The 50,895-nt window shown below is 37.9% G+C and carries 46 protein-coding genes, 1 pseudogene and 1 riboswitch (1 of these 48 running past the window's edge); of the genes and pseudogenes, 29 read left to right on the top strand and 18 right to left on the bottom strand.

Features of this window, described 5'->3' with window-relative positions; genetic code table 11:
- The 4 genes from C564_RS31860 to C564_RS0109620 form a co-directional block, all read left to right on the top strand.
- Nucleotides 1–402 (top strand): ABC transporter ATP-binding protein (locus C564_RS31860; protein ID WP_018765169.1); only part of this gene is annotated, 402 nt, incomplete at its 5' end.
- On the top strand, nt 399–1,598 hold the full coding sequence (locus C564_RS0109630; RefSeq protein ID WP_018765168.1) for an ABC transporter permease: 1,200 nt from the start codon (nt 399–401) through the stop codon (nt 1,596–1,598). The genes C564_RS31860 and C564_RS0109630, both read left to right, overlap by 4 nt.
- Nucleotides 1,599–1,865: 267 nt before the next feature.
- Entirely contained in the window at nt 1,866–2,561 is a 696-nt protein-coding gene (locus tag C564_RS0109625) for a Yip1 family protein (RefSeq protein ID WP_018765167.1), read from the top strand.
- Between the two features lie 214 nt (nt 2,562–2,775).
- A complete protein-coding gene (locus C564_RS0109620; protein WP_003203127.1) occupies nt 2,776–3,249 on the top strand; it encodes a sigma-70 family RNA polymerase sigma factor in 474 nt (157 codons plus the stop codon).
- 62 nt (nt 3,250–3,311) lie between these two features.
- Here C564_RS0109620 and C564_RS0109615 read toward each other — a convergent pair whose 3' ends face one another.
- Entirely contained in the window at nt 3,312–3,803 is a 492-nt protein-coding gene (locus C564_RS0109615; RefSeq protein ID WP_003209016.1) for a competence protein ComK, read from the bottom strand.
- A gap of 340 nt (nt 3,804–4,143) precedes the next feature.
- Here C564_RS0109615 and C564_RS0109610 point away from each other — a divergent pair, with 340 nt between their 5' ends.
- Nucleotides 4,144–4,542 (top strand): DUF4359 domain-containing protein, encoded by a 399-nt coding sequence (locus C564_RS0109610; protein WP_026008518.1) that lies wholly within the window; start codon nt 4,144–4,146, stop codon nt 4,540–4,542.
- Between the two features lie 20 nt (nt 4,543–4,562).
- Here C564_RS0109610 and C564_RS0109605 read toward each other — a convergent pair whose 3' ends face one another.
- Both C564_RS0109605 and C564_RS0109600 read right to left on the bottom strand, forming a co-directional pair.
- A complete protein-coding gene (locus C564_RS0109605; RefSeq protein WP_018765166.1) occupies nt 4,563–4,778 on the bottom strand; it encodes a DUF2922 domain-containing protein in 216 nt (71 codons plus the stop codon).
- Between the two features lie 28 nt (nt 4,779–4,806).
- On the bottom strand, nt 4,807–5,031 hold the full coding sequence (locus C564_RS0109600) for a DUF1659 domain-containing protein (RefSeq protein WP_003203136.1): 225 nt from the start codon (nt 5,029–5,031) through the stop codon (nt 4,807–4,809).
- Nucleotides 5,032–5,140: 109 nt separating this feature from the next.
- Between C564_RS0109600 and C564_RS0109595 the strand changes: the two genes are divergently transcribed.
- Complete coding sequence (locus C564_RS0109595; RefSeq protein WP_003203138.1) at nt 5,141–5,626, top strand: VanZ family protein; 486 nt, start codon at nt 5,141–5,143, stop codon at nt 5,624–5,626.
- 81 nt (nt 5,627–5,707) lie between these two features.
- On the opposite strand, the gene C564_RS0109590 is transcribed toward C564_RS0109595, so the two are convergent.
- On the bottom strand, nt 5,708–8,464 hold the full coding sequence (locus C564_RS0109590) for a DEAD/DEAH box helicase (protein WP_018765165.1): 2,757 nt from the start codon (nt 8,462–8,464) through the stop codon (nt 5,708–5,710).
- Nucleotides 8,448–10,067 (bottom strand): SWIM zinc finger family protein, encoded by a 1,620-nt coding sequence (locus C564_RS0109585; protein ID WP_018765164.1) that lies wholly within the window; start codon nt 10,065–10,067, stop codon nt 8,448–8,450. Before C564_RS0109585 ends, C564_RS0109590 begins: the two co-directional genes overlap by 17 nt.
- Nucleotides 10,068–10,220: 153 nt before the next feature.
- Here C564_RS0109585 and C564_RS0109580 point away from each other — a divergent pair, with 153 nt between their 5' ends.
- The 3 genes from C564_RS0109580 to C564_RS0109570 are packed head-to-tail and all read left to right on the top strand — an operon-like array spanning nt 10,221 to nt 13,649.
- Nucleotides 10,221–10,712: a zinc ribbon domain-containing protein gene (locus C564_RS0109580; protein ID WP_018765163.1), complete on the top strand. Its 492-nt coding sequence runs from the start codon at nt 10,221–10,223 to the stop codon at nt 10,710–10,712.
- Nucleotides 10,713–10,717: 5 nt separating this feature from the next.
- Nucleotides 10,718–12,256 carry a zinc ribbon domain-containing protein gene (locus tag C564_RS0109575; protein ID WP_018765162.1) on the top strand — a complete coding sequence of 513 codons (1,539 nt, stop codon included), beginning with the start codon at nt 10,718–10,720 and terminating at the stop codon, nt 12,254–12,256.
- 13 nt (nt 12,257–12,269) lie between these two features.
- Nucleotides 12,270–13,649 (top strand): zinc ribbon domain-containing protein, encoded by a 1,380-nt coding sequence (locus C564_RS0109570; protein ID WP_018765161.1) that lies wholly within the window; start codon nt 12,270–12,272, stop codon nt 13,647–13,649.
- Between the two features lie 58 nt (nt 13,650–13,707).
- On the opposite strand, the gene C564_RS0109565 is transcribed toward C564_RS0109570, so the two are convergent.
- Both C564_RS0109565 and C564_RS0109560 read right to left on the bottom strand, forming a co-directional pair.
- Nucleotides 13,708–14,001 (bottom strand): DUF3910 family protein, encoded by a 294-nt coding sequence (locus C564_RS0109565; RefSeq protein WP_006096935.1) that lies wholly within the window; start codon nt 13,999–14,001, stop codon nt 13,708–13,710.
- A gap of 244 nt (nt 14,002–14,245) precedes the next feature.
- Nucleotides 14,246–15,142 carry a cell wall-binding protein EntA gene (locus C564_RS0109560; RefSeq protein WP_269210848.1) on the bottom strand — a complete coding sequence of 299 codons (897 nt, stop codon included), beginning with the start codon at nt 15,140–15,142 and terminating at the stop codon, nt 14,246–14,248.
- A gap of 657 nt (nt 15,143–15,799) precedes the next feature.
- Between C564_RS0109560 and opuD the strand changes: the two genes are divergently transcribed.
- Together opuD and C564_RS38020 are read left to right on the top strand one after the other, a co-directional pair.
- Complete coding sequence (gene opuD / locus C564_RS0109555) at nt 15,800–17,314, top strand: glycine betaine transporter OpuD (RefSeq protein WP_006097495.1); 1,515 nt, start codon at nt 15,800–15,802, stop codon at nt 17,312–17,314.
- Nucleotides 17,315–17,568: 254 nt separating this feature from the next.
- Entirely contained in the window at nt 17,569–17,703 is a 135-nt protein-coding gene (locus C564_RS38020) for a hypothetical protein (RefSeq protein WP_003205060.1), read from the top strand.
- Nucleotides 17,704–18,058: 355 nt separating this feature from the next.
- On the opposite strand, the gene C564_RS0109545 is transcribed toward C564_RS38020, so the two are convergent.
- From C564_RS0109545 to C564_RS0109525, 4 genes are all read right to left on the bottom strand, one after another.
- Entirely contained in the window at nt 18,059–19,270 is a 1,212-nt protein-coding gene (locus C564_RS0109545) for a NupC/NupG family nucleoside CNT transporter (RefSeq protein ID WP_018765159.1), read from the bottom strand.
- A 519-nt stretch (nt 19,271–19,789) separates the two neighbouring features.
- Nucleotides 19,790–21,508 (bottom strand): C40 family peptidase, encoded by a 1,719-nt coding sequence (locus C564_RS0109535; RefSeq protein ID WP_018765157.1) that lies wholly within the window; start codon nt 21,506–21,508, stop codon nt 19,790–19,792.
- A 210-nt stretch (nt 21,509–21,718) separates the two neighbouring features.
- Nucleotides 21,719–22,603, bottom strand: a complete 885-nt coding sequence (locus C564_RS0109530) for a D-amino-acid transaminase (RefSeq protein ID WP_033794788.1) — start codon at nt 22,601–22,603, stop codon at nt 21,719–21,721.
- 430 nt (nt 22,604–23,033) lie between these two features.
- Nucleotides 23,034–24,962: an LTA synthase family protein gene (locus tag C564_RS0109525; protein WP_018765155.1), complete on the bottom strand. Its 1,929-nt coding sequence runs from the start codon at nt 24,960–24,962 to the stop codon at nt 23,034–23,036.
- Between the two features lie 923 nt (nt 24,963–25,885).
- On the opposite strand from C564_RS0109525, the gene C564_RS0109510 reads away from it, so the two are divergent.
- The 3 genes from C564_RS0109510 (at nt 25,886) to C564_RS0109495 (ending at nt 28,837) form a co-directional block, all read left to right on the top strand.
- Nucleotides 25,886–26,251, top strand: a complete 366-nt coding sequence (locus C564_RS0109510; protein ID WP_016112579.1) for a YkvA family protein — start codon at nt 25,886–25,888, stop codon at nt 26,249–26,251.
- 50 nt (nt 26,252–26,301) lie between these two features.
- Nucleotides 26,302–26,796: a metal-binding protein gene (locus C564_RS0109505; protein ID WP_003209033.1), complete on the top strand. Its 495-nt coding sequence runs from the start codon at nt 26,302–26,304 to the stop codon at nt 26,794–26,796.
- A gap of 382 nt (nt 26,797–27,178) precedes the next feature.
- Nucleotides 27,179–28,837, top strand: a complete 1,659-nt coding sequence (locus tag C564_RS0109495; RefSeq protein WP_018765152.1) for a lactate permease LctP family transporter — start codon at nt 27,179–27,181, stop codon at nt 28,835–28,837.
- Between the two features lie 115 nt (nt 28,838–28,952).
- On the opposite strand, the gene C564_RS0109490 is transcribed toward C564_RS0109495, so the two are convergent.
- Complete coding sequence (locus C564_RS0109490) at nt 28,953–29,135, bottom strand: hypothetical protein (protein WP_003205080.1); 183 nt, start codon at nt 29,133–29,135, stop codon at nt 28,953–28,955.
- A gap of 471 nt (nt 29,136–29,606) precedes the next feature.
- Nucleotides 29,607–29,722, top strand: a riboswitch (TPP riboswitch).
- A gap of 266 nt (nt 29,723–29,988) precedes the next feature.
- Between C564_RS0109490 and thiC the strand changes: the two genes are divergently transcribed.
- Complete coding sequence (gene thiC, locus C564_RS0109480) at nt 29,989–31,749, top strand: phosphomethylpyrimidine synthase ThiC (protein ID WP_018765150.1); 1,761 nt, start codon at nt 29,989–29,991, stop codon at nt 31,747–31,749.
- 151 nt (nt 31,750–31,900) lie between these two features.
- On the opposite strand, the gene C564_RS0109475 is transcribed toward thiC, so the two are convergent.
- From C564_RS0109475 to C564_RS0109460, 3 genes are all read right to left on the bottom strand, one after another.
- A complete protein-coding gene (locus C564_RS0109475; RefSeq protein ID WP_018765149.1) occupies nt 31,901–33,259 on the bottom strand; it encodes an arsenic transporter in 1,359 nt (452 codons plus the stop codon).
- Nucleotides 33,260–33,989: 730 nt separating this feature from the next.
- The gene (locus tag C564_RS0109465) at nt 33,990–35,015 is read right to left on the bottom strand and encodes a cytochrome d ubiquinol oxidase subunit II (RefSeq protein ID WP_018765147.1); all 1,026 of its coding nucleotides are present in this window, start codon (nt 35,013–35,015) and stop codon (nt 33,990–33,992) included.
- Nucleotides 35,008–36,363 (bottom strand): cytochrome ubiquinol oxidase subunit I, encoded by a 1,356-nt coding sequence (locus tag C564_RS0109460; RefSeq protein WP_018765146.1) that lies wholly within the window; start codon nt 36,361–36,363, stop codon nt 35,008–35,010. The genes C564_RS0109465 and C564_RS0109460 overlap by 8 nt, the downstream gene beginning before the upstream one ends.
- A 281-nt stretch (nt 36,364–36,644) precedes the next feature.
- On the opposite strand from C564_RS0109460, the gene C564_RS36710 reads away from it, so the two are divergent.
- From C564_RS36710 to C564_RS36705, 3 genes and pseudogenes are all read left to right on the top strand, one after another.
- Entirely contained in the window at nt 36,645–36,788 is a 144-nt protein-coding gene (locus C564_RS36710) for a hypothetical protein (protein ID WP_003205090.1), read from the top strand.
- Nucleotides 36,789–36,896: 108 nt separating this feature from the next.
- Complete coding sequence (locus C564_RS0109450) at nt 36,897–37,982, top strand: hypothetical protein (protein WP_018765145.1); 1,086 nt, start codon at nt 36,897–36,899, stop codon at nt 37,980–37,982.
- A 1-nt stretch (nt 37,983) separates the two neighbouring features.
- Nucleotides 37,984–38,313: pseudogene (locus tag C564_RS36705) on the top strand (YhgE/Pip domain-containing protein); the annotation flags it as partial.
- Between the two features lie 38 nt (nt 38,314–38,351).
- Here the strand turns inward: C564_RS36705 and C564_RS0109440 are convergent.
- On the bottom strand, nt 38,352–39,521 hold the full coding sequence (locus C564_RS0109440; protein WP_003205094.1) for an acyltransferase family protein: 1,170 nt from the start codon (nt 39,519–39,521) through the stop codon (nt 38,352–38,354).
- Between the two features lie 257 nt (nt 39,522–39,778).
- Between C564_RS0109440 and C564_RS0109435 the strand changes: the two genes are divergently transcribed.
- Complete coding sequence (locus tag C564_RS0109435; protein WP_018765142.1) at nt 39,779–40,327, top strand: hypothetical protein; 549 nt, start codon at nt 39,779–39,781, stop codon at nt 40,325–40,327.
- 168 nt (nt 40,328–40,495) lie between these two features.
- Here the strand turns inward: C564_RS0109435 and C564_RS0109430 are convergent, their stop codons facing one another.
- Nucleotides 40,496–41,713 carry a dicarboxylate/amino acid:cation symporter gene (locus C564_RS0109430; protein ID WP_026008517.1) on the bottom strand — a complete coding sequence of 406 codons (1,218 nt, stop codon included), beginning with the start codon at nt 41,711–41,713 and terminating at the stop codon, nt 40,496–40,498.
- A gap of 232 nt (nt 41,714–41,945) precedes the next feature.
- Here C564_RS0109430 and C564_RS0109425 point away from each other — a divergent pair, with 232 nt between their 5' ends.
- From C564_RS0109425 to chbG, 10 genes are all read left to right on the top strand, one after another.
- Complete coding sequence (locus C564_RS0109425) at nt 41,946–42,248, top strand: PTS sugar transporter subunit IIB (RefSeq protein ID WP_018765141.1); 303 nt, start codon at nt 41,946–41,948, stop codon at nt 42,246–42,248.
- A gap of 14 nt (nt 42,249–42,262) precedes the next feature.
- Nucleotides 42,263–43,564 carry a PTS cellobiose transporter subunit IIC gene (gene celB / locus C564_RS0109420; RefSeq protein WP_018765140.1) on the top strand — a complete coding sequence of 434 codons (1,302 nt, stop codon included), beginning with the start codon at nt 42,263–42,265 and terminating at the stop codon, nt 43,562–43,564.
- Nucleotides 43,565–43,573: 9 nt separating this feature from the next.
- Nucleotides 43,574–43,891, top strand: coding sequence for a PTS lactose/cellobiose transporter subunit IIA (locus tag C564_RS0109415; protein WP_018765139.1), 318 nt, complete (start codon nt 43,574–43,576; stop codon nt 43,889–43,891).
- 133 nt (nt 43,892–44,024) lie between these two features.
- Nucleotides 44,025–44,474, top strand: a complete 450-nt coding sequence (locus C564_RS0109410; RefSeq protein WP_018765138.1) for a LytTR family DNA-binding domain-containing protein — start codon at nt 44,025–44,027, stop codon at nt 44,472–44,474.
- Nucleotides 44,475–44,478: 4 nt separating this feature from the next.
- Nucleotides 44,479–44,892: a DUF3021 domain-containing protein gene (locus C564_RS0109405; RefSeq protein ID WP_003202021.1), complete on the top strand. Its 414-nt coding sequence runs from the start codon at nt 44,479–44,481 to the stop codon at nt 44,890–44,892.
- 542 nt (nt 44,893–45,434) lie between these two features.
- Nucleotides 45,435–45,737 (top strand): PTS sugar transporter subunit IIB, encoded by a 303-nt coding sequence (locus tag C564_RS0109400; protein ID WP_018765137.1) that lies wholly within the window; start codon nt 45,435–45,437, stop codon nt 45,735–45,737.
- Between the two features lie 17 nt (nt 45,738–45,754).
- Nucleotides 45,755–47,062: a PTS cellobiose transporter subunit IIC gene (celB, locus tag C564_RS0109395; protein ID WP_003202026.1), complete on the top strand. Its 1,308-nt coding sequence runs from the start codon at nt 45,755–45,757 to the stop codon at nt 47,060–47,062.
- A gap of 181 nt (nt 47,063–47,243) precedes the next feature.
- On the top strand, nt 47,244–47,567 hold the full coding sequence (locus C564_RS0109390) for a PTS lactose/cellobiose transporter subunit IIA (RefSeq protein ID WP_003202028.1): 324 nt from the start codon (nt 47,244–47,246) through the stop codon (nt 47,565–47,567).
- Nucleotides 47,568–47,570: 3 nt separating this feature from the next.
- Complete coding sequence (gene celF, locus C564_RS0109385) at nt 47,571–48,896, top strand: 6-phospho-beta-glucosidase (RefSeq protein WP_018765136.1); 1,326 nt, start codon at nt 47,571–47,573, stop codon at nt 48,894–48,896.
- 54 nt (nt 48,897–48,950) lie between these two features.
- The gene (gene chbG / locus C564_RS0109380) at nt 48,951–49,655 is read left to right on the top strand and encodes a chitin disaccharide deacetylase (RefSeq protein WP_018765135.1); all 705 of its coding nucleotides are present in this window, start codon (nt 48,951–48,953) and stop codon (nt 49,653–49,655) included.
- A 210-nt stretch (nt 49,656–49,865) separates the two neighbouring features.
- On the opposite strand, the gene C564_RS0109375 is transcribed toward chbG, so the two are convergent.
- Nucleotides 49,866–50,895 carry the 3' portion of a chromate transporter gene (locus C564_RS0109375; RefSeq protein ID WP_018765134.1) on the bottom strand. It continues 131 nt past the right edge of the window, so only the last 1,030 of its 1,161 coding nucleotides appear in the window; the start codon falls outside the window, past its right edge; the stop codon is at nt 49,866–49,868.

Raw genomic sequence — 50,895 nt, 5'->3', positions numbered from 1 at the left:
TTATTGCCACGTCTTTCAGCGGTAGAAAATGTAGAACTTCCGCTTATATATGGCGGCGTGAAGAAAGCGGAGCGCCGTCAGAGAGCTCTTGAAGCACTTGGGAAAGTCGGATTGTCTGACCGCGTGCATCACTTGCCAAGCGAACTTTCAGGTGGGCAAAAGCAGCGTGTAGCCATCGCACGTTCTATTGCAAATGATCCAACGTTTATTATGGCCGATGAACCAACAGGTGCTCTTGATACGAAATCTGGAGAGCAGGTTATGGATATTTTCACAAAGTTAAACGCAGAAGGTACAACGATTGTTATGGTTACGCATGAAGAAGAAGTTGCGGCATATTCTTCGCGCCGAATTGTGTTAAGAGACGGAAAAATTACAGAAGATAGAAGGTGTGCGGTATGAGTTTACTAGATAGTATAAAAATTGCCCTATCTTCTATTCTAGCTCATAAACTGCGCTCAGCGCTTACGATGCTTGGGATTATTATAGGCGTTGGTTCCATTATTACTGTTGTTGCGATTGGGCAGGGCGGAGAAGCAGCGTTAAAGTCGCAATTCGTTGGAGCTGGTAATAACGTAATCCCAATTCACTATAGTGCGGATATAAATGATCCGTATGGTATGGAAATGATGGAACAACCAAAGTTAACTGAGGAAGATATTTTTGAAATAAAAAAACTTCCAGAGATTGCGCATGTTCTTACAACCAATTCAAGTATGGAGCCACTCGATATTGAAGATAAAAAAGAGATGGTGAGTATTACAGGATTAGATAGTGAGTACTTCTCAGTAAATAAAGTGAAAGTGTTAAAAGGCCGATCCTTACAAGAATCGGATATTGCGCAAGGTAATAACGTCGTGATGATCAGTAAGAGTATGGAAGAAAAGGTCTTCAAAAAGGAAAGTCCAGTCGGAAAAATTATTGAGATGAAAGGACAACCGATGCAAATTATCGGTGTCTATAAATCAAATAATGAGTTTATGGGAATGGGGCCATCGGAAGCTTTAATTCCAATTACATTGTGGCCAACAATATATGGAAAAGATGAGATTCAAAGTATTTCTGTTCAAGCGAAAAATGTGGATGATTTAGAAAAAGCGGGTAAAAAAGCTGCTGATGTATTAAATAGTCGTAAGCCAAGTGATGCATCTGGTAAATACGAAGTGATGAATTTAAAAGAAATTCAAGAAGGTATTTCAAAAATGACGGGCATTATGACAATGATTATTGGTGGTATTGCTGGTATTTCATTAGTCGTTGGTGGTATTGGTGTTATGAACATTATGCTCGTATCCGTAACAGAACGTACACGTGAAATTGGGGTACGTAAAGCACTTGGAGCAACGCGCAGTAAAATCTTGCTACAATTCTTAATTGAAGCCGTTATGTTAACGCTTCTTGGTGGATTGATCGGAATCGGTCTTGGTTATGGTGGTGCATATATTGTTTCTACATTTGCGAAATGGCCACCGCTCGTTTCATGGGAAGTTGTCGTTGGTGGCGTGTTATTCTCGATGACGCTCGGTATTATTTTCGGATTAATTCCAGCGAATAAAGCAGCGAAACTAGATCCTATTGAAGCACTTCGTTATGAATAGATTGGTAGTGTAGTAGAGGGGCGTTCCTCTACTACACATACAAATAGAAAAAAGATATAAAACCATTTCTTTTAGGTGGGAGAGGGAATCCGCTCGAGGATAGAAGCGGTCAGAGCCTTTTTGTCCCCATGCTAAGTGAAACCAAAGAGAGAACAAGAGTGCAAGTCGATTTTTATATTATTCTAGTGGGCGGTTCACAGTCTCTGAAGAAGAGGAAGTGAACCGCCCGTTAGAACGGGTGAGAAAAATACAAGGAGGTTTTTTAGAATGGAACCGAATGTTAATTCGCAAAAGGTTAGTGGAGAAAAACCATCTTTAATAGGAATGATCACATCTCCTGGCTTACAGTTTGAGAGAATGAAAGCGACTGATAAGGTTTGGGGTATGTTCTTTTTGGTTGCGTTGTTACAAGCACTTGTAAATGGATTATCTACATATGTGGCGCAATCATCGCCTGAGATGATGGAAATTCAGAAGAAATTTGGCACAGGCCAAGAAGACTCTATCGGATATTTAGTTGGTAAGTCAATCGGTTCAGGTTTTATTGGGATAATAATTGGAACTCTTATTGTAGCAGCTGTCTATAAAATCTTTATGATGTTTTTTGGAAATGATACTTCGTACAAAAAATTGTTAGCCATTATTGTATATGCGAATATTGTGCTTGTAATTGGTGGACTTATTAATTCTCTTTTAGATTTAATTTTTGGAAGTGGTGCAACTGGGTATACAAGCTTGGCACCATTATTTGAACAAGGTACTACAGGGTATGCAATCGGTAGTATAGTTGAGGTATTCTATTTATGGAATATCGTTTTAATCTGGATGGGATTACAAATAACAGCTGGGTTAGGAAAAGTAAAAGCTGCGGTTCCAATTATCGTTCTCTTTATTATTAAAGTAGCGTTTGTAAGTGTAATGATTATCGCAGTAGCAAAGTTTATGCAAAGTTTCAATGGATAAGAATATGTGCAGAAAACGGCTCGATCAGGAGCCGTTTTTTATTTTTGTATGTATTTGAAATACTAGGCCTCGTATTTCAAATTTCCTCTACAGATATTTGAAATTTCCCTATGCAGAATTTTAAATAACTCACCATGAAATCCTCTTTATCTTCTTATATTGTAAAGGTACCGCGGAATAACAAAGAGGTATACCTTTTAGAAATAGGTATAATATGAAACCGGCTACTTTTACAGAAACAGTTACGTTGTATGAAAAGATGATTAAAAATCAAATGAAAAAGCTTTATCTGTACCGGGATTATGAAGAGTACTATCAATGTGGTTTAATTGGACTTTGGATGGCATACGAAAAGTATGAGGAGGAGAAAGGAACTTTTGCAGCTTATGCACTTGTAACAGTACGTGGATATTTGCTAGAGAAACTAAAGAAAGAAAATCGATTTCAAAAGCGGCATACATTCGCCGGACAGGAAATGTTACAAAATGTATGCGGAGCAGAAGTGTTGTCAGAAACTCAGGATTATATGAGTTTGTTAGATGAGAAAGAGAAACATATTATTTACGAACGTTTTTATGCAGGAAAGAAGATACATGAAATTGCGGAAGAGATGGAGATGACATATCATCAAGTGAGATGGGTATATCGGCAGGCACTGGGGAAGATGCGCAGCAGTATAAGAGAGTGAAAAAAAGAAAAATGGAAGGCAGGAATATTCTGTGTCTTCCATTTTTTTATAACAAATTTGTACTAGCAAGGAAGTAATGGTTTGTCTAGGAGGCGCATGACTTTATAAATATCTCGAAATTGTTGTGAATCTTGCATGTTCATGCGGCACAAGAGAAATCCAGCTTTCAAAAATTGTTGTTGCATTTGATAAAAACTAGTAGCAACAATTATGGTTGTACCATTATAAAAATGAAGTTTGGATTGCTTGCGATTATTATAAATTTCTATTTTGTTTATATGACTATAGAAAACCCAAATACAGTCTGGAGATGCAGGAGATTTCGTTGGAATGGCGCAAATATAATGACGATGATCAATTGGGATTGGGATATTTTGTTTAAAGTAATAATTTTCTTGAATCGCATCTCGCCTTCCTTTATAGGTAGAATGGTTATGTAATAGGCAAGATAGCTGTACCAATTGTAATGATGTTTTAGATGAAAACTTAATATTTCCATCATTTTCTGTTATTTTAGTACGGTGAAAAGGATGGGCGTAAGGCTCAAGTATCATTGTAGAACTAGAGATAGTATCATGACTAACTAGGTCGTCCAAAGGAAAAGCCTCCTTAAAAGTATTTGTTTACATATTTTAGTATATAGATGGAATATAAAAATAATTTTAAATATTTGTAAATGTTTGTAAAGTTTACTTTATTTTGTAAATAGTAAGCCTTCTATATAAATTCATTTTAATTTTTCGACATATAAGCTGTTTTGCATACAAAAATGAATCTACACTCTTTTCCTCCTTAAAAAGAAAGGGTTTCTATCGTTTTTTCAATTTAGATTTATATAATTTGCATCGCTTGTACATATATATGAAAATAGAAACAGTTAGGCGGTGATAGAATATGAAAAGGAAGTATATAATTATGGCACTTGTTGTCCTTCTTTTCGTATATTTAGCAAATAGCAACCCGAGTAAAGGGGAATATACAGAATGGGCAGCAAAGCAATTTATGAATCGCAATGATATTAGTAAGAAATTAACAGAGGTTGAAAAAGAAGACCCAGATGGGCTTGTTGGTGAACTTGCGACAATTGGTAAGAAGTTAGCAAAGAAATATGTAGAGCCACAAGTTGACGTGTTGATTAACCATTATACAAAGCGAAGCGATTATATTTTCTTCTCGACGTATAAGACGGAATTTACAATTGGGAAAGAAAATTATAAATATGTTTCAATCGGATTCTCTCATATTTTTATTCCGATTGAGATGCCGAAGAAAAAAGACGAAGCTGCAAATTGATGCAGCTTCGTCTTTTGCGTTTAAGGAGCAACTGTTACTTCTGATACTGTCTTTTCAACAAGGCGTGCCCCTTTTTTACGAGTGTTCCCACTAAGTGATAAGAAAATTGCAGAGGAGAGAATTGTGTCCATCACTTGGCCTATGGTTTGTTCATTCACAGGTGTAATAGGATTGTCGATAGAGAAGACGACTGTTTTTCCATCCTCTTTTAAGAAAATCAGTTCGAGTACTGTCATTATCATTTACCTCCTTGTCACTAAATTTTTACGGATTTGAGATGTCAGATGTACTTAAAAGTTGAACTGCATGAAGCTTTAATCCTTGTAATGAAGCAAGGGCACGTCCCACTTCATGGACCTGTGCTACATCAGCATTTGGCTTTACTCGTTTAAATTGTTTGTTTTTCAAAATAGTTTTCCCGTTTTTGTCTGTGCCACCGTTTAGGACAAGGCGCAAGCTTAAGTCAGTTACAATCGTTTCAATCGCCATTTTTTCACCCCCTTTTCGTCATATATATAGGAGGCAACGGTCATATTTTGGCGTGAAATTTTTTATTTTTTTTGGTACGCTTAGAAGAATAAGAGAGGAGTTTCAAAAGATGAATCGTAAATGGTTAGTTTGGATTCCCGTTTTACTATGGATGGGGATTATTTTTTATTCTTCAGCACAGCCGTATAAGAAGCAGGATATGCGTTCAGATATTGAGAAGTATGTTCCGTCTCAATTTGTAGAAGAAAAATTCTCCGGTGTATCGATTGACTATGGCGGGGGAACACCGGTTAGCATTGAAAATAAAGGCGTTGGTGGTTTTGTTGAGTTTTTCCTTCGTAAAGGAGCTCATTTCACAGTATTCTTGATTCTTGGTGCGCTTTCGTATTATGCATTGCACCGTTCTGGTTGTTCAAGAATGCGTTCCTTCGTATTCGCACTTCTGATTGTCGCTGGATATGCAACATTCGATGAAATTCATCAATCGTTTACAGGTGACCGTACACCGATGTGGCAAGATTCAGTTTTAGATACGTCGGGCGGACTGACAGGAATTATAATAAGCAATTGGTTTTGGCATAGAAAAAGGAGCTAACCCTTCGGGATAGCTCCTTTTTTGTGAATATATCGACGCCTCGATAATATGCGACACAGCATCTCATTATTAAAATGGATTTTATACACCGAGTAATTCCTTCAACTCGTCTGTTGAGAGTTCTGTCATCCAGCTATCACTTGTGATAATAGCGCTACTCAGCGATTGTTTACGTTCTAGCATTTCATCAATTTTTTCTTCAAGTGTACCTGTTGTAATGAGTTTATGGACGTGTACAAATCGCTTTTGACCGATGCGATATGCTCGGTCTGTCGCTTGATTTTCTACAGCTGGATTCCACCAGCGATCATAGTGAATGACGTGGTTTGCGGCAGTTAAATTTAGACCTGTGCCGCCAGCTTTTAATGAGAGGATGAAGATGTCATATGTTCCATTTTGGAACTGTTCGATCATCTTATCACGTTCTATTTTCGGTACACTACCGTTTAGGAAGAGAACACGCTGACCGAATTTCTCTTCTAATATTTTTTGTAACATATTCCCCATTCCAATATATTGCGTGAAAATTAAGCAGCTTTCATTTTGATCTTTTATATTTTCAATAAGATCCATTAATGTTTGCGTCTTCATGGAGCGCTGCACAATATCTTTCGGCGCTTCTTCTTTTAAGTAAAGAGCGGGATGATTACAAATTTGCTTTAGCTTACTGAGCATCATTAAAATAAAACCGCGTCTTTCAATGCCTGTTAAGCCTTCAATGTTTTGTAGTGTATCTTGTACGAGTTGTTCATATAGTGATGCTTGCTCACCTGTTAGTGGACAGTATTCTTTTTGTTCTTGTTTGTCCGGTAAGTTTAATGCGACTGTTTGATCTTGTTTTGTCCGGCGCAGTAAGAACGGTGAGATGAATCTTTGTATTTGCTGAATTTTCGCTTCATCACGATCTTTCTCAATGGGTGTTACGAAGCGGCGCTGAAATTGTCCTAGGCTACCAAGATATCCGTGGTTCAAGAAGTCGAAAATAGACCATAGCTCTGCTAACCGGTTTTCCATCGGCGTACCTGTTAAAGCGATTTTGTGATTTGCTTGCAAATTACGAACCGCTTTCGATTGTTTCGTTTGCGGGTTCTTAATATTTTGCGCCTCATCCAGGATGATCGCATCCCAGCACTGCGCGTTTAACTCTTCTTCATCAAGTTGTGCTAATGCATAAGAAGTTAATACGACATCCGTACTCTGAAGAAAGTCCTTAAATGAATCGCCTTTCGAACGGTTGCTTCCATAATGTAGTTGAACCTGTAAATGCGGCGTGAAGCGTTCAAACTCCTTCTGCCAATTTCCAAGAACAGACGTCGGTGCTATGATTAGTGCCGGACCTGTTTGGAGGCTTTTTTCTTTCACATATAATAAGTAAGTAATGGTTTGGATGCTTTTTCCAAGACCCATATCATCCGCTAACAACGCTCCAAATCCGAGCTCTCGTAAATATAAGAGCCACTCTACACCGTGTTCTTGGTATGGGCGAAGTGTGGCTTGCAAGGAAGATGGTATTGGAACTTTTGGAATGTCTCCGATATGCAATAATTTTTGGAAGAGCTCTTCGTAATAGCCATCTAGCTCAATTTCAATGTCTGTAAATGGATTATCTTCTTCTACAATTTCTGCTTCGGCAGAGTTTGATAAGTGCTGCTGCAAAACATCCTTCATTTCAAGGCCATATTTATCTGCACGTTTCATTAGTTTTTTCACTTCTTCAATAAAGGCAGGGTCGAGTCTCATCCATTGTCCATTTAAATTGAAGAGTCGTTTGTTTTGTTCGACAAGATCGAAAAACTCACTCTCTGATAGGTCGATGCCATCTGTGGAAACGCGCCAGTCGAAATCGACGAGAGTGTTCATGCCGAAGAAGGATTGTGTTTGATTCGTACTTTGCTTCAATTGGACGCGTAACCTTGGTTTCGTTGCTTTTAAGTTTTGCCACCAAGACGGTAGTAAAATATCAACGCCGGCTGCTAATAATTCGTTACTCGCCTCTGTTAAGAAGTTCCATGCTTCTGTTTCATAGAGCTCAGTTCGAAAGTGATCATCTTCCTTAAGCCATGGAACTAGCTTACCGAACCCTTCCTGCGTTTCTTGAATACGCTCTTCGTAGTTATGCCATCTTTTTGGTAGTGAATCGATGTCATTATAGACGTATATCCGGTGTGCTCCGCGTTTTGTGGTGATAATCGTTTCAAGTTTCCACAGTTCAAAATCATTGTGTGGTTCTTGGAGACGAAGTCCAATTGTGAAGGGAAGATCATCCTCGATGTAGCCAATTTTCCGGAGCCAATCTTCTTCATGCATTGCTGTTACAAGCTGTCTTTTCGTAAAATCATAGTGCTCATATAGTCGCTTCGCATCTTCCCAGCCATCATTAGAGCGAGCATCTTGAAGAATACTCTCATTAACTGCCTGAGAGAAAAGGGATGCTAGCGTATCATCTTGAGTTGAAACATTGCTAACTTTCCATGACGGATAATCGGACCAGCGCTTCATATCAGGTATAAAGCTTCCAGTTACAAAGGCATCCCATAGTTCTTTTGCATTTGGCGTAAGTGCGGTAATGGGATCATTCATTTGCAGCCTGGCAAATGAATTCATTGGTTTATTGGCGATATATTCAAATGCTTGAACGCTCGTTAGCATAATCCCGCTTCGTCCTTCGTATGTAGCTTCTTTCAAGAAGGTGCCATAGAAGGAAGTTGAATGCCATGTGAAGGCATGTTGTTTCCAATCTCTTGCAGGTAAGAGATTGCCGGTTTCATCTTCTCCCCAAAGGAACCAACCTTGACTTACGTGCTGGAGCCGAATTGTTACTTCAGTTTGTATGATCATCGATTAACTTTCCTTTCCGCAGTTCTTCCTGTAGTGCTCTTAGACGTGAATATAAGTTAGCGATTTGGACAATGAAAATGTGCCATTCATCTGTTCGTTTGAGTCGTTTATAGAGCATACGCAATTTCTTTAAGTAACGGACTGCACGGCGGTATGACTTGCGATTCCGTTCCTCAATTGCTTGCATCGTTGCAAGATGATAGAGCGGAAGAGCTGCTTCTGGTGCTTCTTTTTCAATTTCTTTCAGTGGTTCTTTTAGCAATTCAATTGCTTCAAATCCATACAAGAGATGAAGTTCTGTCCATGCATGATATTGTTTTTTTGCTAGTACATATTGCTCGTAGTTTGTGAAGCTGTATGGCAATAGTTCTTGCAAAATCATTTCAAGACCTGCTTGTTCATTTGTGTGTGTTGCATATGTTTCATACATCATGACAAACAAACGAACGATATCTTTTACAAAAAGGGGATCGGCCTGATCATTCATTGTCTTTTTCACTTGTTTATATGTGAAAGACAGCCAATTTTTGGCGCGCTCCCATTGCATTGTACTCAGTAAATCTTCGAGCCAGTCGAAATAAAGACCGACAACTTGAGCCGGTTGTGTTTCGAGTAAGACCATAGCTAAATGATCCTCTTCTTTTAAAAAGAAGAGGTGAGAAGAGGCGAGTGCTTTCGAAAGTGGATTCATCTTCGCATCAATTCGTTTTTCTTCTTCTTGTATCCAAGATTTTTCTGCTAGCAACTCTCCCCATATATGCCGGTAAATAAAGAACCTCTCCTGTGTATAGGAATCGGTAGAGAAGAAAATATCATGCACTTGTCGAGCTGTTTCTTGCAAAATTGGTTCACATTCAGCAGGAATCGATTCTGATTTCAAGTCACGTACAAGTGATTCAACTTTATCAACAAATAGCCGGACAACGTTAATAGGTTGGTGATAGGAATACGTTTTGTTTGTCTCAAAGTCAAGGATTTCTTCTAATAGCTTTTGAAAGCAAAAAAGTGCACCATGTAATTTGAACAATTCATGTATAGCAACGACACGCGGCGCTTTTCGTTCTAATTTCATGTAAAAGTCTGTAAAGATGCTCATAAGAAAATACATTTGTCTATACGAGAGTCGTGTTTGTTCTTTTTTAAATGCGTCATATTCAGATTTAAAATATGCGTGCCAACTTGTAAATTCCGTTTCTTCAAATACAGACGATTGTAATACTTGTCGTGCTGTTCGAATCGGAGGGAGTGATGGTTTCGTTTTATTTTTAAATAATGTTAATACTTCTCCCACTTGTCCGAAGCTAGAAGCAGCAGACAGTAGAACAGCAAGCATGTGCTCGCACTGCGTCGGCGCGAAGCAATCACAATAGCTTTCCGCGATATTACGAATCGGAATATGGACGCTATACACATTTCCTTCAGCATCTACGGTACCTGATAACGTATAGCCATCAAAATCAACGTTGTAGACAAGACCGCTGCGATATAAATGACGAGCAGTGGCAACATGCTCTTGATCGGCTACTTGCTGCGGATCGAGTCCTTGAACAAATTCATTCGCGATCATCATAATTTCATCTTTCGTAATTGAATGTTGCAGCATAGTTTTCCTCCGTACAAAAGATTTATTTCCTCTACCATTATAAACAAAAAGAGGTGAAAACAGAAAAAATGAATTTGCTCGTATTTAATCTAGAAAAATATGGTAATATATATAGTTAAATACGTGACTTTTTTGTTTAGGAGGGGATTTGATTTGTCAGATTTTCAGACGAAATTAGGAAGCGGTATGAATAAGCTACAAGAAGGAATTGAACAGGGAAAGATAAAGTTGCAAGTGGCACAAGAGATTGCGCAATTAAAAAAGGAAATACAAGTGCAGCTTCATAAGAAGACAGAAGTTTTATTAGAGCTTGGCCAACAGGTATATGTTCAGATTCGAGATACTGGGGTCAAGGAAGAGGTATTAAAGCAATTAGTTGCTCCGATTCAAGAATTTGACGTTTTAATTTATCAAGCACGAAAACGAATTGTTGAACTGCAAAAACAACAAGGAGAGAAAGTAACGTGTGAGTGTGGAGGCTCTTTATCAATTGGTGATAAGTTTTGTGGGACATGCGGAAAACCAAATCCAATGCTATTTGTAGAGAGCAACGTAGAAAAGGTTACGTGTGTATCATGTAATGAGCACATTGCAAAAGGCTCCATTTTTTGTCCAGTTTGTGGAATTAAGCAAGGTGGGGAGTGAACGAAATGTACTGTCGCATGTGTGGGAATCAACATGGAGAAGAAGTGAACTACTGTCCAAATGAAGGAAGTATGACAATGGTGTCTGGAGACAGTGTCGTTCTTGAGCAAGACAACTCTAAATATTGCCGTGATTGTGGGAATGAAAATGCAGAGCAGAACCTGTATTGCCAAAAGTGCGGACATTCTTTATTTACAGTGAAGAAAAAAGAACATATCGTAAAGTTACCTAGTATGGAAAAAGGTCATAAAGTTGAATTAGGCTTACATAAAGGTGGTCTGAAGACAGGGATAATTGGCGGAGCAATTGCAAGCGTTCTTATGTTACTTGCGGGATGGCTTGGAAGTTTAGCGGTTTCAGAGATGATGAAAAAGATATTCCATGAATTTGCTAGGGAATTAACAATGTTACCTGATTTTTATGCGAGTACAACTTCTACACTATTAAGCTATCATTTACTTGGTTTTTCAGCAGGAGATGAAGGCGGAATTGTTATGTCGTTATCTTGGCATACTCCATTCTTTTTACTATTAATTATTCCATTTATTATTTTATGTGGAGTAGGGATTTGGATAGGGAAACAACGTGTTGCAAAGACGATTGGAGAACAAATCGTACTAGCGACAACAGTCGGTATTATTTATGGATTATTCTTATTTGTAATCAGTTTTATTGCCTCACAATCAGTTGCACTCCCAGAAGTAGGAACGATAACAGTTGGATACTCTTCGTTGAAAAGTTTAGTAAGTGGTTTTATGTACGGAACTTTCTTTAGTTTATTTGGATTGATTGCGCATACAAGCCGAAACAATATAGCAGATGCGTTTCAGGAGCTACTTCCATACGGGGCATCGCTATATCATGGAATGGCAGCGATGGTGAAAGGTCTTTTGCTGACAGCTGCTATTTTTTGTGTGACGACACTCATTGCACTATCTGGTAGTAATGCAAAGCCTTTCGAAGATGTAGCGCCGACAATTTCAGCGCGTGCAATGATGGCATTGCAACTCACACCAAATGTATGGAGTATGACTCATTTTGCACCAGTAGAAATAAAGGTTCCAGCGTTACAAAAGGAAATGTCTAAAGTAATGACAACAGGTGACAAAAGTATGATAGAACTTTCATTCATATCAGGTGTATCTGCTGGTGGCGTTAAAATAAAAGATATTTTAATTGCTGAAGGTGCTCCGCTATCAGCAATGGAAAGTTTTGATGAGATAAATGGTAAATTCCACCTTGGTTTGTTGCTCCTTATGATCCCAGTATTCTTTATGTTTAGAGCGGGACAAAAATTAGCGAGGGTGCCATTCTCTAATATGTATGTAACGTTAGCTGTATGTAGCGGTGCTTATACAATTATGATGATTGTAATGAATCTTCTTTCTAAAATTGAAATTAATATTGCAGGAAAGCTAACAAAGGAATTTGGAGTAGGTGGAACAGTATTTTCTATGCAGGGCGGCTGGATCTATTTAATACTCGGTAGTTTTATTCTGACATATGCAGCTGCCTTCGCTGGAATGAAATTGGCAAGGAAGTAGGGAGGGAAGTATCGTGAAGTTTTGTGGAACATGTAAAAAACAAGTCGCAGATTACTTAAATTTTTGTTCTGAATGCGGAAGTAAAGTAGAAGTGATTGAAGAAAATGTAGCGGCTTCGAGAGCAGATGTACAGAGGGAAATGCAACCAAAGAAGAGCAAGAAAAATATTGTACTCCTCATTGTATTCGTCGTACTCGCTGCTTTACTATTTGGAGCATATAAATTCGGGGCATATAAATTCTCGAAAGAAAAGCAAATCAATGCATTAATTGATGCTTTCAATAAAAAAGATATAAATACAATTGATTCTCTTATAAAATCGGATGACCCAGGTTTGAAAATTAAAACAGAAGATATTAAATCTTATTTACGTTATTTAAAGGATAGTCCTTCGTACAATAAAGAATTGTTATCTTACTTACAAAAGCAAACGGTAGATACAAAGCTCGTTAACAAAGAAAGCTTTGTGGACGGACAAATTGTAGAGGATGGAAAAGAGTGGTTCTTATATCCAAAATATAAGTTCAGCATTAAGTCGTATTTTATGACGGTCAGCACAACTGCAAAAAATGCAGAAGTATATGTAAATGATAAAAAAACGGCTGATATTTCTAGCGGAAAATTTTCTAAAGAAGTCGGACCTTATTTCCCTGGGACGTATGTTGTAAAAGCAAAGGCGAAGGCAGAGCTTACTGAACTAGAAACGGAAAAGGAAGTTGAGCTAGCTGGAGAAAAAGAAGGGAAAGTGGATGTAAAATTACCACTTGAAGGAAAATATGTTAAAATCTCTTCTGACGAAAATAGCGCTAATGTCTTTGTAAATGGTAAAAAACGTGGGAAACTAGAGTATGGAAGCTATAAGCTCGGACCAGTACCAACAGATGGGACGGTCGAAGTTCATTTAGAGAAACAAACTGATTTTGGTGTTGTGAAAACCGAAAGCGTAAAAATTGGTGATGAGGAGAGCTCCTATTATTTAAAATTCCCAAAACAAACATCGGATACGGCAGTTGGTGACTTTGTTCGCACTCATATTTATAACAACGTGCGCGCTATTTCTTTAAATGACTTTAGTCTAATTGAAAATGACTATGATAAGAGCGGGAAATCATATAAAGAAGACCGTGATTATCTGCAATATTTAAAGAAAAAAGGAATTACTGAGGATTTATTAAAATTTGAAGTCCGTAATGTTGAACGTCAAAGTTCTACGAAATATAAAGTAACGACATATGAAGAATACAATATTCGCTATGGTGATGGATCTGTAAAGTTTAAGAGCTTTAGCAATGAACATATCGTTACAGTAAATCCGGATGGGAAACTATTGTATCATTCAATCAGTGCGAATAATACATTGAAAACAGAAGACGTATCTGGCCCAACGCATTAAAATGTGAAAAGACTATCTCTTTACAAAGAGGTAGTCTTTTTTTGATATATCGACTTCTCTACAAAATACGACAAGCTTGTACATATGGATCTTGTAGAATTCTTTCTACTAACGGAAGCATTTCTTCTTGAAAGGGTATATCAATTGGAAATGGTTTTTGTGATCCCGGTTTTGTGCCGTATTGCACAAATTTATATTGAACGGATTGATCGTGCTTGAGCACAATCAGCTTATAGCGATTGTCATCATGTTCAAGTGAAAAATCAATTGTAGCCCCGTCGTATGTTACATCATCTTTGTAGATGTATGGCTTCGGTGTGCCGATCCAGTCTATTTTTGCATGTGGGTTCATGGTATAGCCTCCTTATCGTCATTATATATATATCCATTTTGGTTTTCCAACATATAAGTCGCTGCTAGGAGACTTGCGCCCGTTTTTACTTTGCATGGGGTTAAAAAAGGCCCTGACCGCTTCTTTCCATGGGCGGCAGCTCTCTCCCACCTAAAAAAGGATGTTTTTTCATTTGTGTTTATATAAAAAAGTAAAAGCCAGCTCTCAATATATGAGAACTGGCTGAATTTTTAGCAGTCATTGGTTATTTTAAAATTTTCACTTTAACGGATTTACGTCCCCATTTGTTAGCAGCTGAATCAGAGCCAACTAGAACGTCGATACGGTTACCTTTAATTGCGCCGCCAGTGTCACCAGCGATTGCTTCTCCGTAACCTTCTACCCATACTTTTGATCCAAGTGGAATCACTTTCGGGTCAACAGCAATCATCTTCATGTTTGGATTCGCTGTTAGGTCATGACCCATTGCAGTTAATACACGGCCGCCGTATGTGCCGCCATTTTCGCTCGGATGAGCTGTATACGCTGTAGCTTCAACTGTTAGTTCACGACCACCAGAAGGAGTGTTTGTTTCTGCTGCTTTGACAGCAGGTTTAGCAGCTGGTTTTTCTTGTGCTGCTGGTGCTTTTGCTTCTGCTTTAGCAGGTGCTGCAGCTTGAGCAGGAGCAGGCGTTTCTTGTTTTTCAATAACAGGTGCTGTACCTGTTAAGAAAGGAACATGAACGTAAGCCGTTTTCCCATTATATTCGAATTGTAACCACTCATTTTGTACTTGGTTCGTTGTTTCGATCATATCGTCTTTCTTAAGCGTACCAAGAACTTCTGAGTTTGTGTTTGCTTCAGCACGTACATTTAATACGTTTGCTGTTACGTAATAGATGCTTTTTGTAAATTCTGCGTTTACGAATGCGTCTTTACCATCTAATTTGATTTTTGACCATCCGTTTTCTGTATTTGTAACATCTAATTTATGACCATTTAATAATTTGCCTACAACTTGTGATTCAGTATTTGGGTTCTCGCGTACATTTAATACGTCTGTTGTTACAACAGTTTCTGCTTTTGCAGAAGTAGTGAAAATCCCAAGACCAAAAACTGCTGCCGTTGCTATACCAATTAATTTTTTCATGATAGCCTCCATTGCGTTTGTTTTCGTGTCCTCATTATAGCAACAGTTTTTTTCGGAATTTGGGAAATCACACAATTACAAACCATTCGTAACAAATCATTAATACTCTGTAATATAGAAAGAAATAATAGAAAGCGGTTTTCATTCCGTGTTTTTAGGAGGTTTGATAGATATCTCTATTACTTATAGCATAGAGGATATTTTTCAACTGAGATAATAATGTTACGCAGTTATTACGATACGGTTACTAGATGGTTACAATCCTTGAGTAATTCGTCGATTTGTGACTAAAATAGTTATATAAACATAAATAATTTGTTTGTGTATTCACAAAGAAGTGCTATATCCTTACAAAAACAACCGCATAATTGTTACAAAAAGAAAGAACTGCTATCCGTAAATTTGGCTTTTTTCCAACTGTAACACACCTTTTTTTGGGAAACACACTCCCATCCGCATCTATCTCGCACGATTTGGCGGTAGCATCTCCATTTTATAATCCGAACGGTTATATGGAGGCTCAACTGTCCATAAGAATTCTAATTGGTGAAGGCTGATTTTAGAGAGCTGAAAGAAAATCACCGCAAGAAATATTTCACTTTATCCGATTTAACATATCGGAATTAGAGTCATTTTACGAAAAAAAGAAACCTACAAAAGGGGGATTTTATGAGGAAACTGACAAAAACATTTATTGTCTCATTAACATTATGTATTGCATTTACAATTTGGGGGATTATTCCCGAATCTATAATCGGAAAAGGTAATTTAGGAAATGTGACTACTGCAATTCAAACTGCATTAGTTAGTAAATTTGGTTGGTTCTATATCATTTCTGTTTCTGTTTTCTTAGGTTTAGCTATCTTTTTAATCTTTTCAAAATATGGTTCGATCCGTTTAGGGAAAGATGATGATAAGCCTGATTATAGTTATATGACCTGGTTCGCTATGCTCTTTAGTGCCGGCATGGGAATCGGTTTGATTTTCTGGGGAGTTGCGGAACCATTAAATCATTTATACACACCGCCATTTGGAGAGAGTGCAACAGAAGAGAGTGCACGTCTTGCACTTCGTTTTTCATTCTTCCATTGGGGATTACATCCATGGGGTCTGTATGCACTTGTAGCACTTTGTATTGCTTATTTTACGTTCCGAAAAGGGAAACCAAGTACAATTAGTGCAACAGTTGGTTCTTTATTTAAGAGTGGTGAGCACGGACGGATCGCACATACGTTTGACGTATTAGCTGTATTTGCGACAGTATTCGGTGTTGCAACTTCATTAGGACTTGGAGCAAAACAAATTGCAGGTGGCGTTAGTTACTTAACATCTATTCCAAACTCATTAACAACGCAGTTAGTTATTATTGGGGTAGTAACGGTCCTATATATGTTATCTGCACAAACAGGATTAGATAAAGGGATTAAATATTTAAGTAATATAAATATTATTTTAGCCTTTGCACTTATGGCAATCTTATTATTTGCAGGTCCAACGAACTTTATTATGAATTACTTTACTTCTACAATCGGTTCGTACATTCAAGAGTTGCCAAGTATGAGCTTCCGTTTAAGCCCATTAAATGAGGGTGGTAACCAATGGATTCAATCATGGACGATATTTTACTGGGCATGGTGGATTGCATGGTCCCCATTCGTTGGTACATTCATTGCCCGTATTTCACGTGGACGTACGATTCGTGAGTTTGTTATTGGTGTGTTGCTCGTTCCAACAATTATTGGTGCGCTTTGGTTCTCTGTATTTGGAGGAACAGGTATTCACATGGAGATGTTTGATGGAGCAAATATTTATGGACAAATTAAAGAGATGGGCACAGAAATTGGATTATTCGCTATGTTAGATCATATGGGCAGCATAGGACCAGTTTTATCTGTTCTTGCGATTTTACTGATTTCAACATTCTTTATTACTTCAGCAGACTCTGCGACATTTGTTCTTGGTATGTTAACGACAAATGGTAGTTTAAATCCACCAAATCGTATTAAACTGGTTTGGGGTCTTGTTCAAGCAGCATTGGCAGCGATTTTATTATATGTAGGTGGATTAGAGGCATTGCAAACTGCTTCGATTATCGCAGCATTCCCGTTTGTATTTGTTATCTTCTTTATGGCTGCTTCCCTATTTAAAGAATTACAGAAGGAAGTTCGTCATCACCATAAATAATAGAAGGAAAGAGCTGATTTTGAATCAGCTCTTTTTTGATAGGTTGTGCGAATTCCTATTGATTAGCAGTTGTCGCAGGTCGTCGAATGGTCGATAAGTTGTGTCGAACCGCCGATATATTGTCAAAAGTAATCCATATTTTTGACAAAAATTTGTCGGAAATGTGTTGTCACTTTTGCGTATATGTGCTATATTATTTCCTGTAAGCGATTTCAAATGGTTTTCAAGCGTATTCAAGGGGGACAACTAGAATAATGAAGCGTTACGAAAGAAAGTGGAAGCATATTTGTTTGAAACGTGTGGCACATCGTAGTGTCCAAGAAAACACGGAACCAAAGACTGAAGTGTCTAAAGAACAGCAAGAGAAGCAATTGGTTTTACAAAAATAGCAGTCACTTTTTCGTATATAAATGAAAGTAGATCGTTCGTTGGGGGATGGACGTGAAAATTACTTTCGACTAAGGGGTATTGTCCGATATATAGATTTAAAGTAAAAATAAGCACAGAGCATACGGCGCTCTGTGCTTGTTTTTTTAATCAAACGTTTGTTTAATTTTGAACGAGCCGCTGCCACTTTTACTTTTTAAACCTGACTGTCTTGTCCCATCCGATAATTTGTTTTTTATTTTTAGCGCGTAAGTATAGGAAGAGGCTTCTGATAAATAGGTACGTAAAGAGCTGGGCGTATGTGAAATACATTCATAAAAAAAGCTGACCCGAAAATTCGGATCAGCTCGATTTTTATTATAAGAACATCATACCTGCAACTGCTGCATTTAAGAAGTTCGCTAGTGTACCAGCGATTACTGCTTTAATCCCTAACTGTGCAATTTGTTTACGGCGAGAAGGAGCAAGTGTCCCTGTTACACCTAATTGAATTGCGATAGAAGAGAAGTTTGCAAAGCCACAGATTGCAAATGTTAAAATCATATTTGTTTTATCAGACAGCTCTGACATGTGTGGACCTAAGTTTGCATATGCAACGAATTCGTTGATTGCAAGTTTTTGTCCGATAAAGCTAGCTGCTTGTACAGCTTCGTTTGGTGAAACACCGATTAGGATAGCAAATGGAGATAGAATATATCCAAAGATTAAATCAAGGCTAAGTTTAATATGGAACCAAGATCCAACCCATCCTAATAGGCCGTTTAATACAGCGATTAATGCGATGAACGCCATTAACATTGCTGCAACGTTAATAACAAGCTGCATACCTTCAGATGCACCGCGTGCTGCTGCATCGATAACGTTAGCATCTTCACGCTCTGTAGAAAGTTGTACATTGTTATCCGGTTTTTCTGTTTCTGGCATAATTAGTTTTGCAATTAATAAGCTTGATGGTGCTGCCATAATTGCTGCTGCTAATAAGTGCTCTAGCGGAATTCCCATCGCTGCATAACCAACAAGAACTGATCCTGCAACGGCCGTCATACCGCTTACCATAATTGTGAAGAATTCACTGTTTGTTAGACGAGTTAAGTACGGTTTAATTAAAATTGGTGCTTCTGTTTGTCCTAAGAAAACAGTTGTTACTGCATTTAAACTTTCTGCTTTAGAAGTGCCAAGAAGTTTGCTTAATGCACCACCAACGATACTAACGAATTTTTGCATAATACCCAAATAATATAAGATTGCTACTAATGAACTAATAAATACAATTGGAAGTAGTGCTTGAATTACGAAGACGAAGCCCCAAGGACCTTTTGGGTTTACTAAATCCCCAACGACGAATTTAATTCCCTCATAAGAAAAATTGATTAAGCCTTGAACGCCGTCAGAAGCAACTTTTAAGCCAGCTTTTCCGGCATCCCAACGTAATACAATAAATGAAAATGTAATTTGTAATGCTAGCGCGATTAAAATCGTACGCCAATTAATAGCTTTGCGGTTGGAAGATAATAAGAAAGCAATTGCTAAAACTCCAATCACGCCGCCAATTCCCCATAAAACATTCATGTAGTGTAAATCTCCTCTCTCATAGTAAAAAAGTATACATAACAGATGTCTATACTCAACGAAAATAACATCTTAAGTAACGTATCATACCGGACATCAGAGGTCAAACGTCTATTGAAAAGTTTAAATAGAAAGAAAATTATTTAAGAAAACACATATTAATCTTATAGAGATTAGGTTATGTTATTTCAGGGGAATATATTCATTATTATAACGTTATGAGCTGTTTTTATAGAATACAGTGTATGAAATAAGAGGAGAGAAACATATTTGTAGCAATATGAATTGAAAAAATGATAAAGACTTTTCTTTTATAGGTAGGGAGAGAGCATCCGACCATGGATAGAAGCGATCAGGGCCTTTTTTTGCCCAGTGTCGAATTGAAAACAAAAGGAGAAAAAGAGAAAAAGAGAGCAGGTCACCTTTTGTTCTTCGTAGCAGCGACTTATATGTGAAAAATCAAAAAGGATTTATATAAAAAGAGTCTTCTAATAATCTAGAAGACTCTGAAACTATGACTTAAGGTGCTTTTGTATATCCTAAGAAGTGGCTGCTCCAGTAAGAGTTATTCATTGAAACAATTTTAACTCCGTTGTCACCAGCTTGAATAAATGATCCGCCGCCAAGGTAGATACCCATGTGAGAAGGACCTGGCTTATAAGTGTTTTGGAAATAGATTAAATCGCCTGGTTGTGGATTTGAAGTTTTTGGTAGACTGCTCCAATATCCTGCTACAGTTTGACGGCTAATGTTGTGACCGAATTTGTTAAATACGTGGAAAATGTAACCACTGCAGTCAACACCATTAGCAGAAGTGCCACCCCATACATATGGTACGCCTTGCATTGATTTTGCATATGCAAGAATAGATGATGTATTACCACTTGTGTTGCCTGCGTTATTATTATTATTATTATTTTGGTTGTTGTTATTGTTACTGTTGTTAGGTTTATTGTCTACAGCGCCACCGACTGGTGTTTTAGATAGGAAACGAGTTCCTACATAGCCAGTGCGACCGTTGTAGTTAATTTTACTCCATCCATAATGTTCAGAAATAACTTGTACTTTTTGACCTTGTGGAAGAGCACCGATTACGCTGTAATTTGTACCTTCGCCGCTACGTACATTTAATGCTGCCGCATTAATGTAGTATTCACCAACAGATGTTTGTGGTTGCTCAGGCTGGTTTGGTTGTTCCGGTGTCGTTGTGCCACCTTTAACAAATTTCACAAATTCGCTACTTACATAGCCAGTTTTACCGTGATGATTAATTTTGTACCAACCATTTTCTACACCAGTTACATTTAATGTTTGACCGTTTAATACGCCACCAAGTACACCGTGGTATGTAGCTGGGCCTGTACGAACACGTAATGATGTTGTATTAACAACATAAGTACCGCCAGTTTGAACAGTTACATTATTATTGATTTCTTGTTGTTGATCATTACCTTGGACAACATCGTTACTAGAACCACCTTTTGTTACGTAGTCCTTGCTAAGGTAAGCAGTTTGTCCAGCATAGTTAATTTTGAACCAATCTTGAACTTCGCCAACAACTTGTACAACTTGTCCTTTATGAACAGATCCTAAAACTGTATGAGAAGCGCTAGGGCCTGTACGGACGCGAAGAGAAGATACATTTACTGTATAGTTTCCGCTTGCTGCTTGAACATTGTTGTTATTTGAAGAACCAGCGTTTGAAGAAATGCCAGATATGAATTGTCCACTAACGTAACCAGTTTTGCCGTTATGGTTAATTTTAACCCATCCGTTTTCTATGCTAATAACTTGCAATGTTTGTCCTTCATATACACGTCCCATAATGGAACTAGAAGTATTTGGGCTTGTGCGAACACGCAATACATCAGCAGTAACTTTGTTTTTGCCACCTGTGCTTACGTTTGGTGTTGTACCATTTTTTGATACGAATTGTCCACTAACGTAACCAGTTTTACCATTATGGTTAATTTTAACCCAACCGTTTTCTTCACCGATTACGTTTAATGTTTGACCCTCATATACGCGAGAGATGATGTCGTGAGAAGTGCTAGCTCCTGAACGAACGTGTAATACGTCAGCAGTAACTGTGTAGTTTGAATTGTTTTGTGGTGCAGCTTGAACAGTTTGTGTAGCAGGCTTTTGTGTATTTTCAGGGGCAGCTTGAACGCTATCTAATGTCGGGGCTGCTCCTCCTGCTACAGACACTGCCGCAAGACCGGCAAGATATTTTTTCATGTTTTGTCGATTCCTTTCTGTCTGTAATGTAGTGATGAAATATTTACCAACTGTTAAAAATTCTAAAAGGCATGTCGATTACTGTCAAGGCTTATGCGGGAATCTGAATATGTCAAAAATATTACGAAAAAAAATCAAGGTGCATGCTCCACCTTGATTTTGAACGAAAATACATACGTTGTTTTGTTGTTGAACTTAAAACGTTCGCGTTTAAGGTAATGAAATATTAGAAGTTGAAAAACTTTGGACAAATGTTTTTTGTAGTAGTTTGGTGATTGGCCCAACTTGACCATTTTGGATGGCAGTTCCATCAAGATGTGTCATAGGCAGCACTTCTACAGTTGTTCCTGTAAAAAAGCACTCGTCAGCGTTATAGACATCACGAATACTGAATAATTCTTCTTGAACAGGAATCTGTAGTTTATGGGCTAAGGAAAGAATATATTGACGAATAATCCCGTTTAGGATTAGGTGATTAGCAGGGTGGGTATAAAGGATCCCGTTTTTTACAAGAAAAAAGTTCGAGTGACTACCCTCTGTAACTATTCCGTTACGAACGAGAAGGGCCTCTTTACATCCTTTGCGTTCTGCTTTTGTGACAGCCAATACATTTGGCAATAAATTTAAGGATTTAATATCACAGCGGAGCCAACGTGTATCAGGTTCTGATATGGCACGTATTCCGTATTCAATCCATAAAGCGGGTCGTTCTTTTTTTGAGATATAAGCATAAATCGTTGGGGTTACATCAAAAGAGAATGCGTGCGCACGATGCTGTACTCCTCGAGAAACTTGCAGGTAGATGGTACCATCTTCTTGGAAGTTATTATTTTCGAGTAATTTGTAAAGTAGTGTAATGAGTTCTGCTTTAGAGAAAGGTAGTGTTAGTTCTATTTCATCCATTGAACGGTATAACCGAGTTAAATGTGGATCTAATAAGTGGATGTTTCCTTTATAAATACGAATTACTTCATAGACACCATCTCCAAATTGTAAACCACGTTCTTCTAATTGTATGTACGGTTGTTTGTTATTTGTATCAATAATTTTGTCATTCCATAATACAAATCTTTCGTATGCCATTTTACTTCCCATCCTTTCTTAATTGTTTTAATGATGAGTGGTGAGAGCCCGTATGGAAACGTCAATTTATTGTATTTCGCATATACAAATTCGCAAATGAGAAATGAGAATCCTGCTTTTTAGAAATAAAAAAGGCAACATTCATATAGAACGTTGCTTGCAACAATGTTGCATAAGGAGGGTAGCTTGTTTCATAGGGATATTGTCTTGGTATAGCTTAGAAAGGTGACCAGTAAACCAAACGGCTTTACTAAGACAATGGATGTTACTTCCCGGTAACGTCAGGAAAATTGTTACAAAAATGATACTATTATTCCCCATGAGGAATGAACAGAACACTGTTTACAAATTCTATTATAGAGATGTTTCATGAATTTTATGTAAATATTTGGTGAAGATTGTGTAATTTTATCATACTAATGTAGAGAAAAAGACGCTGAGATTACTCAGCGCCTTTTTTGTCTTCTTTAATAATTGTTTTTACTTCGCCCGTTTTAATTTTGTTGCTTTCGGAGAAGCGAAGTAAGTCTCCCTCAATGAGTTTATCAGACATGTGCAGTTCATTTTGCGCCCGATCAATCATCGCTTGAGCTTCTTCTTTCGGTACTTCTACAATTTCGCCTGTTTCGCGGTTATAGAATGTATTGTTTGTATATATATATTGTTCTGTTATAAAACTTCCATCACGAAGAACAACGAATGATTTATAATCTGGTGAGAATACATCATGACCGAAGCTAATGTCATTGCTTGAATCAACACCAAGTAAGTTTAGAATTGTTGGTTTAATATCAATTTCACCTGTTGGTTTTGAAATTGTTTTACCTTCTTTTTGACCTGGAACGTGAATGAACATTGGTGTACGTTGTAAGTTCATATGATCAAATGTTGTAATTTCTTCTTTTCCTAAGAATTGTGCCATCGCACGGTTATGGTTTTCAGAAATACCATAGTGGTCACCGTAGAATACGATAACCGAGTTATCATAAATACCTTCTGCTTTTAGACGTTCAATAAAGTTTTTCAGTGCTTCGTCTAAGTAACGAGCTGTTACCATGTAACGGTCAAATACACCATCACCAGAGTTGTAAGGTTCGATTAATTTTGTACCGTCATCATAAGTAAATGGATAGTGGTTGGTTAAACTAAGGAAGCGAGTATAGAATGGCTTCTTCACTTGTTTTAACATATCCACGGATTGATTAAAGTACTCAATATCTTTTAATCCCCAGTTTAACTTTGTTTCTGGTGTGATTTTGTAGTCAAGTTCGTTATAGTAACGGTCGTAACCAAGTGCAGGATACATGATGTTACGGTTCCAGAATGTTGCGTTGTTTGCGTGGAATACAGCTGTGTAATACCCTTGCTGACGCAGGATTTCTGGTGTTGCAGTATATTCGTTATTACCATGTGTAAAGAATACAGCACCTCGGTCTAACGGATATAGTGATGTATCTACTAAGAATTCAGCATCCGATGTTTTTCCTTGTCCAGTTTGGTGGAAGAAGTTATCGAAGTAATAACTTTCTTTTGCAAATTGGTTTAAGAATGGTGTAACTTCTTGACCATTTACTGTCGCACCAATTAAGAATGTTTGCAAGGATTCAAGAGAAACGACGATTACGTTTTTCCCTTTCGCAACGCCAAACATATTTGGATCTGGTTTCTCTTTGAGTGTCTTCACATAGTTTTCTGTTTCTTGTAATTTGCTACCATCAGCAAATGCTTTTTGTGAACTTGATTTCGCTTGTAAGCCAAGATCATATAATTGGTGAGTATATAAACCTAAGTTTTTCACGAGCATAACACGGTCAAATGAACGCGTTAATAGTTCCGGACGCTCAGTCTCTGCAAGACCTAAGTTTGCGAAGAAAATAGCAACCGTTGATACGAAGTATAAAGAACGCATTGGACGTGACACACGCTCCGTTTTTGCAAAGTCTTTCTTCTTTTTTAATAAAACGAAGAAAAGAATAATATCAGCAAATGCAACAATGATTTTGTAGTTGAGTAGTTCTTTTACACTAGAACCTAACTGTCCAAAGTTGGACGTTTGCCCAAGTACCGGTAAAGTAACGAAATCATTGTAGAATCCGTAGAACATTACGTTACCAACAAGAACGATTGTTAAAACAAAATCAATTCCAAGTGCTATATAATTACGTTTTTTTCCTTTTGCGAATAATGCAAGACCCACAAGCAGTAATGATGTTGCCAATGGACTAATGAATAAGATAAATTCTTGCATGAAAGATTCAAGTTTCAAATCAAAGCTCGTACGCGTTATGATGTAAGTTTTTAGCCATAAGGCCAAAGCGACGAACAAAGTAAAACGCACATTATGAAATTGTGATTTTAAAGATTCCTTCATCCATTTCCACCCTTTCTCTATCAGGCTTGGTCGATTTTTGAGAGAAAAATGCTAAAATAAAAAATACATAGTTTTCTTGGCCATGAGCAGGGTTTTCTATATCACCCATATACGACTTTAACTATGCATACCCTTTTGGTTTCCTGCCATTTCTTTTGTTGATCCATAAGCATAACGTCATTTCTGTATTATACAACAAAATTCAATTCTTAGAAACACTATAACATTTTACAGTTTTTGTATTTTCGTTGTTGCTGCCAGAGAAAACTTTAACATTGGTTTATATGCTCGTCAACTAGAAAATATAACAAAGATAAAAGAGAATGTTAAGAGAAATAGAACATTTTATATTGAGAAATATTGATAGGAAATATATAAACCCTTTCTTTTTAGATGGGAGAGAGCGTCCGCCTGAGCATAGAAACGGTCAGGTCCTTTTTTCGCCCCATGCCGAATTTAAAACAAAGGGAGAAGGAGAGAGTAGGTCCATTTTGTATGCAAAGCAACTTATAAGTGAAAGAACAAAAAGAGTGATTTAGCAAAATTTTGATTGGTGATGGAAATTTTAATGTATAACCCCCTCTTTTTAGGTGGGAGAGAGCGTCCGCCTGAGCATAGAAACGGTCAGGTCCTTTTTTCGCCCCATGATGAGTTTAAAACAAAGGGAGGAGAAGAGAGCAGGTCTTCTTTTGTTCCCGAAGCCGTGATTTATATGTGAAAAATCTTATTATAATTAGAGTAAATAGCGGGAAATGATTGCGAACACTTGTTCTTTCTGGTGTTGTCTGTTACAATAAGTTTTCATCGATCGGTTATGTGTATATTTGATGAGCTTTTTATTGACTAATGAGGCTAGTTTTTTCTTTTTGAAGGCACATCTACTTTTGCGTATAGTGAAAAAACAAAATATGGGGGCTCTTTATATGGAACGAAAATTTTCAGTTGAAGCGTTTTGGAATAAAGTGAAACATGTAGCGAAACAAGCGGGACAATCGGTTATTTATGCAAGTTTATTGCTGTTTTACGTTATGCAAAGACCGGATGTTCCAAAACGAGTAAAGGCAACCATTATCGGAGCACTTGCTTACTTTATTGCGCCAATTGATGCGATTCCGGATTTTATAGCTGGAATTGGTTATACGGATGATTTAGGGGCATTAACAGCTGCACTTTTGCAAGCATCCATGTATGTAAATGAAGATGTAAAAGAAAAAGCGCAGATGAAATTAGCGGATTGGTTTGGTTCGGATATAGACACATCGTTTATCGATCAAAAATTAGATCAATAGCTGAGAACTGTCATGTGCTGACAGGGCAAACATAAGCGAGGAAGTGTACTATGCCATCAGGAAAAACACATACGAAAATAAACTTACTTTCTCTTCCGATTGTTTTATTTATGCTTGTTTCGTATGGATTAACAAATTTTGATTTTTTACTCACTTTTGCGATAGGCTTTTTAATCGGCACGTTTTTCTTAACACCAGATTTGGATATTCATAGTAACGCCTATAATAAATGGGGATTACTTCGTATTTTTTGGTATCCGTATCAATGTGTGATGCCGCATCGTTCTTTTTTAACGCATACGCTTGTAATCGGTGATCTCATTCGTATATTGTATATGCTTCTTGTCTTTTCTCCATTCCTATACATAGTAAATAAAATGGTGCTAGACGGAAGGTTGCTTGAGATTGCAAAGGAACATGATGTTGCTTTAACGACATTTGTAATTGGAGTTATCGCTGCGAGTGCACTCCATATTATAGCGGATCGATTGAATACGCGCCGGAAAAAGCTTATGAGAAAAAAGAAGAAAAGAAGAAGAAGGTAGGGCACTTGCGAATTGCGAGTGCTTTTTCTTTTTTAGTTGTGCTGAACGAGGCATAAGGCTTTTAATCAAACGTTTGTTTAAAGTGAAATAGGCCAGAGTGACAGTCTTTTCTTTTGTTAATCAAACGTTTGTTTAAAATAATGAGGGAAGAATGAAACTTACTTTTTTCCTATTTATAGAAAGTGCAATTAAACGAAAAAATGGAAAAAATAATCAGAAAAATCTTTTTAAAATAAAAATGGTATGGTAAAGTATAAATACAATAATTGAAAACGTTTTCTTAAACGTTTTTTATTTTGGACTTAAAGGTATGATGACCGGATAGTCTATTGATAGGATTATAAGGATTTTAAAACAGGGGATTACAGAAAGGGAGAGGACAATGGGCACATGGACACAAGTTTACGATCCGTTCGGTAACATTTGGATTTCCGCAGCGGTAGCACTTATTCCAATTATCTTTTTTTTCTTGGCTTTAGCAGTCTTTCGTATGAAGGGCTATGTAGCAGGACTTATTACAGTTGTATTAACAATTTTAGTTGCGCTATTTGCGTATAAAATGCCGTTTATAATGGCGATGGCAGCAACCGGATATGGCTTTGCATACGGGTTATGGCCAATTGCATGGATTATTGTGATGTCGGTATTTTTATATAAAATTTCTGTCAAAACAGGACAGTTTGATGTGATTCGTGCATCGGTACTATCGATTACGAATGACCATCGTTTACTCGTTATTTTAATTGGCTTTTCATTTGGCGCATTTTTGGAAGGGGCAGCAGGATTCGGTGCACCGGTAGCAATTACAGCAGCGCTTCTTGCTGGTCTTGGTTTAAATCCGTTATATGCAGCAGGACTTTGCTTAATTGCAAATACAGCACCGGTGGCGTTCGGAGCGATGGGAATTCCAATTACAGTTGCGGGGCAAGTAACGGGTATTGATCCCCACAAAATCGGACAAATGGCTGGACACCAATTGCCGTTTTTATCATTGTTTGTTCCATTCTTTATCGTATTTTTAATGGATGGCTTCAAAGGTATAAAACAAACATGGCCTGCATTACTTGTAGCAGGTAGTTCCTTTGCAATTACGCAATTTATTACAGCAACGTTTTTAGGACCAGAACTTCCAGATATTACATCAGCACTTGTCAGCTTAGTATGTTTAGCATTATTCCTAAAAGTATGGCAGCCGAAAGAAATCTATCAATCTAATCAAGCAAATGCTGAAGCGGCAACAACGACGGCTGCATCCATGCCGAAATTAACAGTAGGAAAAGTTGTAAAGGCTTGGTCACCATTTATTATTTTGACAGTGATGGTTGTTATTTGGAGTCAAAGTTTCTTTAAAGCATTATTTGCTCCAGGTGGGACGTTAGAAAGTCTTGTCTTTAAGTTTCAAATTCCAGGTCTGCACAATTTAGTCATGAAGGCAGAGCCAATTGTAAATAAACCAACGCCTTATGAGGCAGTATTCAAACTTGATATTTTATCAGCAACTGGAACAGCAATTTTAATTGCTTGTATCATTTCTATCATTATTTTAAAAATGAGTGCAAAACAAGCTATAGAAACATTTGCAGAAACGTTACAAGAATTAAAAATGCCAATTCTATCTATCGGTTTAGTATTAGGATTCGCATTCATCGCAAACTATTCTGGTTTATCCTCAACACTCGCGTTAGCATTAGCAGGAACAGGTGGATTATTCCCATTCTTCTCACCATTCCTTGGCTGGCTCGGTGTATTCTTAACAGGATCAGATACATCGGCAAACGCGCTATTCTCCAATTTGCAAGCTATTACAGCACAGCAAGTTGGTGTGAAAGAAGTATTGCTTGTTGCTGCGAATACAACAGGTGGTGTAACGGGTAAAATGATTTCTCCGCAATCGATTGCGATCGCGTGTGCAGCAGTAGGTCTCGCTGGAAAAGAATCTGACTTATTCCGCTTCACAGTAAAACATAGTATATTCTTTGTAGTTATTGTTGGGATTATGACATATGTACAAGCCTATTATTTAACGTGGATGATACCTTAAGTAGATAGCCACCAACTTAACACAAACAAGCCAGGTGCTGAAAGTACCTGGCTTGTTTGTGCCTAAAATGATACATAGCCTTAACCCGATGGTTATGTACGGCATGAAAGACTATTCATCCTCGAATAAATACCCTCCCAAGTTTATTGATCCCTCTATAAATAAGTATGCTGATGAAAAGAATGAAAATTGCAAAGAATTCTTCGCCTGCGTCCTCATCTTTCCAGTGAACTTCAAACAGCCAACCGATTCCGTAATTTGCAGTAATCCAGATAGAAAATAATGTCCAGAAATGCATCCAACTTCCCCCAAACAGAGCGGAAAAGAAGGCTATAATTGACGAGCCTCCAAATCAGAGGACAAAAATGATACATATTGCGAAAAACGTAAATCGGAAGATAGATCCCAAACAACCCATTATAATTTCACTCCTGATCTAAACTTTACTTTACATATGTGAATAAATAATATGACTAACTTTTTAGGTGTTCTGATTTTAGCTGAACATGGATAAGTTTTGACCCCCACCTCAAAATTCAGTGGAAACAAAGAAGTTAGATGGGAGATGAACTGCCTGTAAAAGCCCGATTGGTCGGGCTAATAATTAGTGGGGGGATGAAGAAAACCCCACTAATTAAGGTTCACTTTATCAGCGGTTCGATAAGGAGTATCGACTAGCAGATAAAAAACGACATGTAAAAATTGTACTTCATGCCTTTGCATTTTTCTGATTATCGTGTATGATGGGAAAGTATTGAAAATTAAATCAGTGATAAACTAGGGGTGCCCAAGAGAAGCGTGGGCTGAGAGAGAAGTGCGAGAACTTCTTAACCCTCTGGACCTGATCTGGCTCGTACCAGCGTAGGGAAGTTAACGGCTTTACATAACTATGTCTTTATGAGCCAGGTCCTTGTTTTACTATGGACCTGGCTCTTTTTATTTTGGCATGCGCTGGTCACTAGTTCTTGTCCTTTTCACAAGTAAAGCGAAAGCGGCTCGGTCAGAATGGGAGGGGATGGAGCTTCAGCTGAAGAGGCGAAGCCACCGACCATTCTAGCTGCTGAAGCGGGAATCGAATTGCCCAGAAGGTGGCCCGAGATTCTGAGCAAGTTCGATTTGCCTGAAATGATAAAGGGGAGGAAACACAAATTATGAAGCAATCTGTTTCAGCTGAGCAAATTGAATTGAAGTCGAGTTTACCAGGAAGTCAGAAAGTCTATGTGGATGGCCCGCGTGAAGGTATGAAAGTACCAATGCGTGAGATTGAGCAAAGTGATACAAACGGTGTACCAAATCCGCCGCTTCGCGTGTATGATACAAGTGGTCCGTACACAGACCCTGAGTACAAAGTAGAGCTGGAAAAAGGAATTCCAACACCTCGCCGTGCTTGGATTGTTGACCGTGGAGATGTAGAAGAGTATGAAGGACGTGAAATTAAACCGGAAGATGATGGCGTGAAGGCTGCTTCTCAGCATACACCTGTGTTCCCGCAGATGGATCGTAAACCACTTCGTGCAAAAAAGGGCGCAAATGTAACGCAAATGCACTATGCACGTAACGGTATCATTACATCTGAGATGGAATATGTTGCGATTCGTGAAGGTGTAGAGCCTGAGTTTGTTCGTAAAGAAGTCGCAGAAGGACGTGCGATTTTACCAGCAAACATTAACCACCCAGAAGCAGAACCGATGATTATCGGACGCAATTTCCACGTGAAAGTAAATGCGAATATCGGTAACTCGGCAGTTTCTTCTTCTATCGCGGAAGAAGTAGAGAAGATGACATGGGCAACGCGCTGGGGTGCAGATACAATTATGGACCTATCAACAGGGAAAAATATTCATACGACTCGTGAATGGATTATTCGTAATGCTCCTGTACCAGTTGGAACAGTGCCGATTTATCAAGCGCTAGAAAAAGTAAATGGTATTGCTGAAGATTTAACTTGGGAAGTATACCGTGACACGTTAATTGAACAAGCGGAGCAAGGTGTGGATTACTTTACAATTCATGCAGGTGTACTACTTCGTTACATTCCAATTACAGCAAAACGTACGACAGGAATTGTTTCGCGCGGTGGTTCTATTATGGCGCAGTGGTGTTTATTTCATCATAAAGAAAACTTCTTATACACTCACTTTGAAGAAATTTGTGAAATTATGAAACAATATGATGTTTCCTTCTCTCTTGGAGATGGATTACGTCCAGGTTCGATTGCGGATGCGAATGATGAAGCGCAATTCTCTGAGCTTGAAACGCTTGGTGAGTTAACAAAAATTGCTTGGAAGCATGATGTTCAAGTTATGATTGAAGGACCAGGGCATGTACCAATGCATTTAATTAAAGAAAATATGGATAAAGAACTTGATATTTGCCAAGGCGCACCATTTTATACACTTGGACCTTTAACAACGGATATTGCACCGGGTTATGATCATATTACATCGGCGATTGGTGCAGCGATGATTGGCTGGTTTGGTACAGCAATGCTTTGTTATGTAACACCGAAAGAGCATTTAGGCTTACCGAACAAAGATGACGTTCGTGAAGGGGTTATTACGTATAAAATTGCGGCGCATGCGGCTGATCTTGCGAAAGGACACAAAACAGCGCAGCAGCGTGATGATGCTCTTTCAAAAGCGCGTTTTGAATTCCGCTGGCGCGATCAATTTAACCTATCGTTAGATCCTGAACGGGCAATGGATTTCCACGATGAAACATTACCAGCAGAAGGAGCAAAAACAGCTCATTTCTGTTCCATGTGTGGTCCGAAGTTCTGTAGTATGAGAATTTCACATGACATTCGTGAATATGCAAAAGAAAATGATTTAGAAACAACAGAAGCAATTGAAAAAGGCATGAAAGAGAAATCAGAAGAATTTAAAGAAGCTGGTAGTCACTTATATCAATAATTGGATTTGAGATGGGGGTACGAATGCCCACAAATAGTGGGGGATATGTACGGCTTCCGAACACCTTTTAACTTGATTGATCACGTGTATCTAATTTAAATATAGAAGAAGCCTCCTTTGCTAAGACGGTAGCAAAGGAGGCTATTGTTTTTTAGAGGGAGAAGAAAAGTTGTACCCAGTAGAATAAGAGGAACAATGTTACGATTGTTGAGAGCGGGATGACGATAAGGGATACGCTTAAATAATCTTTCCACTTCACTTTAATTTTATTTTGTTTTAGGATGTACATCCAAATGAGGGAAGCAAGTGTACCGATTGGTAATAATAACGATCCCATGTCACTACCGATAATATTTGCAAGATAAATTGTTTTTAGAGTGACTGGATCGAGTCCCATCTCGGTTAATGTAATGGTACCAATCATTAATGCGGGGTGATTATTAAAGACGTTGGAGAGAAGTGAAACCAATCCACCCATTGTAAAGCTTGCGTATAGTAGATGCTGGTTAACAATCGGTTCGAGCCACTTTACAAGAAACGTTGTTAATCCTGCATTGTGAAGCCCGTAAATAATAACATACATGGAGAATGCGAAGATCAAAATGTGCCACGGTGTCTTTTTTAAGATATCGACAGGGTTTGTACGTAAATAGTACCATCTCCATACAAGGAGAACGAGTGAACCGAGTACAGCTACAATTTCAATTGGTATGGATAGGAAGGAAGCGACGAAGAGAAGACAGCGCATAAGGAATACGAAAAGTAATACCTTTAACATAAATTTTGTCCGTTTTTGTTTTGTATCAACAGAATTTTTTCCTTTTAGAGGATGGAAATTTTTTGTGAAGAAGATTTCTTCAATATCATAAGAGGAAACTGGTAATTTTTCAGGTAGTTTTCTCTTTAAAACAGTGTACATGAGCCATGACATAAATAGTAGTCCTAGTGTTGCAGGTACGAACATCATTGCAGTGTGCATATAAAGTGTCATGTGTACGATATTTAATGCGATTAAGTTTACGATATTACTTACACCAATTGGTGCACTTGAAGCAGTAGCAATTAAAGCACCACTTAGTAAATACGGAATTTGTTGGTGTGGTTTTAATTGAAGGTTTTTGAGAAGTAAAATTAAAATTGGAGTTGTAATTAAGATGCTGCCATCGTTGTTAAATAAAAGAGTCATGAGGAAGCATAGTAATTGAATATACCAGTATAAACGGTGACCAGAACCTTTTGCTAGATTTGCCAGTTTTGCAGCCGCCCAATGGAAGAAGCCGAAGCTTTCTAATATAACGGCCATAACGATGGTTGCTAAGATAGTTATGGAGGCGCCTCCTATTTTACTAATAATATCCATAACATCCGGTTTTGATACAAGTCCTGTAAGGAGAATGATACCGGCACCAATTGCAGCGGGCCATGCTTCATTCAATCCTCGTGGTCGCCAAAAAATGATGATCATGGTTAAGAAGAAGACGACGATTGTAATCAATATTCCAGTACTCATTGTTAGCCTACCTTTCTTTTTTACTTGAGCAAATAGATTTGAGCTTGTCTCAAGTGTATACAGCATTATATTCAAAAAAAAATAAGAAGAACTAGGCATGTACCTGAATCTAGTGAATATGTGTATTTGATGTTAAAAGGCAAATATAGATACGAGAGAGATAACTAGTGCTTTTTGATAGAGAGAAGAACCTATATAAATACAAATTGAAACAACGATTTAAAACCTATTTTTCAGATGGGAGAGAGCGCCCGCCCGAGCATAGAAGCGGTCAGGTCCTTTTTTGGCCCAATGCCGAGTTTAAAACAAAGGGAGAAAAAGAGAGTAGGCCACTTTTTGTTTTCATAGCAGTAACTTATATGTGAAAATCCAAAAAGGAGTTATCCCCAAAAAATACAATCAGTGATGGAAGTTTCGTTTTATATAAATAAAAATTAAAAACCCCATATAAACTCTTTCTTTTTAGGTGGAGAGAGCGTCCGCCCGAGCATAGAAGCGATCAGGTTCTCTTCTTGCCCCATGCCGAGTGAAAACAAAAGGGGAGAACGAGTGGGAATCTTCTTTTGTTTTCATAGCCGCGACTTAGTATGAAGGAAAAACAAAATGGATATATATATGGTGTTTTTGTTATGTTTGTAAAGATGTAGAAATTATTTAGGGAGTCATTATTATAAAGAGAAGCTACTCTAGACATTTTAGTAAATGTTTGGAGTAGCTTCTCTTTAAATCGTTATTTTTCTTTGAGGAACGTTCGATCCTTTAAGAATAAATTCCAGAAGAAGATAAAGCCTGGAAGCAAGATCGCGATGCCGATTGCATAGAGGATGAGCAGCGCATAGAATGTTTCTTTCGTTGTAAAGCTTGTAAATACAGTAACGTCCGGATAAATGATATACGGTAAATGCGCGACGCCGTAAGCGTAGCTAGCAAAGGCATATTGTGCAACAACTGCTAAAACAGCGATGCGAGGCCAGCCGAGTGAATCGTATTTTTTATTTGTCCACCAAAGGGAAGAATACCCGATTACAAATAAAAGAATGGAGACTGTGAACCATGGAAACTGCTTAATTAATCCTTGCATGAGCCAATGTGTTTCTGGTTCCATAACAACCAGGGCGATAATGGCTGTAACGAGCGTCGCCGGACCAAGTACGATGGCGTTTCGTCTGTAGAGTCGATACGTATCCTCTGAGCGCTGCTCTCTTGCAAAGTCAGCTAGAAAAAGAGAGGATAGGAACAACTCTGAAGTTAACCCAAATAACATATACCAATAGATTACAGGGCTTGATAGAAGTTTCCCGTATAATAGCACTTCTTTTCCACTAGAGGTCGTAATATAAGCACCTTCTGTTACTGGCAAAACTGTAATTAATAAGGCTGGAATTAAGAGCCCTGTAATACCAGAAATAAAGCGCAAGATATGCTCATACTTCGGTACGGAATATGCAAAAACCATGAATGTGCTACGAATGGCAACGAGAACTAAAATTAATGTCACCGGTACAAACATCACTGTTGCGAGTGTAAAAGCTGCTTTCGGAAAGAAGCCAAGAAATGCGACAACGACAAAGACGAGAAATGTATTCGTTACTTCCCATGTTGGTGATAAATAACGATTGGCAAGCTTTCCGGCTAGTGTCGGGTGCTTTGCGTATACCATGCCCCAAAATCCGGCTCCAAAATCAATGGAACCTAAAATGCTGTATACGAAGATGATGGCCCATAAGATGATAATCGCAATACTTGCCTCATGCACGAGGATCTCCTCCTTGCTGCCCTAGATCATTTTTTAATGGATGTCTTCTGAAGAACGTTCGTAGTACGAAAATCGTTAAAGCGCCAAGACCGATATACAAAATGATGAATAAAATAAATAAAGGCCCGACGAAATCAGCGCGCGTAGCAGCATCCATTGTGCGCTGCATCCCATAAATCGTCCAAGGTTGACGACCGCTACAACTGAAAACCCATCCAAATTCAATGCCGAGCATCATAATCGGTCCGCACGCAGCAGTAGCCCATAGAAGCCATTTTGGTAATTCTGCTCCTTTTTTTCGATAGATAAAGTACCAATATACAAGAGCGATTGCTGCTACAGCAAAAGTGAATGCAGCTGTACCAACCATTAAATTAAAGAACGTATGGGTATAAAATGGCGGCCACGTTTCTTGTGGAAATTCATTTAACCCCTTTACAACGGTATTAGGATTAAATCCAACTAACATACTTAGCATATTTGGGATTTCGAGGGCGTAGTTCAGTTCAAGAGTTTCAGGATCGACAACTCCGCCAATGGACAAAGGAGCATGTGATGTCGTTTCAAATAAAGCTTCTGCAGATGCTAATTTTTCCGGAGAATGTTCATGCAAAGCAATTGCCGATTCATGTCCAGAAAGCCACATCGTAGCACCTGTAATAAATGTAACGACAAGGCCTAAAAATAATCCTTTTTTATGATAAGCGATTTCTCTTGCACCCAGATTTCGTTTTAATAATTTAAACCCAGCGATAGAAGCAATGACTGCCGCTCCTGTTGCATAAGCCGTAATGACAACGTGAAGGGAGCTTGTGAAAAAGCTTGGATTAAAGAATGCTTTCCACGGGTCAACGTTAAAAACAGAGCCATCAGGATTCATAGAAAAGCCTGCCGGTGTATTCATCCATGTGTTTGCTGAGGTAATTAATACGGCAGATGCAGTGGCACCAAGCATGACAAAAAAGAGTGAGATTAATCTCATAAATGGTGGTAATTTATCTGCTGCATATACATAAATGGACATAAATAAAGCTTCTAAGAAGAAGGCGAAAATCTCAATCTGAAATGGAACAGAAATCACTTGACCGACAATTTTGGCGAATCCGGGCCAAAGAAGTGAAATTTGTACGCCGACGATTGTTCCAGTAGGAATTGCGACACCAAGAAGGATGGCGAAAGCCTTTGTCCACCTTTTTGCCATAACAGCGTAATCAGAATCCTTTCTCCAGTGATATAATACTTCGCTTATAAAAATCATTAAAGATAGTCCGATTCCAAGTGTTGCAAAAATGATGTGGAATGCTAGTGATGACCCAAAGAAAGCCCGTGACAATGTAACAGTATCCATAATTCTACTCCTCTTCATTTTTGCCATTATTTTCTGATTGGATTGGAAAATTTATTCAAAAAAATGCCAAAAATATATATGTATTTTAAAAAGTGGATATGATATTATAATTTTGAAATCTTCAGAAAATAAAGAGAAGAATATTTTATTTGTGTTTTAGAACAAAATCTTTTATAATGCTTATGCGAACGTTAGTTCTATCTAAGGGGTTTTATTTGTAGAAGGACAAGCTAGAGTTTAACAGAATGTGGAAGTTCACGTAAAACGGAGGGGATGTTTGTATGTATCCTGAAGTCATTAGAAAAATGGCGTTTTCGAAAGAGCATAAAGATTTGTTATTAAAGTTATATAATAAAGAAATTACACGGCGTGAATATGATCACCTTGTGCAATTATTGTATCGCCCTACAAAAGAGGCTAATTAACGTGTGTAAAGGATAGAAAAGTGAGAGACAATCTAAAGGATTGTCTTTTTAATGTTTTCGTATGCTCTACTAAGATTACGGTTAGTCTTATTATAGAGGTGAGAAAAAGTGCGGAAACGTTTGTATATATGGATTGCGTTAACTTTATTTATGGTTTTAGGTGGAATTGTTTTTTGGACTGCACTACAAGGAAATCGAACAGAATATTTTATTATGAGACATATGATGAACGAGAATGGGACGCTCGCAACATATCGCATAGCTGATTCAAAGGTAGGAACGAACGAGGCTACCGGCCGTGAAGCATTATCAGAATCATCAGGGCTATGGTTACAATATACGCTTGATATGGACGATCAATCATTGTTTGATGAACAAGTAAAGGTGATCCAAAATTATTTTATACATCCAGTCCATATTGTTTTATGGAAGATTTCTGAAACAGGAGAAAGACAGGCTGGTACGAATGCTCTCATTGATGATCTCCGCATCATCGAACAGCTATATCGTGCTTATGACATGTATAAAGAAGAGCGGTATAAGCATCTTGCGGATCAAGTGAGTGATGCTGTACTACGCTATAATAAGAAAAAGAAAATCTATGTTGACTATTATGACGCAGATAAGGGTATGCAAAATAACATATTAACGACATCTTACATAAATCCAAGTGCATTCTCTTATATGAAAAAGTACGGAAAAATTTCAGAAACGCAGTATCAGGAAGCTATTCAATTTTTAACGGATTATCCAAGACGTGGCTGGGCATTCCCGAAAGAATACAAAGAGGATGGTACATTTACATATGAAAACCGGGTGAATCTCATTGATCAATCGCATGTTGCTTACCATCGTAGTTTAGGAGGAATTTCCTCCGAAGCATATTTAGAGTTTATTAAAAAGGTATTCCGCAAAGATGGGAAGTTATACGGTCGCTATGATTTAGAAACAGGAAAACCAGTAGTAGATTTTGAATCACCAGCAGCATATGGGCTAACGATTTTATATGTATTACAAGTAGGAGATAAAAAATTTGCCCAAGAATTGTATGAGCGCATGAGTGAATTTCGGAATGACAATGTATTCAGCAGGTTTTATGGTGGATATGTGACTGGAAAAGAGAACAACACGCATATTTTTGATAATGTGTTGCCGCTATTAGCTGAGACGGAATTGAAAATGGATAAGAAGTAAGTTGTTTATTTTATCAAGTATCATTATTTTCTTTACATTCATGACATTTATTCTTATGTTAGTAATGGTATTTGGCATTGTTGGAAAGTTTTTAGCAGTGACTCTTCTTGTTCTTCAGCTTGCCACCAGCGGCGGAACATTCCCTGGAGAATGCCTTCCAATGTCTCATTCTCTCAGAGGGCTTCAGGATGTTATATCTCTAGGAGATTGGTCACAATTACAAATGCAAATTTTAATTTTATAATGTTATTTAGTTGTTGCTGGTGGAATTGCTTGGATTACAAGTCACATACAGCATAAAGAAACTTCTGCAGAGCAGGTTTCTTCCTAAAAAGAAGCTGTCCAAAAAATCTTTTTGGACAGCTTCTTTTACTTTTTACTTCTTAATAATGGCAGTAAAGGCAGGAGCGTTGGCCATTTTAATACAGGCGTGGGAGAAGGTCCTGTAATCCATGTATGGAATGGAATCGTGCTACATATAACCATTGTGATGATAGAGAATGTTGCCGTTAGAAGAAATAGTAATAGACTATATAGAATTGTATTTGCCTGTATTGTAAATAGAGATAGTAATTTCGTAATTAGCTGTAAAAAGAAAAAGTGTGCTAAATAGGCTCCGTACGTGTAGTTTCCGATAAAGCGTAATGTTTTATATAAAGCACCTCGCCGCTGTACAATCATGATAGATAGTACGTATAGTATTAAAATTTCACATACAATGTACAGAAACATGGATGGCTTTAAATAGGTAGATACAGTAAGGTGAATGGAATCTACACCATAAAAGCTAAATAGTTCATAGTTGATGAATAAGAATAGAATAAAAAACAAGATTGTTATAAGTGGTATGTGTTTCATTACAAATAAGCGCCAAGCTTGAAGTGCTACAGCAGCGATTCCTCCCATGACAAAGTAAAATGAATAGAAGAAGAAGGAACGATCTGTATAATGCAAAACAGTTGATTGAGTTAGCACTTCACCGTTAAAAATATAGTGAGAAGAATACCACATTAAGAGAAAATAAATGCTAGCGAAAGCGGCCATGTATCGGTATATATCTTGCTGATTTTGTGTTCTTTTTTTAAACCAATAAAATAAGGTGCATAATAAGGGAAACAGCAAATGGATTTGGAACATCATAATGACATACCAAAGATGAGGCGCAGCTGTTCCGAGCAATAGGCTTTTTATCCCGCTTTGCACTGTAACGACTTGGTTTGTTGTCAATAAGTACACGACGGACCAGAAGAAGTAAGGAGCAAGCAAGTGAGCTGTTTTTTCATAGATGTATTCTGTATAGACCATTTGTTTTGTGTATTGCTGAATTAAATGAAATCCAACAATGAAGATGAATGCAGGTGCTGAAAATTTTGCGAGATTAAATAGCATTCCCATAATGAGAGATTGTTCTAGTAGAATATGACCTTGATTCATTGTATATAGTAAGGAACTTTGCAAAACAACAGCAAGGAACGCAATGCTTTGCAAAACTTTAAACTCTGGGGCGCTGTGTGTCATAGTTTCCATCTCCTTTTCCATACATGATTATAGTACGAAGGAGAGGAAAGGGCTATGGAAACTTTGTGAAAGTTATAACAAATTTGTGGGTATAGTCTGATTAATTTGTAGTTATAAAACAAACTTGTAACATCAAAGAAGAAGCTAGAGTGAATATCTAGCTTCTTCTCAATTTAAGATAATTCATACATCAATGGAATAGGATCCATGATGCATGAATATATTAACCAATTGTATTAGAGATTCTATCAGGTGGTGGCGGATTAAAAGCCGTTAAGTTGTTAGAAACTCTGTCAGGTGGTGGCGGATTAAAAGCCGTTAAGTTGCTAGAAACTCTGTCAGGTGGTGGCGGATTAAAAGCCGTTAAGTTGTTAGAAACTCTGTCAGGTGGTGGCGGATTAAAAGCCGTTAAGTTGTTAGAAACTCTGTCAGGTGGCGGCGGATTAAAAGCCGTTAAGTCACTAGAAACTCTATTAGGTGGTGGTGGATTAAAAGCCGTTAAGTCACTAAAAACTCTATCAGGTGGTGGTGGATTAAAAGCCGTTAAGTTGTTAGAAACTCTGTCAGGTGGCGGCGGATTAAAAGCCGTTAAGTCACTAGAAACTCTATTAGGTGGTGGTGGATTAAAAGCCGTTAAGTCACTAAAAACTCTATCAGGTGGTGGTGGATTAAAAGCTGTTAAGTCACTAGAAACTCTATCAGGTGGTGGTGGATTAAAAGCTGTTAGATTAGTAGAAGCATTGCTAAAGCTGAAAGCAGGAAGTGCTAGCAGTGCTACGGCAGGCACTATCAAAAACTTTTTTTTCATAAAAGAACCCCCTCATTAAGTATTCTTGCTAATTATCTTACTTTTTTAAATATTTTTACCAGGCGTTCCGTTTGATAAAAAAATTAACTGAGTATTCAGTTAATTAAATGAAAAACCTTTCTTTATTTTAAAAGAAAAGGTTTTTGTTTCTAGCAATTTTTTATTTTAAAAGAATGATAAGAACTTATTACATTACTTTATTCTTAATCCAGTTTTTACCTTCAACAAGACGAGCTGTCATTACGGCACAAGCGTTATCTCCTGTTACGTTTAACATCGTTGCTGGTGGGTCAATGATTGTACTAATAGCTGCGATAATTGGCAAAGCTTCTGGTGGGAAGCCATATAGAGAAACAATTAACATTTCACCAATCATACCGCCACCAGGAATTGCACCCATTACTGTTCCAACTAATAGGGAAACAACAAGTGCGATTGCCAATGTTTTTGGACTTGAGAATTCCATATTGAAAATCCCGAATAAGAAAGCAATTTTAATTACGCCACCTAAAACAGATCCGTCTTTATGAAGTGTAGAACCAAGAAGGACAACTGTTTCACGAACGTCAGAAGAGATGCCCATTTTTTTCGTTGCTTCTAAGTTTGCTGGAATACTCGCGGCACTACTACAAGTTGCAAGTGATGTAACTGTAGGAGAGACCATGTTTTTCCAAAAGATTTGTACACCTTGTTTGCGTCCTGCAAGGTATGCGTAGAAGGTAAAGAAGACAAAGAAGTATACAAGAGAAGCTGGATAGTATACCATTGCTGCTCGGAAATATGTTCCAAGAAGCTGTGGCCCAAATTCTCCAACTAAGGCTGCAAAGTAAGCAGCTAGTCCAATTGGAGCATAGTACATAATGAAAGAAACAACTTTCATTGAAATTTCTGCACCAGATTGTAAGAAGGTAGCGAATGGTTTTCCTTTTTCGCCAACTGCTGAAGTTGCGATTCCCATTAAAATAGAGAAGAAAATAAGAGCTAGCATATTTTCACGAGAAAGTAACTTTGAGAAATCTGATACTGTAAGGATGCCAACAATTTGATCAGCAACGCTAATGCTTTTTTCAGCCTTATCAGGTTGTGTTAACTCTAGTACAACACCTTGTGCGGGCGGGAATACTTTCACAACAATAATCATAAAAATTGCAGCGATAATACTTGTAAATAAGAAAGTTCCTGCCATGCTAGACATGATTTTTCCGAAACGTTTTAATCCATCCATATTGGCAATAGAGGAAGCAATGCTAAAGAACACAAGAGGTACAACAATCGTAAACATTAAGTTTAAGAAAATGTCACCAAGCGGTTTTAAAGCAACTGCATCGGTACCCATGAAATAACCAATGAAACCACCAATTAGGATGGAAGATAATAAAATAATTGGAAAGCGATAAGCCTTCATCATATATCTCCTCCTATTTAATGTAAAAAATCATACTGAATCATTATAGCGATTTATGAGGCAGTTTACTAGGAAAATACAGATAGATGGAATAGAGTGAAAACGGGGAAATTTTTGTTTTTATGCTCGTCATATGGAAACCAATATAGACATATACATTGGTAACCTAGTAGTGGATATGAAGAGAAATGTGGATAGGATTCCAGCTGATTAAAAGTAAGGAGGGAGTTTAATGAACATTTTACTTTGCTGTGCAGCAGGAATGTCTACTAGTTTGCTTGTAACGAAAATGGAGAAAGCGGCACAGGCAAAAGGGTTAGAAGTAAAAATTTGGGCTGTATCGGGTTCGGAAATACGGAATCATATTGATGAAGCGGATGTGCTCTTGCTTGGACCTCAAGTGCGTTATTTATTACCGAAGATGAAGGAAATGTGTGAAGAAAAAGGGATACCTGTTGATAATATTCACTCTGTACATTATGGGCTTTGTAACGGAGAAGCCGTATTAGAGGCAGCATTGTCAATGAGAGCATAAGGAGAGTGGAGTAGATGGTCCGGTTTTTAGAGAAATATGTTATGCCAGTAGCAGGGAGAATTGCGCAGCAGCGGCATTTACAAGCAATTCGTGATGGGATTATTTTAACGATGCCTTTCTTAATTATCGGTTCATTTTTTCTTATTATCAGCGCTTTACCAATACCTGGATATAACGATTTTATGGAAAGTTTATTTGGAGGGAATTGGCAGAAGGCGTTAGGGTATCCAGTTAGCGCAACATTTAATATAATGTCTTTAATAGCTACTTTTGGAATCGCTTACAGATTGGGAGAACAATATAAAGTAGATGCATTAGCAGCAGGAGCATTGTCACTTGTATCCTTTTTACTAGCAACTCCATTTCAAGTGACACATATTATACCTAGTACGAAGGAAAGTGTAGTAGTAGATGGGGTTATACCTGCTGCATTGATGGGGAGTCAAGGGCTATTCGTGGCGATGATTATAGCACTTATATCTACCGAAATTTACAGGTTTATTATCCAGAAGAAGATGATTATTAAAATGCCGGAAACGGTTCCACCAGCTGTAACACGTTCATTTACTGCACTCATTCCAGGTTTTATCGTTGTGACGGTTGTTTGGATTCTGCGCTTAATTTTGGAGCAAACCACTTTTGGTAGTATTCATAATATTGTAGGGCAGCTTCTGCAAGCTCCGCTTAGTGTACTTGGAGCAAGTCTTTTTGGCGCGGTGGCAGCGGTTATTGTTGTTCATGTGCTTTGGGCATGTGGGATTCACGGGGCCGCAATTGTAGGCGGTGTTATGAGCCCGGTTTGGTTATCATTAATGGATCAAAATCGTATTGCTTTTCAGGGGGGGCAAGATGTCCCAAACACGATAACAGCACAATTCTTTGATTTGTGGATCTACACAGGTGGATCTGGTGCAACGCTTGCACTTGTTGTAGCGATGTTATTATTTGCACGGAGTCAGCAATTAAAAAGTTTGGGTCGGCTATCAATCGCACCAGGTATTTTTAATATTAATGAAATGGTCACGTTTGGAATGCCAATTGTACTGAATCCACTTTTGCTCATTCCATTTATACTTGTTCCTGTCGCTATGACATTTGTTTCTTATTTTGCAATGGAATGGGGGCTTGTTGCTCGGCCAAGCGGTGCGGCAGTACCGTGGACTACACCAATTCTTTTTAGTGGATATTTAGGGTCGGGTGGGAAAATTTCAGGAGTTTTCTTGCAAATTGTTAACTTTATACTTGCATTTTTGATTTATTTACCGTTCTTGAAAATGTGGGATAAACAAAAAGTAGCCGAAGAAAAAGGGGAGTAGGCAATTAAGATGGATATATTAGAGACGCAAGCCTTTCATTTAATTTTACATGGGGGAAATGCGAGAAGTTGTGCGATGGAAGCCATTGATTATGCAAAGCGCGGAGAATTTCAAGAAGCGGAGGCGAAATTGCAGGAGGCCTTACAAGAACTACAAGAGGCACATCGTTTACAAACGAATTTAATACAGAGGGAAGCTGGGGGGGAAAAGACAGAGATTACACTGCTCATGGTTCATGCGCAAGATCATTTAATGAATGCGATTATGGTGAAGGAATTAGCGAGTGAATTTGTAGAGTTATATAAGAAAATGTTAGCGAAAGAATGAGGCCTTGCGTATGCAAGGTTTTTTTATGTTTGAAAAAGAGTCAGTTATGACGTAAAGAATACCACTTATGTACCAATCTATTTCTTTTTTTGAAATATATGTAACAATAAGGGCGTAAGGGAGGTGGAAGGCAGTGAAAATTCACCTTGAATTAAATCCATCACAAGATGAGATAGAGATTATTGTCAAAGCAAAAGAAGTGACAGATGAAGTTCAGCAACTTTTAAAAAGGATAGAAGGGGGGAATGTGAAGCAAATTGTTGGAGTATTGAAGCAACAATATTATTTGTTAGAGCCAAAAGATATTTATTGGTTTTATACAGAGGGGCGAAAGGTAATGGCTCAAACGATGAAAGGAAGTCTTGAAGTGAAATCTCGTTTGTATGAGTTAGAAACAAAATTACAGGGTGATCGCTTTGTACGATTTTCAAAGTCTACACTCGCTAACTTGCAACATGTAATAAACTTTGAAATGTCATTTAGCGGCAGTATGTGTGCACACTTTTCAAATGGAATGAAAGAATACGTTTCAAGAAAATATGTACCGTTTATTAAAGAAGCTTTGAATATGGGAGGAGGCTAGGAATATGGTTACTTTGTTTGATAGGATAGGTGCCAAGGTTATCGCAGGAATGGCGATGGCGATGCTTTATAGCTTATTGTTTTTAGGAATTGGTTATGTAAATGGAATGGATGTATTAGAGACAAAAACACTGCTTACTCACCTTGTAGCATCAAATATTGTAGGGCTGATTTTCTCGTTTGCTTCCTTTGTATTTGAGAAAGAAGAATGGGGCATTTTAAAGCAAACAATCATTCACTTCATCATTTTATTAGGCACATTTTTACCGACTGCAATTTGGGTTGGTTGGGTTCCAAATCATCTCGTTCCGCTTCTCATTTGCACAGGTAGCTTCATCGTTATTTACTTCATTATATGGTTTGCGATGACAATGTATTGGAAAAAGAAAATTGAGGGATTGAATAATAGCTTGAAATAAAGGAATCGAAATGAAGTAGGCCATTTAGTGAAAATCATATTGTTTTGGTGGAGTTCAATGATAAATCGAGAGTCGGTTTAATCACATTTAGTCTTGTATGAATCATAACAGTACCATCAGTGAATCCACTGATGGTACTGTTATGACTGAAAGTCCTCGTTTTTCATAGTTGACATACATGAGTTCTTTCCTCTTAATTTATCCTTTTGTATATTGAAAAATATAATTCCCATAAATTTTTTCTTATTACAAAGAAAATGAATGTTTTTTATAAAAATATTTTATTTTATGTTTTAAGCACAACTAGACAACTAAACACTAATCTATTTTCATACAGATATGTGTTACAAGCGTGTTGTTTTATAACACACTATCAATATTTTGGGTAACACACTTTTTGAAAGCGATAACACACAATGAAAACACAGAGAAAAACGTTAATTTTAGGAGGTTTAAAAAATTGGCACGGAATTTGCATTAATAAAAGGCGTAAAGAAAAACAAATAAACAAAAATAGTTTACATGCATAGGGGGACTAATTAATGAATATTTTACTTTGTTGTTCAGCAGGAATGTCTACAAGTTTACTAGTTACAAAAATGGAAGCAGCTGCAAAGGCTCGCGGGTTAGAAGGAAAGATTTGGGCTGTATCTGGGGATGCAGTAAAAAACAATATTGATGAAGCAGACGTATTATTACTAGGACCACAAGTTCGTTATATGCTGTCTTCGATGAAAGCGCTTGCTGATGAGAGGAACGTTGGTATCGATATTATTAATCCAATGCACTACGGTATGATGAATGGAGAAGCAGTTTTAGATCACGCTTTAACACTTAAAAAATAATTAGGGAGGGAAAGAAAATGCAAAAGTTTATCGCATTTATGGAAAAATATATTGTTCCAGTCGCTGGTAAAATCGGGTCACAACGTCATTTAGCTGCGATTCGTGATGGGTTTATCGCGGTTATGCCACTTATCTTAGTTGGTGCATTTGCATCACTTATTAATGGTTTTCCATCCGAGGCTTTCCAAAACTTTATGAAAGGTACATTCGGAGAAGTTTGGAAAGACGTCGGCGGTGGAATGTGGACAGGGTCTTTCGCAATTTTAGCACTAATTATAGCGTTTACAACAAGTTATAACTTAGCAAAATCTTACGGTGTTGATGGATTGTCAGCGGGTATTATTTCATTTGGTGCGTTAATTATTCTTACACCAACAACACCGAAAGAGGGCGGATTGAACTTAGCTTGGACAGGGTCACAAGGCTTATTCGTAGCAATCATTGTAGCGCTTCTTGTTACTGAAGCATTCCGCTTCTTTGTACAAAGAGAAATTACTTTCAAAATGCCAGACGGAGTACCGCCAGCAGTTTTAAGATCATTTGCAGCATTAGTTCCAGCGTTTGTTATTTTAACAGTAGTTGCGGGTATTCAATTAGCAGTGAAATTAGCAGGTACAAGTGTTCATGAATTTATCTTTAATACAATTCAATTACCATTACAAGGTTTAGCAGGTACATTACCAAGTGCGATTGTAATTGTAATTCTTGTTCACGTTCTTTGGTTCTTTGGTTTACATGGTCCAAACATTGTTGGTGGGATTATCGAGCCATTATACTTACCGGCATTAGAAAAAAACATCAAGATGTTCCAAGATGGTGTGTCTTCATTCGATGTTCCAAACATTATTACAAAACCATTCTTTGATACTTTCGTATATCTTGGTGGTTCTGGTGCAACATTAGCATTCTTAGTGGTTGTATTAATTGTGGCAAGAAGTGCGCAATTGCGCGGGGTATCCCGATTATCAATTGGACCTGGTGCGTTTAACATTAACGAACCAGTAATCTTTGGTACACCAATTATTTTAAACCCAATTTTATTCGTTCCGTTTATTGTGACACCAGTTGTATTAGTAATTACTTCTTACATGGCTATATCTCTTGGATTTGTTCCAAAAACAGTTGCGATGATTCCATGGGCAACACCACCAATCATTAGTGGTTACCTTGTAACAGGCGGACACATTTCCGGTGCAATTCTACAGTTATTCAACTTTGTAATCGCGATGGTGATTTACTATCCATTCGTTGTATTATGTGACCGTTCTATTGTTAAAACTGAAAAAGCAGCGGCACAAGGAAATAATCAATCTGTACCTATGTAATACATGATTGTTCTCACGGGTGAAACGAGCTCGTGAGAACAATAACTTTATATCTTGTTCAGAAAGATGGCACACATCTAGAAGAACACCAAAACCAATTTAAGAAAATAATATTTTCATAGACACGTTCAAACTGAAGGGGTATTTTAATCGGTTGAACTATATAGAGAGGGCGGTATTTATGATGACTACAGCAGAACAAATCCCATTCCAATTAATTTTACACAGCGGTAACGCAAGAAGCTATGCGATGGAAGCACTGCAATATGCAAAACAGGGGAAATTAGGGGAAGCGGATGAAGCGATGGCAAAAGCGAAAGAAGCGATTAATGAAGCACATCATTTCCAAACAGAACTCATACAATCAGAAGCAAGAGGAGAAAAAACAGAGATTAGTGTTCTTTTAATTCATGCACAAGATCATTTAATGAATTCAATGACTGTGAAAGAATTAGCAGCGGAATTTATCGACCTTTATAAAAAGCTTGATGCGAAAGGGGAATAAGGTATGAGCGGAATTAAAATTGCTACAATCGGTGGTGGCTCTAGTTATACACCGGAGTTAATTGAAGGGTTTATTAAGCGTTATGATGAGCTTCCTGTTCGTGAAATTTGGTTAGTAGATATTGAAGCGGGAAAAGAGAAGTTAGAAATCGTTGGTAACTTAGCAAAACGTATGGTGAAAAAAGCAGGTTTATCAATTGATATTCACTTAACACTTGATCGCCGCGCAGCATTAAAAGATGCTGACTTTGTAACAACGCAGCTTCGCGTTGGTTTATTAGAAGCGCGCGCGAAAGATGAAGCAATTCCATTAAAATATGATGTGATTGGTCAGGAAACGAATGGTCCTGGTGGTTTATTCAAAGCATTGAGAACGATTCCTGTTATTTTGGATATTTGTAAAGACATGGAAGAGCTTTGTCCGAATGCTTGGCTGATTAACTTTGCAAATCCAGCTGGTATGGTAACAGAGGCTGTACTGCGTTATACAAGTATCAAAAAAGTAGTTGGATTATGTAACGTTCCAATTGGTATTCGTATGGGACTTGCAAAGATTCTTGAAGTAGATGCGAGCCGTGTTCATGTTGACTTTGCTGGTTTAAATCACATGGTCTACGGATTAGATGTGTATTTAGATGGAGTAAGTGTGATGGACCGAGTGCTAGAACTTGTAACAGATCCGGAAAAACAAATTACGATGGAAAACATCGCTGCACTTAATTGGGAGCCAGATTTCATTCGCGGACTTCGTGCAATTCCATGTCCATACCATCGCTACTACTATAAAACACGTGAAATGCTAGAAGAAGAAAAACAAGCTTCTATTGAAAAAGGGACACGTGCAGAAGTGGTGAAAAAATTAGAAGATGACTTATTCGAGTTATATAAAGACCCGAATTTAGATAGTAAGCCACCACAATTAGAAAAGCGCGGCGGAGCTTACTACAGTGATGCAGCATGTAGTTTAATTACGTCTATTTATAATAATAAAGGTGATATCCAACCTGTTAATACAAGAAACAATGGTGCAATTGCAAGCTTGCCACATGATTCTGCTGTTGAAGTAAACTGTATTATTACGAAGGATGGTCCAAAGCCGATTGCAGTAGGTGATTTACCGGTTCCTGTTCGCGGTTTAGTTCAGCAAATTAAATCATTTGAGCGCACGTCAATTGAAGCTGCTGTTACAGGGGATTATCATAAAGCGCTGCTTGCTATGACAATTAATCCACTTGTACCATCAGATAAAGTAGCAAAACAAATTTTAGATGAAATGTTGGAAGCACATAAAGAATATCTTCCGCAGTTCTTCAAAAAAGTAGAAAAGTAAAAAGCGGCGCTGACTCAGCCTGCTTTTTTTCATTTTGCAGGAGGGAAAAAATCTATGATTCGATTAATTGTAAATGCAGATGATTTTGGTCTTACAGAAGGTACAAATTACGGCATTATTGAAGGACATGTAAACGGGATTGTGAATTCTACGACGATGATGATGAACATGCCAGGGACGGAGCATGCAGTACGCTTAGCAAAAGAATATAAGACATTAGGAGTAGGGGTGCATCTCGTCTTAACTGCGGGAAAACCTCTTCTTACAGATGTTCCGTCTCTTGTAGGTGAAGATGGATTGTTTCATAAGCAAAGTGTAGTAAGAGAAGGAAACATAAACCCTGAAGAAGTTGAAAGAGAGTGGACGGCTCAAATTGAAAAGTTTCTATCTTACGGATTAAAGCCAACACATTTAGATAGTCATCATCATGCACATGGTTTACCGATTTTGCACGATGTTCTTGAACGATTAGCAGATAAATATAATGTGCCAATCCGCCGCTGCGCAGAAGAGAGGGCGGTGCGTCCATTTTCTGATGTGTTTTATAGTGACTTCTATAGCGATGGCGTGCAGGAAGATTACTTTGTCAAATTAGTAGAGCGTGTACAGGGTGGAAAAACAGTAGAGGTTATGGTGCACCCTGCTTACATTGACCCAGAGCTTGTGAAGCGTTCTTCTTATGTAATGGATCGTGTGAAGGAGCTACGAATTTTAATGGAAAGTGTTTTACCAGAAGGGATAGAACTAGTGAGATTTTAATATATATGACGACATAAAACCTTTCTTTTTGGATGGGAGAGGGGATCCGGCCATGCATAGAAGCGGTCAGATCCTTTTTTAGTCCCATGCCAAGTGAAAACAAAGAGAGAAAATGAGTACAGGTCACCTTTTGATTTCCATGGCCGCGATTTAGACGTTTGAAAATCTATAGTAGAAAAGCCGGTTTAGTAAGACCGTCTTTTTGTATGGCTAGATAATAGAAAGAATATAACCGCTTAAAGCACCAAGAACAACAACGATCCATGGAGGTGCTTTCCAAAATGCTAATAGACAAAATAAGAGAGAAGCGATAACAAAATCAGTTTTATTCATGATTGTGCTTGTCCAAATAGGGTCATAAAAAGAAGCTAGTAAAATACCGACGACGGCGGCATTAATGCCAAGGAGTGCCCCTTGTACATAAGACAAGCGTCTCACTTGATCCCAAAATGGTAATACACCAATGACAAGTAAGAATGCCGGGAGAAAGATAGCGATTGTCGCAATAGTAGCTCCTAGTGCCCCGTCTAGTACCGTTCCTATGTAAGATGCAAATGTAAAAAGAGGACCTGGAACTGCTTGTGTTAAGCCGTATCCTGCTAGAAACTGTTCTTTTGTCATCATGCTATTTAATACAAATTCATTTTCAAGAAGGGGAAGAACGACATGTCCTCCGCCAAACACGAGTGAGCCAGAGCGATAGAAACTATCAAACATGGCAATCCAGTGCGAAAATGGTCGTAATAGTGGTAACAAGAATAATAAACTAAAGAATAGTAGGAGACAAAGGGCAGCTGTTATACGTGAAACAGGAATATGTGTTTTGCTAGCAGATGGAATTTCATGCTTACGATATAAGAGCCAACCGAGAAGACCAGCAAGTAGAATAAGCGTGACTTGTGTCCAAGTGCTTGGAAATAATAACGCAATTGCAGCAGTAATAATTGCAATTGTTGCTCGGTTACGGTCCGGTGTTAATTTCTGTGCCATTCCCCATATTGCATGTGCGACAATCGCTACTGCTACAAGTTTTAATCCATGAATCCAGCCAGCTTCCACTACATGAAATTGCTGGAGTAGTGAAGCGAAAAAAACAAGAACGAGAACTGACGGGAGTGTAAAGCCAATCCAAGCGACTACAGCTCCAAGGAGCCCGCCTCGTGATAAACCGATGCCAATTCCAACTTGGCTGCTTGCAGGACCGGGTAGAAATTGACAGAGTGCCACTAAATCCCCATAG

The sequence above is a fragment of the Bacillus sp. 105MF genome, assembly GCF_000374885.1.
Lineage (GTDB): Bacteria > Bacillota > Bacilli > Bacillales > Bacillaceae_G > Bacillus_A > Bacillus_A pseudomycoides.
The sequence above is the reverse complement of the archived record's forward strand: the minus strand, read 5'-3'. Positions and strand labels throughout refer to the sequence as shown.

Excerpts from the sequence above, each read along its gene's own strand:
- C564_RS0109610 (WP_026008518.1), top strand. The coding sequence starts at position 4,144 with ATGAAAAGGAAGTATATAATTATGGCACTTGTTGTCCTTCTTTTCGTA.
- C564_RS0109490 (WP_003205080.1), bottom strand. The coding sequence starts at position 29,135 with ATGCATTTCTGGACATTATTTTCTATCTGGATTACTGCAAATTACGGA.
- C564_RS0109495 (WP_018765152.1), top strand. The coding sequence starts at position 27,179 with ATGGGCACATGGACACAAGTTTACGATCCGTTCGGTAACATTTGGATT.
- C564_RS36710 (WP_003205090.1), top strand. The coding sequence starts at position 36,645 with ATGTATCCTGAAGTCATTAGAAAAATGGCGTTTTCGAAAGAGCATAAA.
- C564_RS0109595 (WP_003203138.1), top strand. The coding sequence starts at position 5,141 with ATGAATCGTAAATGGTTAGTTTGGATTCCCGTTTTACTATGGATGGGG.
- C564_RS0109530 (WP_033794788.1), bottom strand. The coding sequence starts at position 22,603 with ATGGGAAGTAAAATGGCATACGAAAGATTTGTATTATGGAATGACAAA.
- C564_RS0109585 (WP_018765164.1), bottom strand. The coding sequence starts at position 10,067 with ATGCTGCAACATTCAATTACGAAAGATGAAATTATGATGATCGCGAAT.
- chbG (WP_018765135.1), top strand. The coding sequence starts at position 48,951 with ATGATTCGATTAATTGTAAATGCAGATGATTTTGGTCTTACAGAAGGT.
- opuD (WP_006097495.1), top strand. The coding sequence starts at position 15,800 with ATGAGGAAACTGACAAAAACATTTATTGTCTCATTAACATTATGTATT.
- C564_RS0109400 (WP_018765137.1), top strand. The coding sequence starts at position 45,435 with ATGAATATTTTACTTTGTTGTTCAGCAGGAATGTCTACAAGTTTACTA.
- C564_RS0109440 (WP_003205094.1), bottom strand. The coding sequence starts at position 39,521 with ATGGAAAAGGAGATGGAAACTATGACACACAGCGCCCCAGAGTTTAAA.
- C564_RS0109425 (WP_018765141.1), top strand. The coding sequence starts at position 41,946 with ATGAACATTTTACTTTGCTGTGCAGCAGGAATGTCTACTAGTTTGCTT.
- C564_RS0109615 (WP_003209016.1), bottom strand. The coding sequence starts at position 3,803 with ATGATACTTGAGCCTTACGCCCATCCTTTTCACCGTACTAAAATAACA.
- C564_RS0109625 (WP_018765167.1), top strand. The coding sequence starts at position 1,866 with ATGGAACCGAATGTTAATTCGCAAAAGGTTAGTGGAGAAAAACCATCT.
- C564_RS0109430 (WP_026008517.1), bottom strand. The coding sequence starts at position 41,713 with ATGAAGGCTTATCGCTTTCCAATTATTTTATTATCTTCCATCCTAATT.
- C564_RS0109630 (WP_018765168.1), top strand. The coding sequence starts at position 399 with ATGAGTTTACTAGATAGTATAAAAATTGCCCTATCTTCTATTCTAGCT.
- celB (WP_003202026.1), top strand. The coding sequence starts at position 45,755 with ATGCAAAAGTTTATCGCATTTATGGAAAAATATATTGTTCCAGTCGCT.
- celB (WP_018765140.1), top strand. The coding sequence starts at position 42,263 with ATGGTCCGGTTTTTAGAGAAATATGTTATGCCAGTAGCAGGGAGAATT.
- C564_RS0109535 (WP_018765157.1), bottom strand. The coding sequence starts at position 21,508 with ATGAAAAAATATCTTGCCGGTCTTGCGGCAGTGTCTGTAGCAGGAGGA.
- C564_RS38020 (WP_003205060.1), top strand. The coding sequence starts at position 17,569 with ATGAAGCGTTACGAAAGAAAGTGGAAGCATATTTGTTTGAAACGTGTG.
- C564_RS0109590 (WP_018765165.1), bottom strand. The coding sequence starts at position 8,464 with ATGATCATACAAACTGAAGTAACAATTCGGCTCCAGCACGTAAGTCAA.
- celF (WP_018765136.1), top strand. The coding sequence starts at position 47,571 with ATGAGCGGAATTAAAATTGCTACAATCGGTGGTGGCTCTAGTTATACA.
- C564_RS0109405 (WP_003202021.1), top strand. The coding sequence starts at position 44,479 with ATGGTTACTTTGTTTGATAGGATAGGTGCCAAGGTTATCGCAGGAATG.
- C564_RS0109600 (WP_003203136.1), bottom strand. The coding sequence starts at position 5,031 with ATGGCGATTGAAACGATTGTAACTGACTTAAGCTTGCGCCTTGTCCTA.
- C564_RS0109605 (WP_018765166.1), bottom strand. The coding sequence starts at position 4,778 with ATGACAGTACTCGAACTGATTTTCTTAAAAGAGGATGGAAAAACAGTC.
- C564_RS0109475 (WP_018765149.1), bottom strand. The coding sequence starts at position 33,259 with ATGAGTACTGGAATATTGATTACAATCGTCGTCTTCTTCTTAACCATG.
- C564_RS0109510 (WP_016112579.1), top strand. The coding sequence starts at position 25,886 with ATGGAACGAAAATTTTCAGTTGAAGCGTTTTGGAATAAAGTGAAACAT.
- C564_RS0109620 (WP_003203127.1), top strand. The coding sequence starts at position 2,776 with ATGAAACCGGCTACTTTTACAGAAACAGTTACGTTGTATGAAAAGATG.
- C564_RS0109460 (WP_018765146.1), bottom strand. The coding sequence starts at position 36,363 with ATGGATACTGTTACATTGTCACGGGCTTTCTTTGGGTCATCACTAGCA.
- C564_RS0109525 (WP_018765155.1), bottom strand. The coding sequence starts at position 24,962 with ATGAAGGAATCTTTAAAATCACAATTTCATAATGTGCGTTTTACTTTG.
- C564_RS0109545 (WP_018765159.1), bottom strand. The coding sequence starts at position 19,270 with ATGAATGTTTTATGGGGAATTGGCGGCGTGATTGGAGTTTTAGCAATT.
- C564_RS0109560 (WP_269210848.1), bottom strand. The coding sequence starts at position 15,142 with ATGGAGGCTATCATGAAAAAATTAATTGGTATAGCAACGGCAGCAGTT.
- thiC (WP_018765150.1), top strand. The coding sequence starts at position 29,989 with ATGAAGCAATCTGTTTCAGCTGAGCAAATTGAATTGAAGTCGAGTTTA.
- C564_RS0109390 (WP_003202028.1), top strand. The coding sequence starts at position 47,244 with ATGATGACTACAGCAGAACAAATCCCATTCCAATTAATTTTACACAGC.
- C564_RS0109505 (WP_003209033.1), top strand. The coding sequence starts at position 26,302 with ATGCCATCAGGAAAAACACATACGAAAATAAACTTACTTTCTCTTCCG.
- C564_RS0109575 (WP_018765162.1), top strand. The coding sequence starts at position 10,718 with ATGTACTGTCGCATGTGTGGGAATCAACATGGAGAAGAAGTGAACTAC.
- C564_RS0109565 (WP_006096935.1), bottom strand. The coding sequence starts at position 14,001 with ATGAACCCACATGCAAAAATAGACTGGATCGGCACACCGAAGCCATAC.
- C564_RS0109415 (WP_018765139.1), top strand. The coding sequence starts at position 43,574 with ATGGATATATTAGAGACGCAAGCCTTTCATTTAATTTTACATGGGGGA.